The following is a 57,671-nucleotide window of genomic DNA, read 5'->3' as shown; positions in this document are numbered from 1 at the left end:
TACTACTTAAAAATCTGTTGTTTAGCAGTTTTAAGGCAATTACACCTCTTAATTTAAAAAGAAAAACCTTCCAAAAATTAATTGAAAGGTTTTTAAAATATAAGATTTGTAAACTTATTTTATAAAGTCAATCGCTTTTTCCAGGACTTCTTTTATTCCGGCAACATTCTTTCCGCCGGCTGTGGCAAAGAACGGTTGTCCGCCACCGCCGCCTTGGATATATTTTCCTAATTCGCGAACTACAGCTCCTGCGTTTAGATTTTTTTCGGCCACTAATTCTTTTGATATATAACAGCTCAACATTGGTTTATCTTCGTCAGCGGTTGCTATGACTAAGAATAAATTGGTCCCCAAAGTTCCCAGTTCATAAGCCAAATCTTTAGCACCTTCCGGGTTCAAATCGACTTGTGTCGCTAAGAATTTTACACCGTTGATTTCTTGCAATTGAGTAGCCAATTCGCCTTTTAGGTTTTTAGCTTTTTCTTTCAATAATTGTTCTATTTGCTTTTTTAACTTAGCATTTTCGTCTTGCAACGAAACTACTGCTTTGATGGTATCTTGAGGGTTTTTCAAGGTTTCTTTAATGGTAGCCAAAGTATTTTCCTGTTGGGTAAAGAACTCTTTTACAGCATCACCGGTTATCGCTTCAATACGACGAATTCCGGCCGCAACAGCACCTTCGGAAACAATTTTGAAATGCCAGATTTCTGCCGTGTTTTTCACGTGAATTCCTCCGCACAATTCTTTACTATCACCGAACTCAATCATGCGCACATTGTCACCATATTTTTCGCCAAACAATGCCATCGCACCTTTAGCCAAAGCTTCTTGAATGGGAATATTTCGGTATTCCATCAATTGCAATTGGGCTTCAATTTGAGTATTTACACTCGCTTCTACTTGACGTAATTCTTCTTCGGTTACTTTGCTGAAATGCGAAAAGTCGAAACGCAAATAGTTTGGATTAACCAATGATCCTTTTTGCTCTACATGTGTACCTAAAACATTTCTCAAAGCCAGATGCATCAAATGCGTAGCCGAGTGATTTTTGGAAGTGGAAGTTCTTAAATCGGTATTAACCTTGGCTACAAAAGTTGCCGATACATTTTCCGGTAATTGTTTGGCAAAATGTAAAATCAGATTGTTTTCTTTTTTGGTGTCAATGATATCTATGGTCTCATTGGCCGAAACTAAAGTTCCTTTATCGCCAACTTGTCCACCGCCTTCGGGATAGAATGGCGTGTTATCTAAAACGATTTGGTATAAAACACCGTCTTTTTTACTGTCGACTTTACGGATCCTGGTGATTTTTACTTCGTTTTCGGTTTGGTCGTAACCCACGAAAGTCTCCACATTGCCGGGAATTAAAACCGACCAATCTTCGGTTGAAACTTCGGAAGCGGCACGGGAACGGTTTTTTTGTTCTTGCATAGATGCGTCGAATTCACTTTCGTTGAACGACATGCCTTTTTCTTTAAGAATCAACGCAGTTAAATCTTTAGGGAAACCGAAAGTATCATATAATTCAAAAGCTTTCGCACCCGGAACTTCAGTTCCTTTAGTTTGAGAAACTACATTTTCCAAAAGCTGTAAACCTTGGTCTAACGTTCTTAAGAAAGACGCTTCTTCTTCCCGGATCACATTGGTAACTAATTGCTGTTGCGATTTGATTTCAGGGAAGAATTCTCCCATTTGATTCGCTAAAACCTCAACTAATTTATTGATAAACGGTTCTTTGGTATTTAAAAACGTAAAGCCGTAACGAATCGCACGACGTAAAATTCTGCGAATCACATAACCTGCGCCACCATTAGACGGCAACTGGCCATCGGCTATAGCGAAAGCTACTGCACGAACGTGGTCGACGATTACGCGAATGGCGATATTGGTTTTGTTTTGTTCTTCACTTATATTTTTAACTTCGTTTGAAGTGTATTTTAATCCAGTGATTTCTTCAATTTTGGCAATCAATGGTGTAAATACATCCGTGTCGTAATTTGAAGTTACGTTTTGCATGGCCATACACAAACGCTCGAAGCCCATTCCGGTATCTACGTGTTGCGCCGGAAGTTTTTCTAAACTACCATCAGCTTTTCGGTTGAATTCCATGAATACGTTGTTCCAAATTTCCACTACTTGCGGATGGTCGGCGTTTACTAAACTTCTTCCTGAAACGGCGGCTCTTTCGGCATCGGTTCTTAAATCGATATGAATTTCGGAACACGGACCACACGGACCTTGGTCACCCATTTCCCAAAAGTTGTCTTTTTTGTTGCCTAAAATGATTCGGTCTTCAGAAACATATTGTTTCCAAATGTCCCAAGCTTCTTGATCAAACGGAACATTCTCGGCAGGGTTGCCTTCGAAAACTGAAACATACAAACGATCTTTGTCTAGTTTCAAAACTTCGGTTAGGAATTCCCATGCCCAAGCCAAGGCTTCTTTTTTGAAGTAATCGCCAAAAGACCAGTTGCCCAACATTTCGAACATGGTATGGTGGTAAGTATCAAAACCTACATCTTCTAAGTCGTTGTGCTTTCCTGATACGCGAAGACATTTTTGGGTATCGGCTATACGTTTGCTTTTAGGCGTTCCGTTTCCTAAAAAATATTCTTTGAATTGTGCCATGCCCGAGTTGTTGAACATCAGGGTTGGATCGTCTTTGAGAACGATTGGCGCTGAAGGCACGATTAGGTGACCTTTGCTTTCAAAGAATTGTAAGTATGCTTTTCGAATGTCTTGTGATTTCATTATTAATGGTTTCAGGTTTAAAGTTTCAGGTTCCAAGTTGAAAACTGAGGTTCTAGAAAATGGTTTACTGTTTAGCCCCGATTGGCAGCGCTACCGTGTAGCGCAGAAAGCGGGAAAATGGTTTAGCAATTGCTCCAAAGTTTCGCTCCTAATGATTAAAACTCCCAAAAATTCGTGGACAATTAAATAAATTTCGGATATGACTGAAACATTTGTTAAATTTGTTCGTACAACCATTGTTTTCTTAAAACAAGCACAAAAATAGTATAAAATAAAAGATGGCGAAAAAAGTAAAGTATTATTTCGATACCGAAAGTTTGGCTTACCGAAAAATCAAGCCGAAATTATCCAAAAAACTGGGTTACATCGGTTTATTTTTACTTGCTTCAGGATTATTTGGCTTTTTGTGTTTTGTGATTTTATTGAACAGTTCCTATTTAGAAACTCCGAAAGACCGATTGCAAGCGCGTGAAATTGAAACGATGAAGTTGCGATATGCCATTTTGAATAAAAAGATAGACCAAGTTCAGGAAGTTTTAGCTGATGTAGAAGAGCGCGACAATAATATTTATCGGGCTTATTTTAACACCTCACCTATTCCGGCAGAACAACGAAAAGCGGGTTTTGGTGGTGTAAACCGATATAAAGAATTGGAAGGTTTTGACAACTCGGAATTGGTGGTGAACACCTCGAAACGGGTTGATATCATTGCTAAAGAATTGGCCATTCAGTCGAAATCATTGGATGAAATTTTGAAATTAGCCAAAGAGAAAAATAAATTACTTTCAGCTATACCGGCTATTCAACCGATAAAGAATGAACAAATGAAGCGAGTGGCATCAGGTTTTGGATATCGAAGCGACCCGTTTACCAAAGTGCGTAAAATGCATGAAGGCATGGATTTCACAGCGAAAACCGGAACGCCTATTTTTGCTACCGGTGATGGTGTGGTTATTAATGCAGACAATTCGAAATCGGGTTTTGGAAACCATATCGAAATTAGTCACGGTTATGGTTATTTGACTTTATATGCACATTTGAGCAAATACAAAGTGAAACGCGGACAGCGAGTAAAACGTGGTGATATTATTGGCTACGTTGGTAGTACCGGCCGAAGTGAAGCGCCACATTTGCATTATGAAGTACACAAAGACGGCAAAGTCGTGAACCCAATCAATTTTTACTACGGGAATATCTCGGCAGCGGAATACACCGTTATCTCGAAATTGGCGAATCAGGAGAATCAATCGCTTGACTAAAGTTCAGGTTTTATAAACATAGCAAAACAAAAACACTATGCATATAGAGTTAAAAGAAGGAAAAAGATATTACAGCATAGGCGAAGTGGCTAAAGCTTTTCATGTGAATGCCTCATTGATTCGTTTTTGGGACAAAGAATTTGACATACTCAAACCTAAGAAAAACGCTAAAGGCAATCGAATGTTCACACCCGAAGATGTGAAAAATTTGCAACTCATTTATCATTTGGTGAAAGAGCGTGGCTTTACGTTAGAAGGTGCCAAAACGCATTTGAAAGAAGGTCAAAAGAAAACTTTGGACAAGTTTGAAATCATTAGCAAACTGGAAACGGTGAAAGCCCAATTATTAAATATTAAAAACCAACTTTAAGATTGGTTTTGTAACAAACGAAAAGAATTAAAAACTAATAACAAACCTTAAATTAAATCAAACATGGATTTTAAAAAATTTTTACCTTGGATTATTGTAGTAGTTGTAATTTTCGGAATTTACAGCTGGGTTAAAGGAATTAATAATACGGCAGTTGGTTACGAACAAACCATTAATGAATCATGGGGTAATGTAAATACAGCCTACCAAAGAAGAAATGACTTAATTGGCAATTTAGTCAATACTGTAAAAGGCGCTGCTGATTTTGAAAAAACCACTTTAACTGCTGTTATTGAGGCCCGAGCAAAGGCTACAGCAGTGACTGTAGATCCTACAAATATAACTCCGGAACAATTAGCTGCCTTTAATTCAGCTCAATCAGGAGTTTCCTCTTCTTTGTCAAGATTATTAGTATCTGTGGAACGCTATCCTGATTTAAAAGCCAATGCTAACTTCTTAAAATTACAAGATGAATTGGCTAGTACCGAAAACCAGATTTTAACGGCAAGAACGCGTTTCAACGAAGCTGTTAAACCATATAATACACATATCAAGACGTTCCCTAACTCTATTTTTGCTGGCTTATTTGGCTTTAAAGAAAAAGCTTATTTCCAAGCTGTTGAAGGTGCTGAAAAACCGGTGGAAGTAAAATTCTAATTCATCATAATGTCTAAAGTAGAAGATTTTTTAACCCCAGAAGAAGAACAAGAAATTGTTGAAGCCATACGCGTGGCCGAAAAAAACACTTCGGGTGAAATCAGAGTACATCTAGAAAAACATACTTCCATCGATGCGTTTGAGCGCGCGATGGAAGTTTTCCATTTGTTAAAAATGGATGAAACTGAATTAAAAAACGGGGTTTTAATTTACTTAGCTGTTAAGGACAAAACCTTTGTAATTTGTGGCGATAAAGGCATCAACGATTTGGTTCCGAATGATTTTTGGGATTGTACGCGTGATGTGATGGTTAAAAACTTTAAAGAAGGTCATTACAAACAAGGATTGATTGATGGCATTTTAAGAGCCGGAGAACAACTGCAAAAATATTTCCCGTACCAAGAAGGCGACACGAATGAATTATCAAACGAGATATCAAAAGGATAAATATGGAAATTACGAATTACGAATTACGAATTACGAATTTCAAAAAAATTCTGAACCTCCTTTTTTGTGTTTCTGTATTCTTTTGCGCATTCCCAACTTTTGCGCAGTATAACATTCCTGAAATACCAAAATTACAGACTTCTGTTTATGATTATGCGAATGTTTTAAGTCCGGAAGAAAAAGTCCAATTGGAAGAAAAACTCATTCGATATTCCGACAGTACTTCGACTCAAATTGTAGTGATTACCATTGAAAGCTTACAAGGCGAAGACATTGGTATTTTAACACCAAAATGGGGTCAAGCATGGGGAATTGGCGGGAGCAAAGAAAATGATAATGGTGTGATTATTCTTTTGGCAAAAGCCGAAAGAAAAATTTGGATTTCCGCCGGTTATGGTTTGGAAGACAGACTTACCGCAGGCATTGGCGGAGAAATTACCCGAAATATTATTATTCCGGAATTCAAAGCTGGAAGTTATTATAAAGGATTAGACAAAGGTACTGACGCCATTTTTAATGTCTTCAAAGGCAAATATAAAGGTGAAAGAAAAACCAAAAAAAAAGGTGGGAGTTTTCCCTTATTACCAATAATTGTCATTATCATAGTTATCATAATAATCATTTCAAAAAACAAAGGCCAAGGCGGTGGTGGTAATCAAGGTAATCGCGGTGGCGGATTTGACTTAGCTGATATTATTATCTTGAGTAGTTTGGGACGCGGTGGCGGCGGAAGCTTTGGTGGTGGTTCTTCAGGCGGCGGTTTTGGTGGCGGCGGTTTTGGTGGCGGATTCGGTGGCGGTGGTTTCTCCGGTGGCGGTTCGGGCGGAAGCTGGTAAAGTCAGTTTGCAGTATTCAGTCGCAGTAAATAGTTGTAAAAAACTCGGTCTCACCAATTAACGAGACCGAGTTTTTTAATTTAATCCATAAATATCATTCCGCCTTCTTTTTTCTTCCCACCAAACTTCTCGAGTTTATAGGTTAGTGAGAACATCACATAGCGTTTTAATACTGTATTTTCAGCATCAACAATAGCTGTTGGGGAAATCGTACGTGTGGCATTTTGGTTTTGGTCTAATAAATCGTAGACTTTTACTTTGGCTAAAAATTGGTCTTTGAAGAAATTATAACCCAAACTCACATTCCACAAATAGAAATCTTTCTTAAATCCATCGGCTATATTAGAGTTGTATCTATAACCAAAGTCACTTCCGATTACAAAATGCTTTGGCACATAAGACGTGATTTCAAGTCTGGCATTGTGGACAAAGTTTTGCGCTTTGTCAATCACATAATTTTTATAATCGGTACTATTTAAAGAATAGCTATAGTTTTGCGAAACAGTAATCAACTCGTCAATGCTCCAAGTCAGATTTACTTTTGGACTAACTTGTAAACCTCTTGATTCAAAAGTCACAGCATTGGTTAAACCTTTATTAGCATCATAATTTAAATTGATTCCGGCACCAAAACGCAAGGTTCTTTTTTCTTTTTTAAACGACTTATTCCAATTCACTCCTAAATAGGAATTGTACACCATATCTACATTTTGATAAGTAGTTGTCGCTTTAAAATTATCGTCAAAAATTGTTGAAGAAACTACGGCATCTCGGCTCAAATTAAACCCTGAATAAATATAATAACCGGATCGCGACTGGTAGTCATAATCGTTAAAACTAAAATACAAATTATGCCTTTGTGTAGGTCGAAGATCTTCATTACCTACAAAAGTGCTTAATGGATTTGAGAGGTTCTCAACCGGCAAAACTTGATTCGCTTGCGGTAATTGCACCCCATAATCGTAAAACGAATAAATCGATTTTGATTTGCCCATTCGATGACTGATGTATCCTTTTATTCTTGGAAAAACGTAATTCTTGTTTCTATCGGTAGTTAATCCTAAATAATTGGAACGAGCATCAAAAGTGATGAATTCAGGTCCGAAATTAATTCTACCATTGGTTTTGGCTTTACTGATAATCAATCCGGTTGAAGGGAAAAAAGTGGTAGCGTTTGAGGAGGTAGCGTTTGACTGCAAATCATTAAAATCATCATAATTGGCACCGTCAAAATCAAAGGTGTTCAAATCGTTTTTAACTTTTCGATAGGTTACTTCCGAAGTTAAACTCAATCGAAGCGAATCGGTTAACGGTTCGCCAAATCGTACTTCCAATTTTACAAAATCATTGTTATCTTTTTCAAATCGGTTTTGATTTCGGATATCATCCGGCGTAGTATCGGCAAAAAGTGTGGCCGAATTGGTATTGACAAAATCATTTCTTCTTTGAAATTCCGACTCCAAATTAATAGATAACCCTCGGTTTTTCTTTAAAAAACGTTTGCTAAAACTGGCATCAGTCCCAAAATTTGTAAATTCATTATCGCTGTAATCTTCATTCGTACTACTATTTAACTCGTCAAAAGTTTCATTGGTAGTGATTTGATTTCTGGAAGATTTGCTATAACTTTTGTTTCTTTGGAAACTTGGATTGATATAAATCGTCGACAAGGAATCTATTTTAATTTCGAAATCTAAATCGAGGTTATGCCCATTGCTGCCGCTCTTGGTGATAGCATTTGAATTGGTAAACGTTCTTCCTTCCGGCAATAAATTAATTCTATTGGTTCTGTTGGCATTTTCGGTTTCGGTATTCGAAAAATAATAACTGCCGCTTTGGTCAATTTTTTTCAACCATTTGTCTTGATAATTTATTCCGACCATATTGGAACGGGTAATGCCGCGATTGCCACCAAATGACATATTGTTGATACCGAAACTTCCGTCATCGTTATAATAAATCGAAGAGTTTCTACCGCCGCCCATATTATCAAAAACTTCATCCATGGAAAATCCGATGGAATTGATGTTATTGGAAGAAGCCAAAACACTGACTTTCTGTTCGCCTTTAAAATAATTGAGCAACAAACTCGATTCATACCGTTTATCAGAACCGTGACCAGCGACGATTTTCCCGAAAAGACCTTTGTTTTTGTCTTCTTGTATGGTTAAATTGATGGTTTTCTCTTGCGTCCCGGAAGCTTCCCCTGAAATTTCTTCCGATTTGGTTTTGGTATCAACAACCTGAACTTTATCAATGATTTCAGCCGGAAGGTTTTGCGTGGCAATTTTACCGTCCTTGCCAAAGAACGGTTTGCCGTTGACCAAAATGTTATTTACCTCTTGACCATTGACTGTAATTTTGCCTTCGGGTGTGATTTCAACTCCGGGTAATTGTTTGAGTAAGGCTTCCACATTGGCATCGGCTCCGACTTTAAACGAAGCCGCATTAAATTCTAAAGTGTCTTTTTTGATTCTAATTGGTGGAATTTCAGATTTTATGACTACTTCATTAAGGGCATTGACAGCTTCTTTTAAAGTTATAGTTCCAAAATCTTTATCGGTGTTCAAATCTACTTTGTCATCTTTAAAATCCTGATAACTGACATAAGAAATCTTAAGCAAGACCGGCTTGTCTGATTTTTTTATTTTGAAGTTAAAATTACCTGTTTTATTGGTAATGGTATAATCAACCACCGAAGAATCTTTGACAGAAGTCAAATAAACAGTCGCTGATTCAATAGGCAATTGAGTGGTTTCATCAACTACTTTCCCTTTAAGCGAAATGGTGGATTGCGCAAAAGTGATGGAGGTAACAAAAAAGAATAGAACGAGGTAGAGAGATTTTGGCATAAAAAAATTTAGCTGTTATTTGGTTAGAAACAATAATAACGGCTAAATTCTTATTTTAGTATGTAAAGTAAAAATTTCTTACGAAATAATTAACATTTTACTTTTCTCTGATGTAAATATCAATCGGAACACCTGAGAAATCCCAGTTTTCTCGGATTTTATTTTCTAAGAAACGCTTGTATGGTTCTTTTACGTATTGTGGCAAATTGGCAAAAAACACGAATTGTGGTGTTGGTGTTGGCAACTGCATACAATATTTTATTTTCACATATTTTCCTTTCAAAGCCGGCGGCGGATAAGCCTCAATTAGCTTCAACATAAAGTCGTTGAACTTTGAAGTTGGGATTCTTTGTTTTCTGTTTTCGTATACTTTTACGGTTTCTTCTAAAGCTTTTAGCAAACGTTGTTTGGTTAGGGCTGAAGTAAAAATAATCGGCACATCGGTGAATGGTTGTAATTCTTCACGGATTTTGGCTTCGTAATCGCGGGTTGACATGGTATCTTTTTCTACCAAATCCCATTTGTTGACCAAAATAATTACTCCTTTTCTATTCTTTTCGGCTAGCCAAAAAATACTTTGGTCTTGTCCTTCAAATCCGCGAGTAGCATCGATTAAAAGAATACAAACATCCGAATGCTCAATGGCACGAACGGAACGCATAACAGAGTAAAATTCTAGATCTTCTTTTACTTTGGCTTTTCTACGGATTCCGGCGGTATCAACTAAGTTGAATTCGAAACCAAAACGGTTGTATCTGGTATCAATAGAATCACGGGTTGTTCCGGCGATATCGGTTACTACGAATCGATCTTCACCAATTAAGGCGTTGATGAAAGAGGACTTTCCGGCATTGGGACGACCAACAACACAAAATCTTGGAAGTTGTTCCTCTTCTTCGTTAACTTCAGGTAATTCGGGTAACACTTCTACCAATTTATCCAGTAATTCTCCGGTTCCGCTGCCGCTGATACTGGCAATCGTATAATATTCGCCTAAACCTAAATTATAGAATTCTACTGCGTCTTTTTCACGCATGGCATTGTCGACTTTATTTACGGCCAAAAGAATTGGCTTAGTCACTTTTCTTAAAAGCTTGGCAACCTCTGCATCCATTGGCGTAATGCCTTCTTCTACATCGACTACAAAAATAATCGCATCGGCTTCATCAATAGCCAATTCCACCTGACGGCGAATTTCCCCTTCAAAAATATCATCTGAACCTTTGATATAACCACCGGTATCAATTACTGAAAACTCTTTTCCATTCCATTCGCTTTTACCGTAATTTCTATCACGAGTTACACCGCTAACCGAGTCAACGATGGCTTCTCTTCTTTTGATTAAACGGTTAAAAAAAGTCGATTTCCCTACGTTTGGTCTTCCAACTATGGCTACAATATTGTTCATAATCATTTTAAATATGGTGCAAAGGTAGTATTAAAGAGCACAAATTCAATTATTTTATTATTTTTAGTATGCTTTTAACCACCAATAAACCTTTTTATGGACACGCAACATGAAGTTAGACTTCGCCCTCGGTTTTACAAAGACCTAGAACAAAACATTGAGATAGTCCGTGAGAAATTTATAAACTACCGACAAAAAAACGACTCTCCCGATTTCCTGATGAAAGTGAGAAACAATCACATACAGTTTACTTTTTCGGCAGAAAAAAGACATTATTGGTCACCTCATTTGAGTATCGAACTAGAAGAAAAAGAAGGCAATGAAAAAAATGCCACTCATATTCGGGGCTTATTTGGTCCAGATCAGACTTTGTGGACGATGTTTATGTTTCTGCACTTTGTAGTTGCCGGAGTTTTTACTTTATTCGGCATGTTTGCTTATTCCAATTACACCCTCAATGAACCCATGCTCATGGATTTCATCGTGATGTTTATTATGGTTATTGTTTGGTTTTTGCTCTATGTGATTGCCCGACAAATTCGAGAAAAAGGTCATCCTCAAATGGACGAACTTGAGGCAATTTTTTTGGATGTTATCAAAGATTAATTATTTTTGGTTGTACCCAAAACGACGCAATTGATAAGCATTACTTCTCCAGTCTTTATTGACTTTTACATACAATTCGATATGGATTTGCTTGCCGAAAAACTTCTCTAAATCTTCTCTAGATTGCATACCGACTTTCTTGAGTGCTGCACCTTTGTGACCAATGATGATTCCTTTTTGAGTATCGCGTTCGACCATGATAACTGAGCGAATTCGGATGATTTTTTCATCTTCTAAGAATTCTTCGGTTTCGATTTCTACCGCGTATGGGATTTCTTTATCGTAGTTCAATAAGATTTTTTCACGAATGGTTTCGTTAACAAAGAAACGTTCCGGCTTATCGGTTAAAGCATCTTTAGGATAATATGGTGGTGAAACCGGAAGTAACTCTAAAATTCTGGCGAATACTTCTTTTACATTAAAATTCTCTAAAGCAGAAATTGGAAAAATTTCGGCATTTGGTACTTTTTCTTTCCACAAATCGATTTGTGCTTCTAATTCATCTTGGTTGGACTTATCTATTTTATTCAGCAACAGCAACACCGGAATTTTAGAATGAATGATTTTATTGAAGAAGTCTTCGTCTTTGAGTTCCTTTTCGCCTATTTCGACCATATAAATCAACACATCAGCATCTTCAAAAGCCGATTTCACAAAGTCCATCATTGATTTTTGCATTTCGTAAGCCGGTTTGATAATTCCCGGCGTGTCTGAAAGTACCACCTGAAAATCTTCACCGTTCACGATGCCTAAAATTCTATGACGAGTAGTTTGCGCTTTGGAGGTAATGATTGACAATCTTTCCCCAACGAAAGCATTCATTAGGGTTGATTTCCCAACGTTCGGGTTTCCTATGATGTTGACGAATCCGGCTTTATGTTTTTGTTCCATACTAAAAAAGGCGAAACAGTAGTAAATTAAAAAAAGCCACCCAAATAATGGATGGCTTTGAGTTAGTAGCGGGAACAGGACTCGAACCTGTGACCTTCGGGTTATGAGCCCGACGAGCTGCCTACTGCTCTATCCCGCGCTGTTTCGAGTGCAAATATACAACGAAAAACGACACACACAAGTAATTTAAACTAAAAATAAATTAATTTTTAAATGATTCCTCGAATATCTAAAGTAAAGAACTACTTTTGCAAAAAATTTAAAAACCCGTAAAGGGTTATCTTCCAGCAAAATGAATATGAAAAAAATTGTCGAGTACAGAGCGTTACTTGGCGTTACAAAAACAGCAACTCTTAAAGAGTTAAAGACCATTTACAGAAACAGCATGAAAGATTCTCATCCTGATGCGATAGCAGATGAGGCAGAACGCTTGGCAGCAGAAGAAAAAAGCAAGGAAATTATTGCCGCTTATCATTTCTTAGTAAGTATCGCGCCGGAAACTTTGGAAAAAGACAAAGCAGAATATACAAGAATCACGACAAGTACTAATATTGCTGATTTCTACTATGAGAATAGTGTTTTGTATATCACATTCTTAGACGGGAATTCTTTTGAATATTTTGGGGTTTTGAGACCTATTTACATTAAAATGGTTAATGCAGAATCGCCGAGTCGTTTTGCCAGAAGACACATTTACAACGAATACATTTACCGAAGCACCTCTAAATTAGTTGCTGCTGAATAAAAAAAAAGAAAGTCTCAATTAATTAATTGAGACTTTCTTTCTTAAAAAAAACCAACACAAAACATATTATTCATCAGCTGCGAATGCTGAGTTTTTATCTATACTGACTTTTAAAGTAGTAGCAACACCTTGCTCATTGACCATAGTCATATTTAAAGTGTCCAATTTGGCTAAATTTCTGGAAACAAAACCATTAAACATATTGTAAGAGATATTCATTTCTTTTAAGTTGTGTAACTTTTCTAAATCGAAAGGCACTTGTCCGTCCATTTTGTTTTCAAATAAACTTAAGGTCTCTAAAGATGATAAGTTTGATACTTCTTTCTCTAATTTACCGGTTAATTTATTGCTGTTCAACAACAATACTTTCAACGATTTTAATTGATAATAAGAAGTTGGAATTGCTCCTTCGATTTCATTATTGAATAAAGAAAGCGTTTCAAGATTTGTTAAAGTTCCGATACTTACAGGCAAAGCACCCGTTAATCTGTTCATGTGCATTTCAATTGATTTCAATTGTGTAGCGTTTCCTAAAGTTTCCGGCAAAGCACCGGATACTTTGTTAAAAGCCACATTCAATTTAGTCAAACTTTTTAAATTACCAATCGATTCAGGTAAGACACCGGAAATATCATTTCTGAATAAATTCAATACTTCCAGTGAAGTTAAGTCCCCTAATTCTGTAGGTAATTCGCCCACAAGGTTATTGTTCATTAATTTGATTCCGATAACTTTATCGTTTTTGATTTCAACTCCATACCAAGTTGTGGTTGGCGATTTTAAATCCCATTTGTTGGTCCATTGCGAACCTTTAGTCGCTTTGTAAAGTTTTAACAACGCGTTTTTCTCTGTTGAAGATATTTCTGCAAATACTGAGGTCGAAACCAAAAGCACAGCTACATAAGTAAAAATAGATTTCATATCATTTAGATTTGAGGTTAATGACGAAGTAAAACTATAAGAATGGTCGTTTAAAAACAAATATAATCGATGAAATGCATTTTGCATTGTCTTTTTTATAGACTTATCTTACAATTAGTCTAAATTTTAACAATCCGAATCAATTCCTTACAGATGAAATGACATTAAAAAATATTTTATACATTTGAACTACTAACCAATTAAAAATAAACATTATGCCATTTAATTTTTACGCTGTATTAGTCTCAGCACTAGTAACACTTGTAGTTGGATTTGTCTGGTACAACCCAAAAGTTTTTGGAACCATTTGGATGAATGAAACCGGAATGACCGAAGAAAAAGCCAAACAATCTAATATGCTGAAAGTTTTCGGGTTGACTATTTTTTATTCTTTGATGTTATCTTCTATCATGCCAGCTTTAGTAATTCATCAAATGGGAGCATTAGGTGTATTTGACGGAAATGATAAGAATCCGGATTTTTTGGAATTCATGAAATTACATGGAGATGTTTACAGGACTTTTAAACACGGTGCTTTACATGGTGCGATCTCAGGAGTGTTTTTGGCACTACCAATAACAGCTATCAATGGATTATTTGAACAAAAATCATGGAAATACATCCTAGTTAATGCCGGTTACTGGATTGTATCGATGACGATTATGGGTGCTATCATTTGTGGATGGCAATAGTTTAACATTTTATTATAAACCAATCGCTCTACATTTGTGGAGCGATTTTTTTTACTTTGGATACACATTCATTTGAAATTTTCTCTTCAACTGCTCAACTTCCCGAAACTTGGGACAAGGTTGCGCATAACAATGTTTTTCTGCAAACGCATTATTTAAAAGTACTGGAAGACTCGGCACCAACCAATATGCAATGCTTTTATATCGGTATTTTTGAAAAATCAGAATTGATAGGCGTTGCTTTGGCACAATATCTTAATTTGAACAAACTAGAATCCTTTGGCGAAAGAGACCAATGTCTGAAAACAAGCATTCGGAATTTTATTTTTAAAAATTTTGCCTCTCATGTTTTATTCTTGGGAAACAATATGATTACCGGGCAAAACGGATATGAGTTTACTAAAGCTATCGGCTTTAAAGATATTGCAGATTTACTTTTAGAATGTGCTAATGCCATCACGAATTATTTTAAAGACCAAAAAATCGCCATACATATTGTGTCCTTTAAAGACTTCTACCAACATTGTGCGGAAGAATTGAAAAAACACCAATTTTCAAAGATTTACGAGTTCAATACGCAACCCAATATGATTTTTGAACTGCCCAAAAAATGGCAAACCAATGAAGACTACATTGCGGCTTTTTCTAAAAAATACCGTGACCAATACAAACGTTCTCATAAAAAATCAGCGGAAATTGTTACTAAAGAATTGTCATTGGAAGAGATAACTCGGCAAGAAGAGCGAATTTACGAATTGTATCATCATGTGGCCAAAAACGCGCCGTTTAACACTTTTTTCTTAGCCAAAAATCATTTCTCTACTTTCAAGAAACAATGTGGAGAACGATTTAAATTGGTCGGTTATTTTTTGGAGGAAAAATTAGTTGGATTTCACACACTGCTTTTGAATGGAAATGTGTTAGAAACCTATTTTTTAGGCTATGATGACCAAGTCCAAAAAGAAAAAATGTTGTATTTGAACATGCTCTACAACATGACGGAATTCGGTATAGAAAACCGATTTGAAAAAATCATTTTCGGCAGAACCGCTTTGGAGATTAAAAGTTCTATCGGTGCGGAACCAATAGTGATGTCCGGATTCATTTATCATACCAACAAATGGGTGAACAAATTAATGCCTAAAATATTTCCGCAATTAGAACCGGATTTGGTTTGGCAACAGCGGCATCCTTTTAAGTAAAAAAAGACCGCAGATTCGCAGATTTATTTTTTAATTTATTAAAAGATTACTAACAAATTTAATAATCTGCGAATCAGTGGTAAATTTTTCTTACCTACAAGTTATCAATTTCACCTTGAATAACTTCCCAATCTTCTAATAGTTTATCTAACTCTGCTTTCTTCTTGTTGTAAGCAACAAAGAAATTCGCATTCTCGATATGTTTGTCATAATTAGAAGCCAATTCTCTATCATCATTTTGGATATCGATTTCCAATTGTTTGATTTGACTTTCAATTTTGCTCAAACGGTTTTGCAAAGATTTGCTTTTCTTTTGGTCATCATAAGAAAGGCTTTTGTTTTCTTTATTCGAATTGGCGTTGACAATCACATCCTTCTTTTCAATTTCGCGCATATTGGCGGCGTTTCGTTGTTCAAGGAAGTAGTTGATATCGCCTAAATATTCTTTGATTTTTTGGTCTTTGAATTCGTAAACGATGTTAGACATGCCTTGTAGAAAATCCCTGTCGTGAGAAACCAAAAGCAACGTTCCTTCATATTTCTGTAAAGCTGCTTTCAAAACATTCTTTGATTTGATGTCTAGGTGATTCGTTGGTTCATCCATCAGCAACACGTTAATCGGTTGCAATAACAATTTACAAAGTGCCAAACGGTTTCTTTCGCCTCCGGAAAGCACTTTCACTTTCTTTTCCACATCATCGCCTCGGAATAAGAATGAACCCAACATATCGCGCACTTTTGAGCGATTGGTATCGGTTGCCGCATTGGTCATGGTTTCTAACAACGTAATTTCTCCATCTAAATATTCCGCTTGGTTTTGGGCAAAATAACCTAATTGTACATTATGTCCGAGTTTTATCGAACCTTCATATTGAAATTCGTTGACAATCGCTTTTACAAAAGTCGATTTTCCTTGACCATTCTGACCCACAAAAGCAATCTTGCTGCCTCTTTCCACCAAAAGCGAAATGTCTTTTAAAATTACTTTATCACCATAAGCTTTGGTTACGTGCTCAGCTTCAATAACAACCCTTCCCGGCACTTGCGAAACCGGAAACGATATATTCATAACTGAGTTGTCATCTTCATCGACTTCAATTCGCTCTACTTTATCTAATTTTTTTATCAAGGATTGCGCCATCGAAGCTTTAGAGGCTTTGGCACGGAACTTTTCGATTAACTTTTCGGTTTCTTCGATTTTCTTGGCTTGGTTTTTTTGGGTGGCCAATTGCTTTTCGCGGATTTCTTCTCGCAACACTAAATATTGAGAATACGGTTTGTTGAAATCGTTAGCTTTTCCGAGGGAAATTTCAATCGTTCTATTGGTCACATTGTCCAAAAACATTTTATCGTGCGATACAATTACGACTACGCCCGGGAAATTTCTCAAAAACCCTTCTAACCAAATGATACTTTCGATGTCCAAGTGATTCGTTGGCTCATCGAGTAACAAAATGTCATTGGACTGTAATAACAATTTGGCCAATTCAATACGCATACGCCAGCCACCCGAAAAAGTATCGGTTTGGTTGTCGAAATCTTCTCTTTTAAAACCCAGTCCTAAAAGAATTTTCTCGGTATCGCCTACATAATTGTAACCTCCAAGCAATTCGAAACGATGCGTGTAGTCTGATAAATCTTCTATGATTTGGGCATATTCTTCACTTTCATAATCGGTTCTCGTTACCAAAAGATGGTTGATTTTTTCCAACTTTTTCTCCACCACTTTAATGTCAACAAAAGCTTCATAAGCTTCTTCCAACACGGTTCTTCCTTGCTCAAAATCGATATCCTGACGAAGAAAACCCATTTTCACTTCCTTCTCCGTGGCAATTTGACCGCTATCGGGTTTGAAATCACCGGCTAAAATTTTGAGCATGGTCGATTTTCCGGCGCCGTTTTTTCCCACTAATCCTACTCTATCTCCAGAACCCAATCGAAAAGTTACCTCTTCAAAAAGATACGTGCCACCAAACGAAACCGATAAATTGTGTATGTTTAACATAATGAATTGTTACAAAAGTTACAGGGTAAAAGATGGTAATAAAGTACCTTTGTAAACCCTAAGCTAAAGTGCTTAAACTAATAAAATTAAAATTTTTGCAAATGTTAAAAAAAGGATCCAAACTAAATAGCATTTTAACAGGAAGTTGTCCGAAATGTCAAGAAGAAAGTATGTATGTTGACCCAAATCCGTACAATTTGAAAAATATTTATAATATGCATGAAAATTGTAGCCATTGCGGACTGCATTATCAAATTGAACCTTCGTTTTTTTATGGCGCTATGTATGTCAGTTATGCACTTACGGTTGCTATTGGCGTAGCCGCTTTTATCATAGCAAAGGTCTTTATTGGTTTAGATTTAATTGCTTCATTTATTGCCATTATAGTAGCTTTAATTGCGTTGATGCCTGTAACGGCAAGATTGGCGCGAAATATATACATTAACATTTTTGTGCATTTTGATAAGAATGCGGTTAAAAAATAGGAGCGAATGGCTTGGGCATTCTTGGTGTCCATATTCCCGCTGTTCGTTATACTTCGTGCCACTACCATCGGGGCTAGTTAGTTTTTGTCTTTTGCAAAAGCAGAAATACAAACCGCTACTTTTTAAGTCTGTACCTTTTAATATCTATAGTCTTATCCAAAGGCTTTTCGTTTTCGATATAATCATACAAATCCAGCGCCATCGCTGGTGCCAGCATTACACCACGTGTTCCGAGTCCGTTTAAAATATGGACGTTTTTATACAAATGATGTGACCCTAAAAGCGGTCTTCTATCTTTAACTGTTGGCCGAACTCCGGCAAAATGGTCTATGATTTCGAAATCACAAGTCAAGATTTCTTTAATTCGGTCTATGAGTTCTTGTTTTCCTTCTGCTGTTGGTTTATCTGTCTTGTCTTCCCAATTGTAAGTTGCACCCACTTTAAAAAGGTCATTACCCAAAGGCAAAATAAACACACTCGTGTTCACAATGACATCCAAATTCAATTCAGGCGCTTTAATAATGAATAATTCTCCTTTTGTTCCGTCTAATGGCAAATGCTTAAAAAAAGGGTTTGAGTGCATTCCAAATCCTTCTGCAAAAACAATCTGTTTGGCTTGCAGATTTTGATACGCTAAATAATCTTCAAAGAAATTCAATTCGTTATAAACAAAAGCCTCTTCCACAAAAGAACCAAGACTCTTCAAATAAGCTTGATATAAACTCAACAATAGCTCAGTATCAACATAACCCGTATGCAAGACTTCGCCATAACCATAAGGAGAATCAATAGCCGAGTATTTTTTATGGACAATTTCAGTAGAAAGAAATGGTGATAGATTGGGTTTATCTGAAGCGGTAAACCAGTTGTTTTGTTCTTCTACCGAAAAGAACTTTCTGTAAATAGGTATTTTAAAATCAACTTGAGAATTTAGCTTAGCCTCAATTCTTTTATAAAACACTTCCGCTAAATTGAGTTGTTCGTTGGCATTCCAAACCTGACTAAATCTTTTTAAAATTACCGGATTATACAAACCGCCGGCTATTTTGGAAGAGTTTTGCGAATGGTTATCAAAAACCACAAAAGATTTATTGTTTTGCAAAAGTGTTTCTGCAAAAGCAATTCCGGCCAAACCTGAACCAACTATAATATAATCAAGCATACTGTAAAACTAAAAAAAACTCTCACCGTAAAGATGAGAGTTTTTATATTGTAATTAGAAATTTTTCTTAGTAATTCCACATATCAGACTCGAAACTACGAATCTTTTCTTTGATACGTTCTGATTCAAGAAGTTGCATTTGAGAATTATCCTTCATGTACTGTTGGATTTCTCTGTCACCATATACATTTTCTTCTTTGTAAATCACCCCGTTAAATCTACGGGAATTCAACAAGTGATCAAAAGTAATTGGCATGGCAGAATTCTTATCATTAAAAGCTTTTGCTTCATGAAGAACATCTCTTACAGCAGGAAAATAGACCCAAAATAAATCGATAACATCAGCATTGTCATTCCCGGCATCTCTAGCCTCTGGGGTTACCGGACAAAGGGCTAATAATCTGTATTTCAACTCACCTTGACGCTTGTCAAAATACCAATACCCTTTGATTTTGTAACCAGAAATATAACTTGCATCAAGATCTTTTTTGTTGATGTATTGTGGATCCAATACAGCCGCTGGAGCAGCAGGAACTTCTTGTGTTACCCACTTACCGTTAACCTTAACTCTTTGTGTTGTAGCTTTTGGATAAAATTCATCGTAATGGTCATTGATGTAATCTTTACCAGCTGGAATTGTATCAACAAAACTAAAGGAAGACTCCATGTCCTTGTAAGTTTTCTTGGTGTTAAAATAATCATCAGAATACACTTCTGTTATTTTTCCACTTTTAATGTTTTTAATTAAAACATCAAACAATGAACGTCTTTCCTTTCCAACAAATGCAGTGTCAATAGGGTAATACAATGGAAAATTAATTCTTTCATCAACATCTACAAACTCCCAAATGGTTTTACCCATTAACACATCTCTGTCATGTACATAACCATAAGGCAGTGGTTTGTCATTATCAGAAATTAACTGAGCAGGGGTCTTCTTTCCAATCTCATCCGGCACTTTTGCATTCAATAAATTTGACTGAGAAAAAGAGTTGAAACTCAATATCAGGGCAAAAGCTATTAATAAAAGATTTTTAATTTTCATGATTTATTATTTAAGTATTTAAGTAGGTTTTCTATCAACTTAAACTAATTATTGTATTTCGTAAACTACTGGTGCTGCATCTTTGGTAATAACATTTGCACCACCAACTATTTTAGTTTTAATTTCAGAAATTGTTACTTGATCGCCCTTAGTTGCTCTCATTAGAGCCGCTTTACATTGTGCATTAACTCTATCTCCATTTACAATGATTGCAGGTTGACCTGGTACTTTGAAAGTAAATCTAGTCACATCAAATTTTAAATCATACAAGAAATCTTCCAATTCTGCAGTAACTTGAGATACTTCTAAACGAGACTTAGCCCCTTTAAGCACACCAACTTGTCGTCCAATAGCTCCGGCCGGAGCAGGTATGTTTTTAATTCTGAATACTTTTCTATCAGAAGCCGATGTCCCATCAGGCATTTTTGCAGTTACGGAAACAGTTACTTCAGTACCTGATCCAGGATTCAAATTATATTTCCCATTCCCTGAAGATTTTGTCAATCCAGGCGCAGAAGCACTAACATTACTATCAGGAATACCTGCAAATGAAATAGTCATAGGGTTTTCCAAACCTCTGTATACAACATTCATTTTATCAGCTGAAATATTTGCTGTTTTTGGGCGCGGTACTACTACATATTTACCTTCGAATTTTAATGGCACCGGTTTTCCGTCTTCCATAAATGAAAAAGTTCCATTAATGGTTTTTTCACCAACACCACCAGCTGTCATCGATATGATAGCTTGCCCGTTTTCGATTTTACCTGGTCCAGAAAAACTTGTTGGAACAGTATTAGCATCATATTTGCCTAATACTACTTTACCTTTTACTGTTTCGCCTTCAAAGAATACATTTTTTTCTAAAACAACCATAGCCTGGAAGTTTTTAAATGAAGCTATGTCAGTGATAGTGTTACCAATTAAAGCATTATAAATATCTTGCTCAGTTTGTTCCACATCATTTTGCATACTAGTAAGTTTAGCTATAGAAGCAATTGCAGGAAAACCTTCAAAGTGATAAGACAAATATTTTTTCTTAACACCCTCCTTATCTTTAACATCGTCTAAATTAAATTTAGCCTTAATGTTTTCGATTACCTTAATATATTTAACATCTGTACCAAAAACAGCAATTAAATCCTTTTTGTACTTATCAATGTTAGCAATTATTTCATCACCTTTTTTGGAATATCTGTCACCTTCAAACCAATTTTCATCGATGTAACCACCTTTGTCCATTGCTTCATAGGGCAATTTCCCATCTTTTTCTCTTTCAAATTCTTTCGAAACTCCGTCTTTCAGACTACCTAAATAATCATAAAGTTGTTTTGAAATCACTTTAACTTGTTTTGCTTTATCCAAAGGAGCTTTAAAACTAGCAGGATTATCTTCAGCTTTTTGTTCTAAACTAGTTAATAGATTTTTATTGTACTCCTGAGAAAATTTATTTACGCCTTCAAATTTTTCATTCATTAATCCAAAAGCTGTCAATACTTCTTTTGACATGTTTAGTGCCAACATCGCGATGAAAACCAGGTACATTAGGTTAATCATCTTCTGTCTAGGGGTTAGTTTTCCTCCTGCCATTTTTTCTAATTAGTTATTGTTTTGTTAATAAAAATATAGTTCAAAAACTAATTATCCTTTGTTACTCATAGCAGATAACATACCACCGTAAACATTATTCAATGTAGATAAGTTTGATGTTAACGATTGCATTTGATCTTTTAATTTAAGGTTGTTTTCAGCAACTTCGTCGTTGATTTTTGCATTTCTTTCAGCACTTTGTAATTGTACTTGGTACAAACCATTCAAAGTTTCTAATTGAGTGGCAGCTTTAGTCATTTCTTCTGCATATTTTTTTGTAGAAGCTACAGAATCAACAGTTGGAGAAATTGCTTTAGCAGCGCCTTCAAAATTTTTGATACTGTTTCCTAAGCTCTCCATTAACTGTCCGTCAATTTTAGCTTCTTTCAACATATTATCTAATTTTTGAGACAACAAACCTTGAGCATCTTTTGGATCTTCTTTTTTGGTTCTTTCTTTAGCTTCTCCTCCTGCTAATTCAGGATAAACTAATGACCAATCTAATTCATTATCAACAGGGTCAAAAGCTGATAAACCGAAGATTAATGCTTCAACCGAAAGTCCAATGATAAGCATTTCACTTGCTCCAGTCCAGTGTTGAATTTTGAATAGTGCTCCGATGATTACAACCGCCGCTCCCATCCCGTAAGCGAAATTCATTGCTTTTTTGCTTAATAATGCCATAATAATAAAAATTTTAGTTAGTTAAGTTAAATATAATTAAGTTGGTTTAAAATTTATTTTCTAGGTGCTTTCCCATTTTTTGTCACTTGAGTTCCCATGTAATCTTGTACTGTTCTGAAACCGATATAACTTCTTGCAGTATCAGCATATTCAAAATCTCTGGTTCCTACCTGTAAGAAGTAAGCAACATCTTTCCAAGATCCGCCACGTACCACTTTGCGCATGTTTTTGTTGTCTTGTACTGTTGGATTCATTGAAGAAACATACTCATAAGCAGCTGCATCATAAGAAGAATCGGTCCATTCTGCGACATTACCAGACATGTTGTATAGATTGTATCCGTTTGGCTCGTATGATTTTGCTTCTACCGTATACAATGCTTGGTCAGCGGCATAATCTCCTCTGTTAGGTTTGAAGTTAGCTAAGAAACAACCTCTGTCATTTTTTGCATAAGGACCACCCCAAGGATAAGTTGCTGATTCTAATCCACCTCTCGCTGCATATTCCCACTCAGCTTCAGTAGGCAATCTGAAAGAGTTAATCAAATCTGTTCTGTTCTTTTTCTTTTTAGATTTAATGTAAGCGTTTTTGTTTAAAGTTCTCCAAGCACAAAATGCTTTAGCTTGTTTCCAAGACACCCCAACAACCGGATATTCTCCGTAAGCTTGGTGCCAAAAATAATCATTGTGCATTGGTTCATTATAAGAATATTCAAAATCCTTAATCCAAACTGTTGTATCTGGGTAAACTTCTTGTTGCTCTGTTCTGATAAATGAACTTCTTTTTCCAACTTTAGCTTTAGCCGCCGCTTGAATATCCATCCAAGAATATCTGAATTTTAATTTTTTAACATCAATAGTTCTTAAACCATTAAAAGATTCAGCAACTGGTAAATACATGGTATCCATAACCTCTGAGTAATACTCATCCGGATATTTGCTGGTATCTTTTATTAGCTTCACTTTTCTGTTTAGTCTTCTACCTGCATAAGGATCATCATCAGTCCCAACACTGTAATAATTCTCATACATGTATTTGTCGTATGGCGTCATTTTTGCCGGATCAGCATCGTTAAAAGCAAAATCACCAATACTTCCGGCATTTTTACCTTTACCTCCTGAACCAGCAGTCTGACCAACTTCATCTGCAAGAATAGCCAAACGAACTCTAATGGTAGAATCCTTGACCCATTCCACAAACTGACGGTATTCGCTGTTCGTGATTTCTGTTTCGTCCATATAAAATGCTCTAACAGTTACCGTTTTAGTTGGGGCGTCTTGTACATTAGCTAAATCGTCATCGGATTTACCCATAATGTATGCTCCACCCGGAATCAAAGTCATTCCAAACGGCTTCTCTGGATGCCATTTCTTTCCTTTAACTCCTACTAACTCACCTTTGTCGCTTGATCGTCCACAGCTCGTTAATAAAGCTAAAACTGATGCGAATACAATGACCTTCTTCATATAAATTGGGGTTATTTGAATGTTTTATTTTTAAGGGCGTAAACCTATTTATTATTTTTCAAAAAAGCAATTAAATAATACTAAATTTTATTATGCTTGCCTTCTATGTATAATTTCACTTTTCAAAAATAGAATTTTAAAAGTTATTAAAAAAACTTTTTATCGATAAAATGCGCTTTTTATCTGTTTAAGTGCATTTTTTGACTATTTTTGTAAGTTATAAATTATATTTTTTGTGCTTTTTAATTTATAATCTGTTTTATTTAACTGTTAAATGCTGTTTTTCCGCTGAGCTTTCCACCATCTTTCAGGTATTTCATGGTTGCAAGCAGCCAAATACTCATCATGCGAACAAGGTAATAACGTGTTTTTTTTCAGTTTATTGTGTTGGCCTGAAAAAAAATTTATTTCTATCCACCAACGATCTGTTTTGTTGCTTTTATAAAAAACCAATTCTTCATTTTCCAAGGGCACTATATACTTTAAATAATTGTCTTTAGTCCCAAATGGATATTCATTAGAACGATAATTTACTCCTTCGATAAAATACCATATCATTTGAGCGATAAGCACAGACTCCTCTTTACTATTATTGTGATTAAATATTCCGAAGGAGCTTACCTTGTCACTAATTCCGGCATATCTTGACAGACTACAAATTTCTTTTCCGTCAAATCCGTTCGGAGTAAAGTTAATTAAATTTCCTGAATCTGAGGACTTTACAGCATTTAAATCTACGCAAACGATATCGGCATCTCTAAAAACAGGTTCGGATAAAGCTATGTTATTTGAAATTTCACCTAATCTGTAGGCATCGAAATATAATTTTTCCACTAAATCAATCTCTTCCTGTGAATTATAATAGGTTTGGTACCCAATATTACTAAAGTTAAAAAGATTATTAGGCTCGTCTAAAATTATTTTTGACAAATAAGAGTTTGAAGTGATTCCTTCCTCTTGTTTACCAATATCAAACTTACTGTCTATAGAAACCAAATTGACCATTTGTTCTAAACTATCATAAGCTCTATATAAAGGATAAGTCAAATCTTGAGTTCCGCCAATTATCATTGGAATGACTCCTTTTCGAATCAATTTAGCACAAACTTTCTGTAAGGCAAAAAAAGTGTCTTCTAATGAATTTCCAGGAAGGATATCGCCTAAATCGGCAATTGAACTTTGCCAATTCCCCGGAAACAAACTATATAATTCTTTGCGAATGGCATTTAGATTAACTTCCTCAAAAGCTTTTAAATCGCCGCGGTTTTCTAAAACACCAATAATGGCAATCTTTACTTTATCGGTATCGGGAAAATCTTTATCTGTATGAAACGCGACTTTACTTCCCAAGTGTTGAGAAGACAATCCGTTTATAAATTGCATAATCTCATGATCAATCGGAGACAGAAAATCGAATTCCATAGCTTATTTCTTTTTAGCAGGTGTTTTTTTTGTAGTAGCTTTTTTAGCTGCCGGTTTTTTTGCAGCTGTTTTTTTCTCAGGCGTTTTCTTGGCAATCATTTCTTGCACTTGTTCCAAAGTCAATTTAGAAGCATCAATATCTTTGTTCAATTCAATTTTGATTTTTCCTTTAGTGATTACTGATTTTCCCCAACGGGCTTTTTCCACCAAAATACCTTCTTCCTTCCAGTTGTGGATTACTTTGTCGATGTCTTTTTGCAGTTTTTCTTCAATTAATTCAGCCACATCTGATTGTGATAAATTATCGAAGTTGTATTTTTTATTGACATTGATAAAGATGCCGTTCCATTTTAAGAATGGTCCAAAACGACCTACGCCTTTTTGAACGTCCATATCTTTGTAAACTGCGATTGGTGCATCGGCTTTGGCTTTATCATCAATCAATTCTTTAGCGCGCTCCATAGTTACATCTAATGGATCTTCGCCTCTTGGCAACGAAATGAATTGCTTTCCGAAACGAACATACGGTCCGAAACGACCATTGCTCACTTCTACTTCTTCGCCTTTGTATTCGCCAAGGTTTTTTGGCAACAAGAATAAATTCAACGCTTCTTCTAAAGTAATGTTGCCAATATTTTGCTCTTGACGCAAACTTGCGAATTGTTTTTCTTCATCTTCAGCATCGCCGATTTGGGCCATCGGACCAAATTTCCCTAAACGAACCGAAACCGGCTTACCTGTTTTTGGATCCGTACCCAATATTCTTTCACCACTTTCACGATCAGCATTTTTTTCTACTTCTACTACATTCGGATGGAACTTGTTGTAGAAATCCTGCATCATTTTCGCCCAATCGATGTTGCCTTCGGCTATTTCGTCAAAATCTTGCTCTACTTTTGCTGTGAAATTATAATCTAAAATCGCTGCAAAGTTTTTAACCAAGAAGTCATTTACAATTGTTCCGATATCTGTAGGCACCAATTTACCTTTATCGGAACCGGTGTTTTCTTTTAAAATCTTTTCGTCAACCTTACTATCTTTTAAAGTAAGCTGAACATATTTTCTTTCTACGCCGTCTAAGTTTCCTTTTTCAACATAGTTTCTATTGATAATGGTAGAAATCGTCGGTGCATAAGTCGATGGACGACCTATTCCCAATTCTTCTAACTTCTTAACCAAAGAAGCTTCGGTATATCTTGATGCCGGACGCGTATATCTTTCGGTTGCCGTGATATTGTTGTTAGCCAATTTCTCATTGACTTTCAAAGCCGGCAACATGCCTTCTTGCTCTTCATCGTCGTCATCACTTCCTTCTAAATACACTTTTAAGAAACCTTCAAACTTGATCACTTCTCCTGTGGCCTGGAAAACTTCTGAATGATTATTGGCTTCAATTTTAACGTTGGTTCTTTCCAATTCAGCATCGCTCATTTGTGAAGCTAAAGTTCTTTTCCAAATCAGTTCATATAAACGCGCTTGATCCCTTTCTACATTCACCGTGTGACGCGACATATCCGTTGGACGAATTGCTTCGTGGGCTTCTTGTGCACCTTTTGATTTGGTATTGAAATTTCTCGGTTTGCTGAATTCTGCTCCGTAATAACTGGTAATTTCCGCTTGTGCTGCAGCTTGTGCTTCTTGTGATAAGTTTACACTATCAGTTCTCATGTATGTGATGAGTCCGGCTTCGTATAAACGTTGGGCGATTTGCATGGTGATACCTACCGGCAAATATAATTTTCGGGCAGCTTCTTGTTGCAACGTTGATGTTGTAAACGGCGCGGCCGGTGATTTTTTGGTTGGTTTGGTTTCTAAATCGGCTACTTTATAAGTGGAACCGATGTTTTTTTGCAAAAAGTCTTCGGCTTCTTTTTTGGTAGCGAAGTTTTTCGGCAATTTGGCTTTGACTACTTTTCCGGCTTCGTTGATAAATTCTGCGGTGACGGAATATGAAGCTACGGCTTTGAATTCTTGTATTTCTCTTTCACGTTCTACAATTAATCTAACCGATACCGATTGTACACGACCGGCAGACAAACCGCCTTTTACTTTTTTCCATAAAACTGGTGAAAGCTCGTAACCTACCAATCGGTCTAAAACTCTTCGAGCTTGTTGGGCGTTAACTAAGTTGTAATCGATTCCGCGTGGATTTTCGATGGCTTTTTGAATAGCGGTTTTAGTGATTTCGTGGAAAACAATTCTTTTGGTTTTGTTTTTGTCTAATTTTAATTCTTCCGCCAAGTGCCAAGAAATGGCTTCTCCTTCGCGGTCCTCATCGGAGGCCAACCAAACCATTTCGGCGTTTTTGGCTAATCCTTTTAATTTAGTGACCAAAGCTTTTTTATCGGAAGAGACTTCGTATTTGGGTTTAAAACCATTCAAGACATCTACTCCAATTTCTTTGGAAGGCAAGTCGGCAATGTGCCCGTAACTCGACTCTACTTGGTAATCACTACCCAGAAATTTTTCGATTGTTTTTGCCTTTGCCGGCGACTCCACGATAACTAAATTCTTTGCCATATCCCGATTGTTTATGCGGACAAAAGTAAACGTTTTTTTTAAAAAACCGATTTAGTGTGATTTTTTAACGATGATTGACTCTAAAAAAGATTCATTTATACCTTAATATATTACACCCATTTGAAGCATTATTTAAAAAGAAAAAATCCCAACACAAAAGACGCCAACTCATTAGCCCCGATTGCAACGGCGCCTTGCAGAGTGGAAAGCGGGAACACGGATTACAAGCACACCCAAACCACTCGCTCCAAAACTTTTGTTAAACCATCTCTGCCATCTTGTCATATTTTATAATTTAGTATTATCTTTGCTCTCCCGAAAGCGAAACATTAGATATGGAAAAGGAAATAGAAGAGAAAAAACAAGGCACCAGCTTGGTTTTAGAACAAAAAGAAGGCAATACTAAAAAACTATTTATAGAAAGCTATGGCTGTGCGATGAATTTTTCGGACAGTGAAATTGTGGCGTCTATTTTGACCGAACAAGGTTATAATACTACTCAGAAATTGGAAGAAGCCGACTTGGTCTTAGTCAACACTTGTTCTATCCGAGACAAAGCAGAACAAACCGTACGCAAGCGTTTGGAGAAATACAATGCGGTAAAACGCAGCATTAATCCGGGGATGAAAGTGGGTGTTTTGGGTTGTATGGCTGAGCGTTTGAAAAGTCAGTTCCTCGAAGAAGAAAAAATCGTGGACATGGTCGTTGGACCTGATGCTTACAAGGATTTACCGAATTTGTTAAAAGAAGTAGAAGAAGGTCGCGATGCGATAAATGTTATCCTTTCTAAAGATGAAACTTATGGCGATGTTTCTCCGGTACGTTTGAACAGCAATGGGGTGAATGCTTTTGTTTCGATTACCCGTGGCTGCGACAATATGTGTACGTTTTGCGTTGTACCTTTTACTCGTGGTCGTGAGCGTAGCCGTGAACCGCAAAGTATTATGGCTGAAATTCAGGATTTATGGGACAGAGGTTTTAAAGAAGTTTGTCTTTTAGGCCAAAATGTCGACAGTTATCTTTGGTATGGCGGCGGTTTGAAAAAAGATTTCGACAAAGCCACCGAAATGCAAAAAGCCACAGCGACAGATTTTGCACAACTTTTAGAGCAATGCGCCATTGCTTTCCCTAAAATGCGTTTCCGTTTTTCGACTTCAAATCCGCAAGACATGCACGAAGAAGTATTGCATGTGATTGCCAAATATGACAACGTTTGTAACTATATTCACTTACCGGTACAAAGCGGAAGCACGCGAATTTTGAAAGAAATGAACCGCCAACACACCCGTGAAGAATACATGGAACTGATTGACAAAATCAAACGCATTATTCCGAATTGTTCGATTTCACAAGATATGATTGCCGGTTTCCCAACCGAAACTGAGGAAGACCATAAAGATACCTTGACTTTGATGGAATATGTGGAATATGACTTTGGTTATATGTTTGCTTATTCTGAAAGACCGGGCACTTTGGCCGCCAGAAAGATGGAAGACGATGTTCCGGAAGAAGTAAAGAAAAGACGTTTGCAAGAGATTGTAGACTTACAACAAATATTAAGTGAAAAGAGAACCAAACGTTTCTTGGGTCAAACCGTTGAAATTTTGATTGAAAAAGAATCGAAAAAATCCGATAAACATTGGAGCGGCAGAAACTCTGAAAATGTAGTGACTGTTTTCCCGAAAGGCGATTATAAAGTCGGTGATTTCGTAATGGTTAAAATAAGCGATTGCACGACTGCTACTTTAATTGGAGAAGCGGTTGGTTACAGCGAAATGCAAAATTAAATTGTTTCAAGTTTCATGTTTAAAAGTTTCAAGTTAGTTTGGAGCATTAAACCTGAAACTTGAAACTTGAAACAAAAAAAATGGAAACCGTTCAAAACATAAAACAACGCTTTGAGATTATCGGGAACGACCCGAAGCTCAATCGCGCCATTGAAAAAGCAATTCAGGTGGCTCCAACAGATATTTCGGTATTGGTTGTGGGTGAAAGTGGTGTTGGTAAAGAGAGTATTCCTAGAATTATCCATTCGCTTTCGCATAGAAAACACGGCAAATACATTGCGGTAAACTGCGGTGCTATTCCCGAAGGAACCATTGACAGTGAATTATTCGGACACGAAAAAGGCGCTTTTACCGGTGCCACCAATACCCGTGAAGGTTATTTTGAAGTAGCTGATGGCGGAACCATTTTCTTGGATGAAGTAGGCGAATTGCCATTGACAACACAAGTTCGTTTATTGCGTGTTTTGGAAAATGGAGAATTTATTAAAGTCGGTTCCTCGCAAGTACAAAAAACCAATGTCAGAATTGTAGCGGCGACGAATGTGAATATGTTTGACGCCATTGAAAAAGGAAAATTCCGTGAGGATTTGTATTACAGATTAAGTACCGTTGATATTCCGTTGCCGCCATTGCGTGACCGAAAAGACGATATTCATTTGTTGTTTAGAAAATTCGCTGCCGATTTTGCTCACAAATACAAAATGCCACCAATTAGATTGAGCGACGACGCGGTTCAATTTTTACAAAAATACCGTTGGAGTGGCAATATCCGTCAATTGCGCAATGTGGCAGAGCAAATTTCGGTTTTGGAAACCAATCGCGACATTTCATTGGCGACTTTACAATCATATCTTCCAACTGAAGGCAGTACATTACCATCAGTGGTTGGCGGAAAGAAATCAGACAGCGATTTTGCTACCGAAAGAGATATTTTATACAAAGTGCTTTTTGATATGAAAAGTGACTTGAATGACTTAAAGAAACTAACTTTGGAATTGATGAAAAACGGTGCGAAAGTGCAAGATATCAATCCGAGTTTGATTCAAAAAGTCTATGGTTCCAAAGAAACTGAAAGCGAAATTTCTTTTGAAGAAACACCGAGAGTCAATGTAATTCCAACACAAAGTCAAGCGCATCAAGAAGAATTTGAGGAAGAAGACGACCAAAATTACTTAGACGCCGAAACCGTTGAAGAGGAAGAAGTTTTAAAATTAGAACAAAAAGAAATTGAGCTCATCAAAAAATCTTTGGAACGCCACAAAGGCAAACGCAAAGCGGCGGCTGATGAATTAGGCATTTCAGAAAGAACACTGTATCGAAAAATAAAACAGTTTGATTTGTAACTCAATTGATAATTAACAATTGAAAAATATATCTTTGAAGCTTCTATGAAAAACACAAAATACATTTTGCTTTTACTAATTGCTTTTAGCATCAACAGTTGTTCAGTATACAATTTTACCGGAACAGGAAAAATTGACGCCAAAACGTTCCAAGTAAACTATTTTCAGAATGCTTCTGAATTGGTTGAACCCGGCATTGATTTAAGTTTTACCAGAAAGCTACAGGATTTAATTCAAAATCAAACCAATCTGAATCTGGTCAATTCCAATGGCGATTTGATGTACGAAGGAGAAATTGTCGATTACAGAATCACCCCAATGACAGCAACAGCCGACCAAAAAGCAGCGGAAAGCAGATTAACGATAGCGGTTATGGTTCGTTTTACCAACAAAAACAAAGAAGCGGATAACTTCGAGAAAAGATTTTCTTTTTTCTATGATTATAGCGGCCAAAGCCAATTAGTTGGTTCACAATTAACAACCGCTCTAGACGTAATATTTGAAAGGATTACCCAAGATATTTTTAACGAGTCACTTGCCAAATGGTAAAAAATAGTTGGCAGTATTCAGTAACCGTTGGCAGTTTTTATAACTTTAACCAATTTTAAACTGAACACTGAACACTGAACACTGAACACTTTGAATTTAACTGATTATACTTATTTACTCAACAAACCCGAAGCTATCAACGATAGGTATGCGGAAACCTTAGACAATGTGCTGAGCGCTTTCCCGTATTTTCAAAGTGCTCGTGTTTTGAAGTTAAAGCATTTGTACAATCAGGACAGTTTCAATTATAATTATGCACTGAAAGTTTCAGCAGCTTATACAACAGACAGAAGTGTTTTATTCGATTTTATCACTTCGGATTCTTTTGTTTCGGTACAAAAAGGTTTGTATGAAAAGAAACTGGAAGAATTAATGAACATGAATGTGGTTGGCATTGAAGAAGTAATTGTAGACTATAAACCGCTGCCAATTGACCCATTGGAACAATCAATTCTGACTTCTATCAAAGAAGCATCACCATCAGATGAACAAAAAGCCGAAGAAAAATTAGCGATTGGTAAACCCTTGGAATTTTCTAAGGACGAAAAGCACTCCTTTCAAGAATGGTTACAATTATCCAGATTAAAACCAATCATCAGAGAAGAAACTTCAAAAATCATTTCTCCTGCTGATGAAGAAAAAAAGAAGAAATTGGAATTAATCGATAAGTTTATCGAAAACAATCCGAAAATTACTCCAATAGCTAAAGACGCCGTTGCACCAATAATAGAACCGATTGCGGAGGAAACATCATACTTAATGACTGAAACATTAGCCAGAGTTTATTTGGAACAAAAAAAATATGCGAAAGCAATTCAAGCTTATGAAATATTAATTTTGAAATATCCGGAAAAAAGTAGTTTCTTTGCAAACCGAATTTCGGATATAAAAATTTTACAACAGAATAACAATTAATTACAATATATCATGTTTACTATTTTTTTAGCAGCAATAACTTTAGTTTGTTTCTTATTAATCATCGCTGTAATGGTACAAAATCCTAAAGGTGGCGGTTTATCTTCTTCTTTAGGCGGATCTCAAATGTTGGGCGGTGTTCAAAAAACTACTGACTTTTTGGATAAAAGTACTTGGTTTTTGGCAGGAGCTTTAATTGTTTTGATTTTATTATCAAGCATCAGTTTCCCAAGCATGGTTGGACAATCAGATTCAAAAGTAATTGACCAAACAGAAATTGCTCCAAAAACAGCTGCTCCTGCGGCAAATACTCCGGCAAAACCGGCTGAAGAAAAAAAATAATAAAGACATCTCTTTATCTTAATGCCAGCGCTGACATGCTGGCATTTTTTTTAGGAAAAAATGACAGTTTTAAGGGGTTGGCACAATTTCTGAAAACCAACGCAACAGTTCAATAACACAAATAATTTATCATTATGGCATTAAATATTAAACCTCTTTCAGACAGAGTGATTGTAGAACCTGCTGCAGCTGAAACGCAAACTGCTTCAGGAATAATTATCCCGGACACTGCTAAAGAAAAACCACAAAAAGGTAAAGTAGTAGCCGTAGGAAACGGAAAAAAAGATGAGCCTTTAACCGTTAAAGTTGGCGATACTGTTTTATATGGAAAGTATGCCGGAACCGATTTAAAGTTCGATGGCAAAGATTATTTAATCATGCGTGAGGACGATATCCTTGCGATTATCTAATGAAGTAATAAGATTTGAGTATTAAATATTAAGACTATAAACAAAAAACAAAATGGCAAAAGATATAAAATTCGACATTGAAGCTCGCGACGGTTTAAAACGTGGTGTTGATGCCTTAGCGAATGCAGTTAAAGTGACTTTAGGTCCTAAAGGAAGAAATGTAATTATTGGAAAATCATTTGGCGGACCAAACGTTACTAAAGACGGTGTTACCGTAGCCAAAGAAATTGAATTGAAAGACCCATTAGAAAATATGGGTGCTCAAATGGTGAAAGAAGTAGCTTCTAAAACCAATGATTTAGCCGGAGACGGAACTACAACAGCAACGGTTTTAGCGCAAGCCATCGTAAAAGAAGGTTTGAAAAACGTTGCCGCTGGAGCCAATCCGATGGACTTAAAACGAGGCATCGACAAAGCCGTTGAAGCTATCGTAACAGATCTTGGTAAACAAGCCAAAGTAGTTGGAAGTGATTCTGAAAAAATCAAACAAATCGCCTCTATTTCAGCAAATAATGATGAAGTTATTGGCGAATTAATCGCTACTGCTTTTGGAAAAGTAGGCAAAGAAGGTGTAATCACTGTAGAAGAAGCTAAAGGAACTGACACTTACGTTGACGTGGTTGAAGGAATGCAATTCGACAGAGGTTATTTGTCTCCGTATTTTGTGACCAATCCCGAAAAAATGGAGGTTGAATTAGAAAGACCTTACATTCTTTTATACGACAAAAAAGTATCTTCCTTAAAAGAATTATTACCAATATTAGAACCGGTAGCACAATCAGGAAAACCGTTATTGATTATTGCAGAAGATGTTGACGGAGAAGCTCTATCTACTTTAGTAGTAAACAAATTGCGTGGTGCCTTGAAAATTGCCGCCGTAAAAGCGCCTGGATTCGGTGACAGAAGAAAAGCAATGTTGGAAGACATCGCCATCTTAACCGGAGGAACGGTAATCGCTGAAGAAAGCGGTTATACTTTAGAAAATACAACTTTAGAAATGTTGGGAACTGCTGAAAAAGTAACCATTGACAAAGACAATACAACCATTGTAAACGGCGCTGGTGAAGCCGACATGATTAAAAATCGTGTCAACCAAATCAAAGCCCAAATGGAAACTACTACTTCTGACTACGATAAAGAAAAACTGCAAGAACGTTTGGCTAAATTGGCCGGTGGTGTTGCTGTTCTTTACGTTGGCGCTGCTTCTGAAGTAGAAATGAAAGAGAAAAAAGACCGTGTTGACGATGCATTACACGCTACTCGTGCCGCTGTAGAAGAAGGAATCGTTGCCGGTGGCGGTGTTGCACTTTTGAGAGCTAAAAGTGTTTTAGCCGATTTAAAAGCTGATAATGCTGACGAAGCAACCGGAATCCAAATTGTATCGCGCGCTGTAGAATCTCCATTGAGAACTATTGTTGAAAATGCCGGTTTGGAAGGTTCTGTTGTAGTGGCAAAAGTTTCTGAAGGCAAAGCTAATTTTGGTTACAACGCCAAGACTGACGAATACGTTGACATGTTAAAAGCCGGAATCATCGATCCTAAAAAAGTAACTCGTGTAGCTTTAGAAAATGCTGCTTCAGTTGCCGGAATGATTTTAACAACCGAATGTGCTTTAGTAGAAATCAAAGAAGAAAATGCCGGTGGTGGAATGCCAATGGGCGGAGGAATGCCGGGAATGATGTAAAAATCTCGGAGTTTATCTTCAACAAATATTATTTACCAAAAACGTCTCGAAATTTCGGGGCGTTTTTTTATTCGTTTTGTAAATAAACTTTTATATTTTTGAGAGTGAAAACTCTAATCCATTGGAAATGCATAAAAGCTTGCCCCTGATAATCATTTTATTCCTCTCAACTATTCTTCAAAGTCAAGAAGCAAACGATAAAAATGTTTCTACAATTGCAACTGCTATTGATGATTACTTTTTTTTGGAAAGAGAAAACATCCATCTTCATCTGAACAAAACGACTTTCTTATCCAACGAAAAAATTTGGTTCAAAGGATATGTAGTCAATAGAAAAACTAATCAACCTTTTTTTAACACGACCAATGTTTTTGCTCTTTTGTATGATGACAAAGGCAACAAATTGTTTGAAAAATTACTTTTTGCCAATAACGGAACCTTTACAGGAAAGTTTGAACTTGATAAAAATCTTCACTCAGGCGATTATTACATTCAAGTTTATACCAATTGGATGAACAACTTTTTGGAAAGCGAATCAACAATTCAAAAAGTAAAAATAATCAATCCGACCGAAGGTGCTATTGTAACAAACACCAACCCAACGGAAACTCTGGCTATATCTTTAAATCCGGAAGGCGGTAGCTACATTAAAGGCGTAAGCAATATTGTTGGCGTAAAATTAGCCGACTGTTTTGGAAATACTTTTGACAAAGCAAGTATAGAAATTCAGGACGAAATGAACAATGTTTTACAAACTATAAAATTGAATCCTTTTGGATTTGGAAAATTTGAAATCATTCCATCAAACAGTCCGATAAAAGCGGTTTTACAATCAAGTAGTTTGAAAGTTGAAACCCTATTGCCGTTAGCTTCAGAAACAGGAATTTCTCTTGAAGTGAATAATTTTTCTTTTGCCGATCAAGTCATTATTAAAGTGAAAACCAATATAGAAACCATTCCTTTATTAAAAGACAAATCACTACATGTTATTGTTCATCAAGATGATAAAAAAAACATCACACCACTAAAAGTAGGCATTGACCATCTCGAACAAACTATTTCAATTGCCAATAAATATTTATCGGAAGGAATTAATACCATTAGAATAATAGACAGTGATTTGAAGCAATGGTGCGAAAGAGTGATCTATATTCCTCAAAAAGAAGTCAAACCCATAAACGTTATGACTAACTTTAAGAAAGACGGTAAAATAAAAATGGTTGGTTATTCAGACTATGCTGATGCTAACTTGAGTATTTCTATCCTACCGGAAGAAACCAAAGCCCATGATATTGAAAACAATTTTATCTATGCTTCAACCATTAGTCCGTATATCACTGAAAATTTCTCCAATACTAACTACTATTTTGCAGAACCTAACAGAAAAAAGTACTATGAATTGGATTTGGTTTTACTCAATCAAAAAAAACCAAAATATAACTGGAGAAATATTGTCTCAAATCCTCCTAAATCAAATTACACTTTCGACATTGGCTTAACCATAAAAGGAACCGTGAATCAGGAATTGAAAAACCAAGAAGACTATAAAGTTAGGTTGTATTCCGCTTTAGATTTAATTTTAGTTTTATCAGATTTGAATAAGAAAAACGAATATCAATTTGAGAACATAGCAGTCGCTGACTCTACCGTTGTTGATTTGGCCTTATTAAAATCTCCTGAACTAAATGTGATTTCAACAAAATTTGCTACTCAAGTTTTAAACAGAAACAAACCCTTTAAAAAACCTTTTTTGGTTCCCTTTAGTGATTGTCCAAAACCTCAATTTTATACTTATGACACCTCGTTCGACCTACCCAAATTCAACGGAGAAATAATCAATTTAAATGAAGTGGTACTTAAGACCAATCCAAAAAAGACTTTAGTTAATGAAAATAAATATGGAAATGCTCATTTAAGAGGTTATAAAATACCGGAGAATGACACTTCCAGTTTACTCGGATTCATAGAACAAAACGGATTCAATGTAAACCGAACATCGATGGGAGAAGTTTCTATAACCGGAAGACAAAATTCTACCTTATTAGGTGCTGCAACTACACCTGAAGTATATCTTGACGACAGGGTTTTATTTTCATTTGCCGAACTCGACATGTTAGACATGACCGATATTGATGAAATCTACATCAGTTCAACAGCAATTGTTCCTTCTACGAGAAACAAACAAGGAATTATCAAAATTTACAGAAGAAAAAACTTCATCACAAAATCAACGGTAAAGTCAACTTCGTTTATGATTAAACAAGGATTTGAACGCAATTCGAGCTTTGTCAATAATGATTATCTAAGCTTTACCAATAAAGGATTTGAAAATTACGGCATTGTAGATTGGTGTCAAACCATCTTAACTGACGAAAAAGGAAATTTTGTTTTTGAATTTCTAGACGCAAACATCAAAAAATACAAAATCGTGATTCAGGGATTTACTATTGATGGTAAACTAATCAATAAAGAATTCAATATCTCGATTGATTAGTTTAAACCAACAAATTTAGTTTTCCGTTTCTTCTTCTTTTGGATGCTTTTTAATCATTTTAAGCACTACCGGTAAAGTTGAAACTAAAATAATAATGATTATGATTTTCTCAATATGATGTTTTAAATCGATCTCAAATTTCTCTAAAAACAGACCATATAAATAGTGTCCGGCGAAGATTAAGATAAATGACCACAAGAATGAACTTAGTATGTTATAAAACATAAATTTCTTTTTATCCATCGTTACAATTCCGGCTACAATTGGCGCAAAAGTTCTAACAACAGGTAAAAAACGGGCGAAGATAATAGCTTTTCCTCCATATCTTTCAAAAAAATCTTTAGATTGAATTAAGTACTTTTTCTTCCAAAAAAAACTGTCTTCTTTTTTATAGAGATAGTAACCGCTTTTGGAACCAAACCAATAGCCAATCATATTCCCTAAAATTCCGGCAACAGCTACCAAAAGTGCTAATAAAGTCACATTAATCAAATCACTTTCGATGAAAGTAAAATTCTCTACTAAACTACGGCTGTAAATTCCGGCCAAAAACAATAAACTGTCTCCGGGTAAAAAGAAACCTGCAAACAAACCGGTTTCGGCAAATACAATAAACAATACAATCCAAAGCCCAATTTTTACACCACCAACTGTCATGGTTATGTAAAACTCAGGGTTCAATAATTGCATCCAATCAAAATCACTCATGGATTATAAAATTAAAAATGGGTAAAAAATTCGAGCGTGAAATTAGTGCTTTTTTTTGGGATAATAGTCAACTTTAAGGTTTTTACAACACTAGATTTTGAATCAAAGAAACCGACACGGTATGATTGATTGTGTTGTTTGAAGATGAAGAAGTTATATAGTGATTTAGATAACCCATTTCAAATCTTGTATTGTTATTATGGTTAAAACCAAGTCCGATTAAAAAGCGATTTTGGTCAAAGAACTTATTGTTAACCTCATTATTGCCCAAGTTTAAGAAAACTTCACTTTGCAAAACAACATAAATTTCTTCTTGATTGGATTTTAAACTTACCAAACGAAACAAATTTCGATTCAAATAACGCAATCGATTTTGGTAATTGCTCCCAAAAGAAACCACATCATCGTTTATTAAACCGATCTTTTCAACCCAACGCTGTTCCAATCGGAATCGATGTAAAAAAGTATTTTTCCCATTGCTCCATTTTTTGTTAACTTGGTATTGTTCCCAAATGCGATTCTCTTTAAAAAAATCATCTGCTGAAGCACTAAAAGTATTCACTAAAGCATAACCTCCCGATATATTCTTTGATCCGGAAAGATAATAGATTGCTCCTAACCTGAATAAATTTTGCTGGTTTTGTTCCAATTGGTTGTCCATCCTGAATTGTGCTTCCAAATGAAAACCCCAATGATCTGAAACTTTATATTGACCGGTATAAGCGAACCAAACTCTTTGGTCTTGTTTGGTTTGTTGAGAAAATCCAGCAGAAAAGAAAGTGAGGCAGATAAAAACGAGTATTATTCTCAAAACGATTATTTTTTGGTAAAAATAGCAATAAAAAAACTCCTTAAAAAGTTAAGGAGTTTTAAAATTTATTTTCTTTCGTAAAGACAACAACCGTGAAGTTTTTGATAATCTTCTTCGGTTGCTTTGACATCCTCTGAATCGTGTCCTACTTTAGCAATAGCCTTTTTAACGTCTGTTACCGAACATTTTTCTTCATTGATAATCAAATGCAACATATGATCATCAATATGCCATTCGGCACTTTTCACTCCCGAAACTGAAAAAGCGGCTTTTTCTATTCGCTTTTTACACATTTCACAATTGCCGTTGACTTCAATATTGTATTTGGCATTTTTACTCTTTTTATCTTGAGCTTGTGTTGTAAATGCTACAAAAAGCAACATCATTCCTAAAACTATATTTTTCATAGTCTATATTTTTAAATTGTTATTTTATTTTGAATCGTAATCCGGCATAATACATCTGACCGAAAACCGGCGCATAAACAATTGACGTATCAAATGTTGGTCCAAAAGGATTTTCAGCACCTAAAACCGCCTTGTGTTGGGTATAATTTCCAATGTTTTCACCACCAACATACACTTCAAAAGTACTCGAAAAAGTCCTAGTGATTTGTGCATTCATTGTAGAGAACGAAGGCGAGAAATTAGGCAATCTATCATGATGCGGATTGGTTGACGTATTGGGTAATTGTTGTTTGCCTAACCAATTCCAAGTGAAATCAAATTTCCATTGTTGTCCTTTTTCTTTGATGTGGGTTTCATATTCTATGTTGCCAAAAAAACGATGCTTCGCTTGTAAAGGTCTTTGGTAACTTCCGGAGATATAATCGGTTGAAATATCATAGTATTTGTATGCAGTTCTCAAATTTAAGTGTTTGATGATTTCTAAATTGAAATCCAATTGTAAACTATTGGCGTATGATTTTCCCTCTAAATTATAAAACAAAACTTCTTGCGGAGAATTCATCACATCCACGACTGCTTGGTTCTGGAAATCAGTTCGGTAGAAGTCAATAGTTGCATCGGCTTTTAAACCAAAAAGCATGAAATTTTGGGTAAAACTCAATCCGTAATTCCAAGCAATTTCGGGATCTAAACCATAGATTTTTCCATTGGTATCCAAAACTGAAAACGTTCTTGAACTGGCAAAAAGGTTTTGGTTTTCCGCAAAAATATTCGCCGCCCGTTTGCCTCTTCCGGCAGAAAAACGGAATACCGATTTGTCCCAAGGATTGTATTTTGCATGTAATCTTGGCGTGAAAAAGGCTCCTAACCTATTGTGATAATCCAGTCGCCCGCCTAAAATATAACTGAACTTGTCGTTGTCATCAAAAGTGTATTCGAAGAACGCACCAACAGAATTGTCTATTCGACTCACATCTGCTAAGTTTACAAACTCGGAATATTTATCATACGAAAAATTCAATCCCGTAGCAAACTTGTGCATCGTGTTACTTATAATCGAGTTGAAGATTAGATTCGAATAATAGCTTTGCTGTTTGATATCATATTGGTTCAAACCAAAATACGATGCTTGATTGTGCGATGTAAAAGCATTCTGAAAACCTACACTTTGATAAGGCATGTCTTTGAAAACATAGCCTATTTTAGAAGAAAAATCCAAACGCTCAGTATTGATTTCAGAACCCCAAAAATTGGTCGTCAATCTGTCTCTATCCGGATCAAAATCTAATTCTCCGGTTTGCTTTTGATCATTCATATAACGAACATTCAAAAACGAAACCCAACCCGATTCAGGATTATAATATTGCCAACGATTAGCTATGTTCAATTGCTTTCCTAATGGATTATCCATGAACCCATCGTCATTCATATCGTTTTTAGAAACTCGAGCATTGCCGTGAACGAACAAACTCGTCGACCATTTATCGGACACTTTCTTATTGAAATGGGTATTGATTTCGAAACGACTTCCCGTATCGCCATAAGCGTTTAAAAAGAAAGGAATGTCACCCAAAGGTTTGATTAATTCGGTATTAATTTGACCCGAAATACTTTCGAAACCGTTGACAACACTTCCGGCGCCTTTGGTGATTTGGATGCTTTCTACCCAAGTTCCTGGTGTAAAGGATAAGCCGTAAGCTTGAGAAGCACCACGAACCGAAGGAATATTTTCCTCGGTAATCATGATATACGGACTGGTTAGTCCAAGCATTTTGATTTGTTTGGTTCCGGTCAAAGCATCTGAAAAATTCACATCGATGGATGGATTGGTTTCGAAGCTTTCGGCCAAATTACAACAAGCGGCTTTGAGTAGCTCTTTGCTCGTGACTAGAGTAGTATTGGCGGCGCCTTTAATTGATTTTTTTATTCCTTTTCGACTACCTTCTACAGTTACGGTTTTCAAAGTGTCTTGTTTCAAAGATTCCTGTGAAAATCCTAAAGTAGAAAATAACAACGCTAGGAATAGCGGTATATTTTTCATTTTGTTGATTTAAAATTAATGCTGTTTCAAACGATTCTCTATATCAGAAAATCCAATCAGAATTAAAATTAAATCAGGCGTAAAAAGTATATTGACAATAGAGTTGGTAAAGTGGCGGCGCATTGGATTCACAGTAAAATGCTACTTTTTCATCCACAAATTTGGGCGCGTCCGCTACCGCAAAAATGTGGTTTTTGTATTCAGTGAAAAAAGCCGGTTCAAAATCGAGTGAAATCGTTTTGATAATGATTTTCTCGGTTTTATTTTTTAAGTCAACTTTCTTATCAGAACAACAATCTTTGTGTGTAGTTTCAACTTTAGCACAACAGGTTTTTTCAACCACAAGCGGCATTTGACAAACTTCTTCATCTGAAAAAACAGAAGAAATAGAAGCAATTTTTCCTTCACAATAATGCACACTAAACGCCAAGCCCGAATTGGAAACCAATATCAGTAAAGCGGTTAAAAGACTAATGTGCTTTTTCAAATTCATGTGACAAAGTTAACAATATTAAGTTTTCGAAAACTTAAAATGCTCTTAAACTTACAATTCTAACTCTTGCCCCATCAAAGGAACTGAGCAATCAATCGCATATCTCTCTTGAATTTTGATGCGCAATTCATCTGCCGGTTCGCTTTCCCCATGGACTAAAAACACTTTCTTGGGTTTTGTTTTTAAGTCGGAAAGCCAATTTAGCAAATCATTCTGGTCGCCATGTGCTGACAAGCCTTCGATTTCTAAAATCTTGGCTAAAACCGGATAATATTTACCATAAATTTTGATATCGGTAGCGCCTTCGAGTAGTTTTCTTCCTCTGGTTCCTTCGGCTTGATAACCAACAATAATCACAGTAGTTTCAGGCAAACCAATATAACGTTCCAAATAACTCAATACTCTTCCGCCCGTTATCATTCCGCTGGCGGCGATAATCACTTTGGGTTGTTTATCAAAAATAGTGGCAATCGTTTCTTGGTATTCTGAATTCATGGTAAACATTTTACACATGTCTATGCATTCTTGTTCCGATAATTTGTGCCATTTTCGATTTTCCATAAAGACCTCTAAAACACTGATTCCCATTGGTGTATCAATCACATAAGGAATATCGGGAATACGACCTTCTTTTTTTAATTGCCAAAGCAGAAACATTAAAGTCTGCGCTCGTTCCACTGCAAAACTTGGAATGATAATCGTTCCTTTTGCATTAACCGTATTATTGATATAGGTTTCCAAAAGTAATTTGACATCTTCTTCGGGATGAATTCGATTACCATAAGTACTTTCTAAAAAAACATAATCCGCTTTTTGAGGTTTTGTTGGCGCATACATTAAAACATCATCATCACGACCGATATCGCCTGAAAAAACTAAGGTTTTGTTTTCTAATGTCAATTCGATGGAACAAGCGCCAATGATATGTCCGGCATTGGTAAACTTGGCATAAATTTCAGCATCTAAATCAATATCTTCATTTGGTTTTACAATTCTGAAAAGCGGAAATACTTTTTCAGTTTGGGTCAAATCATATAAAGGTTCAGCTTTCTGATGTTTGGAATAATGCTCTTTGTTGGCACGCTCTGCTTCTTCTTCTTGGATTTTGGCGCTGTCTAACAAAATCAGTTTGGTGATGTCTTTGGTTGGACTGGTGCAATAAATTTTGCCTTTAAATCCTTGATTGACCAATCTAGGCAACCAACCGCAATGGTCTAAATGACCATGAGTCAACAGTACAAAATCGATGGAATTAGGTAAAATCGGCAATGGATTCCAATTGAGTTCGCGTAAAGGTTTAATCCCTTGAAATAAGCCGCAATCAATCAGAATTCGGATTCCATTACTCTCTATTAACGTTTTAGAACCCGTTACTGTTCCGGCGCCGCCTAAGAATTTGATTTTCATTTTTAAATATATTTACAAAGCTCAGAAGCTTCTTTAATCACATTTTTAATCCGAATTGGACTTACACCAATTTCTTCTAACGACCTTGTATTGTTTATGATTTCTTTGGCCAAAATAATCTCTTGCACTAGTAATTTATCTTTTTCCGCCAAAGTCAAAGTAGTCAAACAAGTTACTGGATACAATTGTCCTTCATCAATTCTTTTTCTCAAACTCGCCTTTTCCGGATAATCCCAACTCAGCAATTGTAATCCGGAACAATGAGCGAAAGCCATCGCATCTCCCGTAAATCGGTTATTGGTTACAATCCAACAGCCGGAAATTGTATCTTTTCGGGTAAAAACAATGTGGTTTCTGTCTTTTAAATCATTGAAACGGGAAAGTATGTACATGGGTACTTTCACATCTGAATTGGTTTCGCTTTTGGGATGGAATTTACATTCGACCATTTCTACATAATCGTTTTTCTTAATAACAACGTCTACTTCGTGCCCGACACATTTCCCGGATAAAAGAAGGTTGGTTTGTGCTGCGTAACCTTCCGAGACAAATAAACGCGCAATGTATTTTTCAAAGAAAAAACCCGCCGGACCAAGCATTTGAATGGCTGTTTTGAGATTATAGCGTGCGGCGTTTGCATTGGAAACTTTTTTAAGTAAACCAAAGGCTAGTTTGTAGATTTTCTTAGTAGAAATACCTTCGTAGATTTGTTTATCAATTTCTTGCAGAATATCTTCTACAACATGTTTGTTAGCGCCTGATTTTAGCAAAGAACTTTTGAGTTTGTCCCTATTGAAATCAACAATATTTCCCGAATGCTTTACTATTTTCATGACAATCGAAATTAAATTTCAGTTTTACTGAATGTATAGTAAAGTTACGAAAAATCGCTTACTTTCTGACTTGCTTTTGGTAATAAAAAGCCGGAATAAATAGCATGATAAAAATAGGCTGGATTAAAAATCTTCTGATATAGAAAAGTGTCATTTTATTTTCTTCTCCAAAGAAAGTCAGTACAAAAATGAAACTTATCATTAAAATTGACCCTAATATCATGTAAAGTAACATCGAGAATTTAACAATTTTGGTGTCTTTGAAAATGACATAAAGTAAAAACAACGAGATAACCGAATTGAGATAAAATCGAATTCCCAAACTAAAAAACAGCTTGAAAACATTAAATTGAGGCAATTTCGTGTGTGCATATTCGCTTTTGAAATAAGCCAAAAACGGGTCGTAAAACAGATTGTCTTCAAAAAGTCGGATGCAGATTAACAATCCAATCAGAAACAAAGACCAAAACACCTTTGATTTATTTTTTTGCAGTAGTTGTTGCATGTAATGAAAATTTATTGACCCAAATGACCCATAATAAAAACACGATTCCATAAATAACCAACGGAAATACAACACCGTGTAAAATGTGTTCATATTCCGGGAAACTATATAAAGCCATACACAGCAAAGCGATTCTGGCGATGTTTAAAATGTGAATTAAAATACTTCCGAAAAGAATAAAAACAATTGTCCTTTTGAACTTTCCAGTAAAAGCAATTATAAATGAAATAAACAGAATGATAACACTCAAAGCGTTGCAACCTTCAATAATTCGGGAAATGTATTGGCCTTTGTAGATTATTTTTATACTAGGTTCTGTGAGATGTTGTTGATTGTAAGCTTCTGCATCAAATAAAGTCAGAACTGATATTGTTTGATTGGCTACTAGTTGTGAAAACGAATCGACTTCATTTTTATTGGCATCAAACCGATTCAAATACGACTGATAAATCACTGTCAGCAGGACGTAAGTCAGCAAAAATTTCCCCAGAAAAAGTAAAAACGGTTTGTATTGCTGTAGCAGATTCTTCAAAATCGAATTTTTAACAAATTTATATAAAATAAAAAAAGCGCAGTCGTTACTTTTGCATAAAAATTGAAAATGACTTTCGAAAACTTAAAACCACAAGTAATTGCTATCCTTTCTGAAGTAAATACTGAAAGAGACGTGAAACTAAAAAACCTTTGTCAATTCCTGTCTGATAATGTTTCTTATTACAATTGGGTTGGTTTTTATTTTGCCAACCACGAAAACAAAACGATACACCTTGGACCATACGTTGGTGCCGAAACTGATCATACGGTAATTCCTTTTGGCAAAGGCATTTGCGGGCAAGTTGCTGAATCCAATGCAAACTTTGTGGTTCCAGATGTGTCGGCTCAAGACAATTATATCGCTTGTAGCTTTACGGTAAAATCAGAAATTGTTGTGCCACTTTTTGTGAATGGAGTTAATATTGGTCAAATCGACATCGACAGTCATGTGATCGATCCTTTTACTGAAGCAGACGAAAGATTTTTAGAGTTTGTAAATGAGGAAGTTGCGAAATTATTTTTAAAATAATTCATAATTTATAATTCGTAATTCGTAATTATTTTTACCTTTGCACACGAATTGAGAAAACCTCATTTCATACATAATAATCATTTAAAATAATATTGGAATGTATTTAACTAAAGAAACAAAAGCTGAAATCTTCGCTAAACACGGAGGAAAAGCTGAAAACACCGGATCTGCTGAAGGGCAAATCGCGTTGTTCACATTCAGAATCTCTCACTTAACTGAGCACTTGAAAAAAAATCGTCACGATTACAACACTGAGCGTTCGTTAGTACTTTTAGTAGGTAAAAGAAGAAGTCTTCTTGACTATTTAAAGAAAAAAGATATCAACAGATATCGTGAGATTATCAAAGAATTAGGTATTAGAAAATAATACATATCTAAAGAGGTGCTTGCGCGCCTCTTTTTGTTTTATAAATAAAAGAAAAGTTTCGGTTTTTCATTGGGTTACAAACAACTACTACAACAACTACAACACAACTAACCTAATTGTTTAAACGAATTAATTTTTATGATTCCAAAAGTAACCCAAGAAACAATCGATTTAGGGGATGGAAGAACCATCACAATCGAAACCGGTAAATTAGCCAAACAAGCAGATGGTTCTGTTGTTGTAAGATTAGGCGACTGTATGCTTTTAGCCACAGCCGTATCTGCGAGAACAGCCAATCCAAATGTTGACTTTTTACCTTTAACGGTAGATTACCGTGAAAAATTTGCCGCTGCAGGACGTTTTCCTGGTGGTTTTTTCAAAAGAGAAGCACGTCCGAGTGACAGCGAAGTATTAACCATGCGTTTGGTGGACCGTGTTTTACGTCCTTTATTCCCGGATGATTACCACGCTGAAACTCAGGTAATGATTCAGTTAATGTCGCATGACGAAAACGTGATGCCTGATGCTTTGGCCGGTTTAGCCGCTTCAGCTGCTTTGGCAGTTTCCGACATTCCTTTCTACAATTTAATTTCTGAAGTACGTGTAGCGCGTGTGGACGGAAAATTCATCATCAACCCAAGCAAAGCACAATTAGATTTATCGGATATCGACATGATGATTGGTGCTTCATTGGATTCGGTAGCGATGGTAGAAGGTGAAATGAAAGAGATTTCAGAAGCCGAAATGGTAGAAGCCATTAAATTTGCTCACGAAGCTATCAAAGTTCAAATTCACGCTCAGTTAAGATTACAAGAAGCTTTTGGTAAAAAAGAAATCCGTACTTACGAAGGTGAAGTAGAAGATGAAGAAGTTTACAAAAAAGTAAAGGCAGCAGCTTATGACAAATGTTATGCTATTGCGCAAGAAGCTTCAGGAAAAAGCGAAAGAGGCGAAAAATTCGCTGCAGTAAAAGAAGAGTGTAAAGCTTTATTTACTGAAGAAGAATACGCTGAAAACGCCGACTTAGCCGGTTTGGTTGGAAAATATTTCTACAAAACCAATAAAGAAGCCGTTCGTAACGTAATCCTTGAAAAAGGCATTCGTCTTGACGGAAGAAAAACTACAGAAATCAGACCAATCTGGTGTGAAATCGATTATTTGCCTTCTGTTCACGGTTCATCTTTATTTACCCGTGGAGAAACACAAGCTTTGGCTACCGTAACTTTGGGAACATCCAGAGAAGCTAACCAAATCGATTCTCCATCAGAACAAGGTGAAGAAAAATTCTATTTACACTACAATTTCCCTCCATTTTCAACCGGTGAAGCCAAACCTTTAAGAGGAACTTCCCGTAGAGAAGTTGGTCACGGAAACTTAGCTCAAAGAGCTTTAAAAAATATGATTCCTGCCGATTGTCCTTATACTATCCGTATTGTATCAGAAGTTTTAGAATCTAACGGTTCTTCTTCTATGGCTACTGTATGTGCTGGTACTATGGCCTTGATGGATGCCGGAGTTCAAATGGTAAAACCGGTTTCCGGAATTGCTATGGGATTGATTACCGACGGTCAGAAATTTGCGGTGCTTTCGGATATCTTAGGAGATGAAGATCACTTAGGTGATATGGACTTCAAAGTAACCGGAACCAAAGACGGAATCACGGCTTGTCAAATGGACATCAAAATCGACGGATTGCGTTATGACATTATGGAGCAAGCTTTAAACCAAGCGCGTGATGGTCGTATGCACATTTTAGAGAAATTGGTTGAAACTATTGCAACTCCTAGAGCTGACGTTAAGAAACACGCTCCGAAAATTATCATGAGAACCATTCCTGGTAACTTCATTGGCGCTTTAATCGGACCTGGTGGAAAAGTGATTCAAGAATTACAAAAAGCTACCGGAACTACTATCGTTATTAATGAAGTAGATGAACAAGGTGTGGTTGAAATCTTAGGAACTGATCCGGACGGAATTGCAGCAGTATTGGCGAAAATTGATTCAATCATTTTCAAACCAACTGTTGGTGAATCTTATGAAGTGAAAGTAATTAAAATGTTAGATTTTGGTGCCGTTGTAGAATATACCGCTGCTCCAGGAAACGAAGTTTTATTACACGTTTCAGAATTGGCTTGGGAAAGAACAGAAAACGTTGCCGATGTTGTAAAAATGGGCGATGTGTTTATGGTAAAATACTTAGGTGTTGACCCAAAAACCAGAAAAGAAAAAGTGTCGAAAAAAGCACTTTTACCAAGACCTCCAAGAGAAGAGAAAAAAGACGCTCCACAAGGTTAATTCAGAATATATTAATTCATAACAAAACCCAACTCGTAATGAGTTGGGTTTATTATTTTTTACCAATTTACAAAAGGAAACGATCGCTTTGCATTTTTATTCCAAATCCCAATTTGAAATCCTTTAGAATACGAACGGTTATAAACACCAAACTGCAAACCACGATTGTATTTGGCAGCATTTATTAAACCTATATGAACTCCTTTTAATTCGTAGGATTGATTAAAAAGTCCAACTGTTGCTCCATTTAAAGTATTATTAGCATTGTATATACCTATGGAAATACCATTTTGATTGTCTATGATAGTACCAAGAACAGTAATTGAAACGCCATTGAAATCATTAAATTTATTGGCTAGTGAAACATTCATACCATTCATACTCGCAGTGGTAAAAAAGCAACCTGTACTCAGATTTAAACCGTTGACTTTTACATGTGGCGTATGTTCCCAATTTTTTATTCTTAATCCTTCTCCGTCACCACGAGATGACAAATCTGTATTTTTGATTACATCTGGCAAATGCATTAACGTTAAAAAGGCTGCAAAAGTTGCAACAATTGGCGCAGGATTAACTTCTAAATTCAATCCATTAATCGTTTGATTGGCAATTCGACGGTTTTCCACATGTCCAAATCCGAAGGCAAAATTGACTTTGTTTATCTTTTTTGACATGGGCGTAAAACCAAAAAACTGGGAATGTTGTTTTACAGGAGTTAATTGTCGTTGGGAAAAACTGTTTTGGGAAACAATCGTGTCTTGAGCATAAATGATTTTAGTCGATAAAATCAAAAGCAATAAAATTCTTGTTTTCATGATAATTTAATTTTTAAAATTCAAATCAAAAATATTGTGATATTTACAATTAATTTAACGAAAATAAATTAAAATAATTTATATATTTGTGATTATCGCAAAACATGAACAATCAAGAGACACTGCTTAACGAGATTAGAAAACAACTTTCCCCATCGAGTTCATTGAACGATGCGGTTGCGGTTGCTTTAGATATTAGTTATGATGCGGCACACAGAAGGGTTTCGGGCAAGAGTAAATTTTCGATTGATGAAACCATTTTGCTTTGCCAACATTATAACCTTTCGCTGGACACCATTTTTCATAACGAAAAGAAAATGGTGGTTGAAAAAACCAAAGAAGTCAACTCAGAAGCCGATTTGGTTCAGTATTTCAAAGATTCCGCAGCGCATTTGAGTGAGTTTGTTGATTCTGATAATCTTTCCATTTTTTATTCTGCTAAAGACATTCCTCTTTTTTACACCATTGGCGGAAGCTTACTTTCCAAATTCAAATTGTATGTTTGGCTTAACTTACTCATCGGAAAAGAAAATATTCCGTCTTTTGAAAGCTTCATCATTTCGAGCCAACTTCAAGAACATTCATCGCTAATTCAAAACGTTTTTGCGAAAGCTACAGTTCATGAAATATGGAATGAAACGACAATAAACAGTACTATCCAACAAATATTGTATTTCTACGAATCGGGTTTACTGAGCATTGACAATGCAACAGAATTGTATCAGGATGTTAAAAACATGCTGTTCAATATCGAAGAAAAATCAAGTCAAAACGACATTCAATACCATTTGTACCAAAATGATTTGCTGATTTTAAACAATAGTGTTTTGGTCAAAAACGAGGTCAAAAGCAAACTTTTTATTCCTTATACTTTGCTGGGTTATTTTATCACTGATGATTTGGACACGACCAAAAATGCTTCCGAATATTTTAAATACCAAATGAAGAATTCAAAATCGCTCAACCTTTCAGGTACGCGAGATAGAAAGCTCTTTTTTAATAAAGCACACCAAAAAGTCGATTTCTATATACAACGATTAAACAATCAAATCGATTTGTTATTCTAAAACCAACCTAAAACCATCAAATTATGGAAGTTATTCTTTTCATTTTGGCCATTTGCGTCGTGGTATTGTTCATGAATTTATCCACTTTGAGAAACGACCATAAATTTCTTAAGTCTATTTTGGACAGGTATTCAACAGACCTTTCTAATCTGAAAAAAGAAATCGACGAACTCAAAAAACAAGGTGTTTCAAAAACTGCTATCGAAGAAATCAAACCGGCAGCCATAACTGAAATTATTCCTGAAATCAAAGCTGATGATCCGATTTCGAGCGCAATAGAAACACATATTGAAGAAGTCAAACCAATCGTTGAAGAACCAAAAACCTTCGAATTACCGATACTCAATTACGAAAGTCATCCGTTGCCAAAATTCGAAAAGGCAAAAACTGCTGAAGCAACATCCTATTCAGAAAAAGTAATTGAAGAAAAAGTTCACGAAGAAAAAGTGTATGAAGAAAGTGCCTTCTCCATTTTCCTAAAAAAGGCCGAAAAACAGTTTGCCGACAACTGGACCGGAATTCTCGGAACCGCCATTATGGTACTTGGAATCGGGTATTTGAGTATTTATACAGCGCTAAAAGTGCAACCGATATTCAGGGTTTTAATCTTGTGGTTGTACGCCGGATTGCTTATCGGTTCGTATTACTTTTTGGCCAAAAAAGAAAAATGGAACAAAACCGGACTTTGGTTAAGAAGTGCCGGCGCGAGTTTGTTTTTGTTCGGTTGTTTTGGCGCTTCACAGATCGAACCGCTAACTTTTATACACAATAACACTTTTGGATATTCGTTAATCGGTCTCGGAATTGCGCTCAATTTATATGTGGGTTACATCATAAAACAACAAACCTTTTTATCACTTCACGTGGTGTTAAGTTTACTTATTTTATGTGTAATCCCCGAGAAATTACTAGTTACTTTTATTCTCGCAGCCATCACATCAACTATCGGAATCATTTTATCTTATAAAGAAAAATGGGAATATCATTTGCTGACAGTGATTGTTGCTTTTATCATTTTCGATATTTGGTTCAATGCGGAAGGAACAACTTTAACCGCCACTCAAAATATTTTTGCTATTCTCGGCATTGTAATGGTTTCTGCGAGTTGTATGTTTATGCAATACCGAAGTGTTTATGAAAACACCCATTTTGATAAAGCGGCTTTTATTACGCATTTGACCAATTGGATTTTATTCGCCATCGGCTTAATTCTTCACTCTACCGGAAGTCATTTCAAAACTTTTATCCTATTTGCCGGAGCGATTATTTGCTTTTTTATGGCGATTAAAGCAAGGCAAAAGAAAATATTTTGGCTCTATAATTTAGACGGAATGGTGGCTTTTATTCTTTGCTCGTTAAGTATTATCATGCTCAATGATTGGCATGTAGGTGTTGATATTATTGCTTGTGTTTTGTATCTAATGACGATTATCTGTCTATTTGTGGTTTACCAACAAAAAGAAGCCTTATTGTATAAAATATTCCTTGGGATAAATCATTTTATGGCGATTGTATTAATCATTTTTGCAGCCTTAATGCTGAGCGATTCATTGGAACAAACCCAAATCACAAGTACTTTGGCCAGTTTGACAGCAATGACAATTATTTCACTTGCTGTTCCGATTGTCTCGGCGACTAAAAAAGAGTATTCAACGGTCGATTTTTTTATTGGCGAAAAGAGTTTGAGTGTAAACGGCTTGCTTTCGATAGTTTTTTCGATGTTTATCATCATGAAAATGGAATATACGTTTGGCAATTCCTTTTATTATGCAGTAATCGGCTTAGGATTGCTTTGGTGTTTGTTGAAAAAAACTTACGATTCCAAAACATTTGACATTGGTCGACTCTTCTTTTTAGGATTGAACTTGTTCACCGGAATACTTTTACTGAATTCACAAGAGCAATCTTTTGCCGATTGGACATTTGCTTTAGGATTGTTCGCCGTGATTGGATTCAATTGGTCGCTGAAACGCTTTTACAACAATGTCTTTATCATTCCATTCTTATGTATTTTGGGTTCCAATGCCGCTTTGATTGTGTTGTCTTTTAAATATTTGTCAGATTATCCAATGTTGCATATTTTCAGCTTTTTTGGCATTGCTTTACTCAATCACCAATTCTTATGGTTTAACTTCAAAAAGAAATATTTGACGGCGGAAAATGAAACTTTACTCTATCTTTTCTATTATTTCTTAGCCTTTTTAGGAAGCTTTATATTACTATGGCATTCTTGGAAACTGACCAATACTGAAATCGGCTTAACCTGTTTGGGAATTTCCATTGTCGAAGTTTATGTTTTATTTGCCAAAAGGATCAAAAACAAATCGGCAGAATCGTTTGCGAATTGGAATAGCTTTAACCTTTTGAATTCAGAATTATTAATTTTTAACGCGCTGTTGTTTGGTTTTTCTTGTTTGCAAATCGAATATAGTTCAGTGCTTTTATCGGTTTTGGCTATAATTACCTTTGTGCTATTCCAGAAATTCAACGAATTTAAAAGATATAGTAACTATTCGTTTATACTAATGATTGGAGGCATAGTTTTCTCTATCTATCAAGCGATTGACCATATTAATTCGGCTGACAAAACTATTCTTTACATCACGCAAGCCGCTAGCATTCTAATTTCAGTTGGCTATTCCTATTTATTATCTAAAACCGGAAAAGAAGAAAGCAAACTTTTCTCAAACGTCTTGCCTTACTTGCAAAATCTGTGGATAATTGTTTTACTGTTTCTCCAAGTCGAATTCAAATATCTTCCGATGTTATTTATGGGATTAGCGCTACTAAACTTCTGGTTAATCAATTCTAACAAAATCAAAACAGAACTCCATTTCTCCACATTCATTGGTTTTTTAGGAATTATCGCTTCAGTATTCTTTAGTGTTGACAAGCTCAATAGTTTTGAAGTAATCGATTGGGCATTACAATTAGGAAGTGTCGCTTTAGGGATAGTTTTTGTTATTCTTTTAAGCAAAAAAGAAACTATCGAAACCTTTAAATCCAATTACCAAATTGCATTGAATGTTTGGTTATCCATTATCATGTTCTCGCAATTGGAGCACAAATGGTTGCCTGTCTTTTGGGCAGCAACAGCCATTTTAAATCTCTATTTGTATTTCCGAAAAATCAGTCCGCAAAAGAACATCAGTATGGTTTATTATTTGTTGGCCAATTTGCATTTGGGCATCATTAGTTTCCATTTTTACGAACCGAATTTCTTGCCGGTTTATCTTTTAATATTCTTTCTTTTAGGTATTTACATTTATTTGGCTTACAAATGGATGGAAAACTTCAATCTCAAAAACAGTTGGTTGATTTATCCGGCGACTTTGAGTATCGGTTGCTTCTTATATCTTTCCTTCGATAAAGGTGTATTGACATTCTTCTGGATTTTGGAAGCCTTGGGTTTACTGATTTTAGGCATCATACTTAAAGAAAAATACTTCCGTTATGTTTCTTTATCCTTAGTTGGTCTCTGTATTGTAAGATTAATGTTCTTTGATTTATCCAATACCGATTTCTTGATAAGAGCCTTGGTTTTATTAGGTGTCGGAGTGGTTTTATTAGTAATGAACAGCTTGTTTAAGAAGTACAAAGACCGGTTTGATTAAAAAAACATTATGGTTTTGTAACTTTTTTGTTTTTTTGCTCGTACAACCACCTGAACACTTTAAAGTAAAGGAGATACATTAAATGAGACAACTCAAAATCACCAAGCAGGTAACCAATCGTGAAACTGCTTCCTTAGACAAGTACCTACAAGAAATTGGAAAAGTAGATTTAATTACTGCCGATGAAGAAGTTGAATTAGCACAGAAAATTAAAGCCGGAGATCAAAGAGCCTTGGAAAAATTAACCAAAGCGAATTTGCGTTTTGTGGTTTCTGTAGCAAAACAATACCAAAATCAAGGTTTAACTCTTCCCGATTTGATTAACGAAGGAAACTTAGGTCTGATTAAAGCAGCGCAACGTTTTGATGAAACCCGTGGTTTTAAATTCATTTCTTACGCCGTTTGGTGGATTCGTCAATCGATTCTTCAGGCTTTAGCAGAACAATCTCGTATCGTTCGTTTGCCTTTGAACAAAATTGGTTCCATCAATAAAATCAACAAAATGTACGCCTTATTAGAGCAATCTAACGAACGCGCACCTTCTGCTGAGGAAATTGCCAAAGAATTAGACATGACCGTAAATGACGTAAAAGAGTCCATGAAAAACTCTGGTCGTCACTTATCCATGGATGCGCCTTTGGTTGAAGGAGAAGATTCTAACCTTTACGACGTTTTACGTTCAGGTGAATCCCCAAATCCGGACCGCGAATTGATTCACGAATCATTGCGTACCGAAATTGAGCGTTCTTTAGAAACCCTAACGCCAAGAGAAGCCGACGTAGTTCGTTTGTATTTTGGTTTAGGCGACCAACACCCGATGACCTTAGAAGAAATCGGAGAAACTTTCGATTTAACCCGTGAGCGTGTTCGTCAAATTAAAGAAAAAGCGATTCGCAGATTAAAACATACTTCAAGAAGTAAAATTTTAAAAACATATTTGGGATAATCCCAATAACCGCAACAACAGTCTGATTAACTGTTCGTTTTTTGATTGATGATTGAAACTCCGGCTGATTACCGGAGTTTTATTTTTTAATGGCTTTTTTTATTTGGGCGTTGCCTTCGGCCGGGCTATACATTCCAATCTTTTTTAGGATTGTATTTCCCTACGCAAGCTTCGGGCAATCCTAAAAAAGGATTTCCACTCCTATCCCTAACGCAATCCTTGCTAAAATTCAACCCAAACTTTCTTTGCGTCCCGAAATTTCGGGATTCGCGAAAAAACCTTGCGAACTTTGCGGTTAAAAAACTAATTTTGTACCAACAACACACAAACCCTTTTACAATGAAGAATACCCTTATTGCACCATCAGTCCTTGCAGCCAATTTTGCCAATCTACAACGCGATATCGAAATGATCAATGCCAGTGAAGCGGATTGGTTTCACATCGACATTATGGATGGTGTTTTTGTTCCCAACATTTCTTTCGGAATGCCGGTTTTAGAAGCGATTTCCAAACACGCCAAAAAAACCATCGATGTTCACTTAATGATTGTTGATCCTGATAGATACATCAAAACTTTTGCTTCTTTAGGCGCGAACGTTTTAACCGTACATTACGAAGCTTGTACGCATTTACACCGAACTTTACAAGCCATCAAAGCCGAAGGCATGAAAGCCGGAGTTGCTTTAAATCCGCATACGAATGTGGCGCTTTTAGAAGATATCATCAAAGACATCGACATGGTTTGCCTCATGAGTGTAAATCCGGGTTTTGGCGGACAATCTTTCATCGAAAACACTTACTCTAAAATTGAAAAACTAAAAGAATTAATCATTCGGAAAGGTGCTTCAACCATCATCGAAATTGACGGCGGTGTAACCGATAAAAATGCCAAAAGACTAGTCCAAGCCGGTGCCGATGTCTTAGTAGCCGGAAATTTTGTCTTCAAAGCAGAAAACCCAGCACAGACTATCGTTGATTTAAAGAAAATCACCACGCTATAATCTTATCAAAGAGAATTTCTCTTTTAACAAAAGGCTACGCAACTTGAATATTGTTTGTATCAGATATTAATGTTTGTGATTTAACATTCTACTGACATGTTGGAACAATTCCGGAAATTGAGCTTTAAATTCATTAGGTGTTTCAAAATAATGTTCAATAATAACTGAAATAAATTCGAAATGATTGGTGTAGGCATAAATACGGAAATAATCGGATTCGATTAGTCTTTGCCTATTTGGCGGATGATTTACCTCTTTATGAAGTCGTTGATAATGCTTTCTAAATGCCAATGAACTACCGTCGTTGCTTCGTAAACTATGGTGATGGACTACATGTGAAAATTCGTGAATACCTAAGTTCAAGTTGTCATTTTTGATTTCGTATCCATCGGTAAAATCTTTCCATGAAAAGACTACTGCTTTCATTCTTGGATTAAATTCCCCTTTATGATATTGGTCTGTATGTTTAGAATAATAAGTTTCAGGATAGATGATAATTTTATCAAAGGTATTGATGAGATAGCGCCTCATTCCGAAAGTTAGCATGACATAAGTTCCGGCAACCAAAGTTTGCATTTCTCGGTCAATCTGAAAATCTTCTCTGGGAATGAACTGGTATTTTTCTTTAAAAGTGGCTAATCGATGGTGAAAATAAACTTTGTGCTTGTCTGACAATTTTTGGTAAAAAGGAAATTTTTGCCTTAGAAAAAACTCTTCTTCTGTAGTTATACTTTTGGGATTGAAATACAGATGAATATAAAGAGGCTTGTTAAATATCGCAATCCATAGGTCATCCAAAACACTTACTAGAAACATGATAAAGTAGACCAAAACACCTATCAGAACAATGAGAGCACATAAGGCTAAAAATATTTCCATTGGCTAAAGATATAAAAAAAGGCCAATAACTATGTAGCCTAATCATAACTGTGAAAGGATTTCTATCGAACTCTATACTTAGATATTATGTTGGAACGATATGATTGTCGCTTAACAAAGTGAAGTACTAGAGCATCTTATTTCAACGAATAAGATATTTTTTTTACTTTTATCAAAACTTAAAACACTATGAAGAAAATACTATTATTATCTTTTTTATTCATTGCCCTGACAACCAATGCCCAAATAAAAGTTGCCAAGGCAGAAGCAAAACCTGTTCTTGTTGGTAAGGTTGGAACGCCGACTTTGAGTACCGTAGAAATTACGAAAACCGGTGAATTGGTAACCTTTAAATACCAGAATAACAACAAGCCTCAAATAGCTGAATTCAAAACCTTCAGTTTTAAAGATATTGATGATGCTCTTGAAGGATTCTATACTGTCATCAAAGATGGGCTTACAGCTCAACCGAAAGAAGACATAAAGATTGAATTACCCAATGAAACTGTGAGCCTTCAGTTCACTAAAGCAATGAATATTGCCAGTGTGAAGATGAAGATTAGTTATAACAATGGTGAAGAAAGCGGAACAACAGTATGGTTAACCCAAAAGCAAATTGATAAATTGTTCAATAAACTATAAATTTAAGTAAGCTATTACATAAGGATTTATGCTGCGCAAGTTCCCTCAAAGCTCCGCTTTGAAAATACAAGAACCAAGAAAATGCTCAAGCGAGCTTGGACGAAAGGGATTTTGCTGCGCAAGTTCCCTCAAAGCTCCGCTTTGAAAATACAAGAACCAAGAAAATGCTCAAGCGAGCTTGGACGAAAGGGATTTTGCTGCGCAAGTTCCCTCAAAGCTCCGCTTTGAAAATA

The 57,671-nt window shown here is 35.9% G+C and carries 50 protein-coding genes and 1 tRNA gene; 26 read left to right on the top strand and 25 right to left on the bottom strand.

Features of this window, described 5'->3' with window-relative positions:
• Positions 1–114: 114 nt before the first annotated feature.
• The gene (alaS, locus tag ACK4R1_RS05355) at positions 115–2,751 is read right to left on the bottom strand and encodes an alanine--tRNA ligase (protein WP_409684441.1); all 2,637 of its coding nucleotides are present in this window, start codon (positions 2,749–2,751) and stop codon (positions 115–117) included.
• 278 nt (positions 2,752–3,029) lie between these two features.
• On the opposite strand from alaS, the gene ACK4R1_RS05350 reads away from it, so the two are divergent.
• The 5 genes from ACK4R1_RS05350 (at position 3,030) to ACK4R1_RS05330 (ending at position 6,320) form a co-directional block, all read left to right on the top strand.
• A complete protein-coding gene (locus ACK4R1_RS05350) occupies positions 3,030–4,010 on the top strand; it encodes a M23 family metallopeptidase (RefSeq protein WP_409684439.1) in 981 nt (326 codons plus the stop codon).
• A 37-nt stretch (positions 4,011–4,047) separates the two neighbouring features.
• Positions 4,048–4,380 (top strand): MerR family transcriptional regulator, encoded by a 333-nt coding sequence (locus tag ACK4R1_RS05345; protein WP_409684437.1) that lies wholly within the window; start codon positions 4,048–4,050, stop codon positions 4,378–4,380.
• Between the two features lie 63 nt (positions 4,381–4,443).
• Complete coding sequence (locus ACK4R1_RS05340) at positions 4,444–5,037, top strand: LemA family protein (protein WP_409684435.1); 594 nt, start codon at positions 4,444–4,446, stop codon at positions 5,035–5,037.
• Between the two features lie 9 nt (positions 5,038–5,046).
• Positions 5,047–5,484: a TPM domain-containing protein gene (locus ACK4R1_RS05335; RefSeq protein WP_409684433.1), complete on the top strand. Its 438-nt coding sequence runs from the start codon at positions 5,047–5,049 to the stop codon at positions 5,482–5,484.
• A 2-nt stretch (positions 5,485–5,486) separates the two neighbouring features.
• Positions 5,487–6,320 carry a TPM domain-containing protein gene (locus tag ACK4R1_RS05330; RefSeq protein ID WP_409684430.1) on the top strand — a complete coding sequence of 278 codons (834 nt, stop codon included), beginning with the start codon at positions 5,487–5,489 and terminating at the stop codon, positions 6,318–6,320.
• Positions 6,321–6,400: 80 nt separating this feature from the next.
• Here the strand turns inward: ACK4R1_RS05330 and ACK4R1_RS05325 are convergent, their stop codons facing one another.
• Complete coding sequence (locus ACK4R1_RS05325; protein ID WP_409684429.1) at positions 6,401–9,172, bottom strand: outer membrane beta-barrel protein; 2,772 nt, start codon at positions 9,170–9,172, stop codon at positions 6,401–6,403.
• A gap of 97 nt (positions 9,173–9,269) precedes the next feature.
• The gene (gene der, locus ACK4R1_RS05320; RefSeq protein ID WP_409684427.1) at positions 9,270–10,580 is read right to left on the bottom strand and encodes a ribosome biogenesis GTPase Der; all 1,311 of its coding nucleotides are present in this window, start codon (positions 10,578–10,580) and stop codon (positions 9,270–9,272) included.
• 96 nt (positions 10,581–10,676) lie between these two features.
• On the opposite strand from der, the gene ACK4R1_RS05315 reads away from it, so the two are divergent.
• Positions 10,677–11,186, top strand: coding sequence for a hypothetical protein (locus tag ACK4R1_RS05315; protein ID WP_409684425.1), 510 nt, complete (start codon positions 10,677–10,679; stop codon positions 11,184–11,186).
• On the opposite strand, the gene era is transcribed toward ACK4R1_RS05315, so the two are convergent.
• Positions 11,187–12,077 (bottom strand): GTPase Era, encoded by an 891-nt coding sequence (era, locus tag ACK4R1_RS05310; protein ID WP_409684423.1) that lies wholly within the window; start codon positions 12,075–12,077, stop codon positions 11,187–11,189. It lies immediately after the preceding gene.
• Positions 12,078–12,143: 66 nt separating this feature from the next.
• Positions 12,144–12,216: transfer RNA gene (locus ACK4R1_RS05305), tRNA-Met, on the bottom strand.
• Positions 12,217–12,375: 159 nt separating this feature from the next.
• On the opposite strand from ACK4R1_RS05305, the gene ACK4R1_RS05300 reads away from it, so the two are divergent.
• Positions 12,376–12,822, top strand: coding sequence for a KTSC domain-containing protein (locus ACK4R1_RS05300; protein ID WP_409684421.1), 447 nt, complete (start codon positions 12,376–12,378; stop codon positions 12,820–12,822).
• Positions 12,823–12,888: 66 nt separating this feature from the next.
• Here ACK4R1_RS05300 and ACK4R1_RS05295 read toward each other — a convergent pair whose 3' ends face one another.
• Positions 12,889–13,743, bottom strand: coding sequence for a Two component regulator three Y domain protein (locus ACK4R1_RS05295; RefSeq protein ID WP_409684419.1), 855 nt, complete (start codon positions 13,741–13,743; stop codon positions 12,889–12,891).
• Between the two features lie 215 nt (positions 13,744–13,958).
• On the opposite strand from ACK4R1_RS05295, the gene ACK4R1_RS05290 reads away from it, so the two are divergent.
• Positions 13,959–14,435, top strand: a complete 477-nt coding sequence (locus ACK4R1_RS05290; RefSeq protein ID WP_409684417.1) for a DUF1761 domain-containing protein — start codon at positions 13,959–13,961, stop codon at positions 14,433–14,435.
• Between the two features lie 56 nt (positions 14,436–14,491).
• Positions 14,492–15,637, top strand: a complete 1,146-nt coding sequence (locus ACK4R1_RS05285; protein WP_409684415.1) for an 8-amino-7-oxononanoate synthase — start codon at positions 14,492–14,494, stop codon at positions 15,635–15,637.
• A gap of 94 nt (positions 15,638–15,731) precedes the next feature.
• Here ACK4R1_RS05285 and ACK4R1_RS05280 read toward each other — a convergent pair whose 3' ends face one another.
• The gene (locus ACK4R1_RS05280) at positions 15,732–17,642 is read right to left on the bottom strand and encodes an ABC-F family ATP-binding cassette domain-containing protein (protein ID WP_409684414.1); all 1,911 of its coding nucleotides are present in this window, start codon (positions 17,640–17,642) and stop codon (positions 15,732–15,734) included.
• Positions 17,643–17,743: 101 nt separating this feature from the next.
• Here ACK4R1_RS05280 and ACK4R1_RS05275 point away from each other — a divergent pair, with 101 nt between their 5' ends.
• Positions 17,744–18,127 carry a DUF983 domain-containing protein gene (locus tag ACK4R1_RS05275; protein ID WP_409684412.1) on the top strand — a complete coding sequence of 128 codons (384 nt, stop codon included), beginning with the start codon at positions 17,744–17,746 and terminating at the stop codon, positions 18,125–18,127.
• 115 nt (positions 18,128–18,242) lie between these two features.
• On the opposite strand, the gene ACK4R1_RS05270 is transcribed toward ACK4R1_RS05275, so the two are convergent.
• From ACK4R1_RS05270 to topA, 7 genes are all read right to left on the bottom strand, one after another.
• On the bottom strand, positions 18,243–19,289 hold the full coding sequence (locus ACK4R1_RS05270) for an NAD(P)/FAD-dependent oxidoreductase (RefSeq protein WP_409684410.1): 1,047 nt from the start codon (positions 19,287–19,289) through the stop codon (positions 18,243–18,245).
• Positions 19,290–19,356: 67 nt separating this feature from the next.
• Positions 19,357–20,334, bottom strand: coding sequence for a gliding motility protein GldN (gene gldN / locus ACK4R1_RS05265; protein ID WP_409684408.1), 978 nt, complete (start codon positions 20,332–20,334; stop codon positions 19,357–19,359).
• 48 nt (positions 20,335–20,382) lie between these two features.
• Complete coding sequence (gene gldM, locus ACK4R1_RS05260) at positions 20,383–21,924, bottom strand: gliding motility protein GldM (protein ID WP_409684406.1); 1,542 nt, start codon at positions 21,922–21,924, stop codon at positions 20,383–20,385.
• A 51-nt stretch (positions 21,925–21,975) separates the two neighbouring features.
• Positions 21,976–22,608, bottom strand: a complete 633-nt coding sequence (gene gldL / locus ACK4R1_RS05255) for a gliding motility protein GldL (protein ID WP_409684404.1) — start codon at positions 22,606–22,608, stop codon at positions 21,976–21,978.
• Positions 22,609–22,661: 53 nt separating this feature from the next.
• Positions 22,662–24,074, bottom strand: a complete 1,413-nt coding sequence (gldK, locus tag ACK4R1_RS05250; protein WP_409684402.1) for a gliding motility lipoprotein GldK — start codon at positions 24,072–24,074, stop codon at positions 22,662–22,664.
• Between the two features lie 270 nt (positions 24,075–24,344).
• Entirely contained in the window at positions 24,345–25,496 is a 1,152-nt protein-coding gene (locus ACK4R1_RS05245) for a formimidoylglutamase (protein ID WP_409684400.1), read from the bottom strand.
• Positions 25,497–25,499: 3 nt separating this feature from the next.
• Entirely contained in the window at positions 25,500–28,016 is a 2,517-nt protein-coding gene (gene topA / locus ACK4R1_RS05240; RefSeq protein ID WP_409684398.1) for a type I DNA topoisomerase, read from the bottom strand.
• Between the two features lie 335 nt (positions 28,017–28,351).
• Between topA and miaB the strand changes: the two genes are divergently transcribed.
• From miaB to ACK4R1_RS05200, 8 genes are all read left to right on the top strand, one after another.
• Positions 28,352–29,803, top strand: a complete 1,452-nt coding sequence (miaB, locus tag ACK4R1_RS05235; RefSeq protein ID WP_409684396.1) for a tRNA (N6-isopentenyl adenosine(37)-C2)-methylthiotransferase MiaB — start codon at positions 28,352–28,354, stop codon at positions 29,801–29,803.
• An 80-nt stretch (positions 29,804–29,883) separates the two neighbouring features.
• Positions 29,884–31,146 (top strand): sigma-54 interaction domain-containing protein, encoded by a 1,263-nt coding sequence (locus ACK4R1_RS05230; protein WP_409684394.1) that lies wholly within the window; start codon positions 29,884–29,886, stop codon positions 31,144–31,146.
• A gap of 45 nt (positions 31,147–31,191) precedes the next feature.
• The gene (locus ACK4R1_RS05225; protein WP_409684392.1) at positions 31,192–31,695 is read left to right on the top strand and encodes an LptE family protein; all 504 of its coding nucleotides are present in this window, start codon (positions 31,192–31,194) and stop codon (positions 31,693–31,695) included.
• Positions 31,696–31,785: 90 nt separating this feature from the next.
• On the top strand, positions 31,786–32,610 hold the full coding sequence (locus tag ACK4R1_RS05220) for a tetratricopeptide repeat protein (protein ID WP_409684390.1): 825 nt from the start codon (positions 31,786–31,788) through the stop codon (positions 32,608–32,610).
• Between the two features lie 12 nt (positions 32,611–32,622).
• On the top strand, positions 32,623–32,952 hold the full coding sequence (gene secG / locus ACK4R1_RS05215; RefSeq protein ID WP_409684388.1) for a preprotein translocase subunit SecG: 330 nt from the start codon (positions 32,623–32,625) through the stop codon (positions 32,950–32,952).
• 134 nt (positions 32,953–33,086) lie between these two features.
• Positions 33,087–33,362: a co-chaperone GroES gene (groES, locus tag ACK4R1_RS05210; RefSeq protein WP_121311772.1), complete on the top strand. Its 276-nt coding sequence runs from the start codon at positions 33,087–33,089 to the stop codon at positions 33,360–33,362.
• 52 nt (positions 33,363–33,414) lie between these two features.
• On the top strand, positions 33,415–35,046 hold the full coding sequence (gene groL, locus ACK4R1_RS05205; RefSeq protein ID WP_409684386.1) for a chaperonin GroEL: 1,632 nt from the start codon (positions 33,415–33,417) through the stop codon (positions 35,044–35,046).
• Positions 35,047–35,173: 127 nt separating this feature from the next.
• Complete coding sequence (locus tag ACK4R1_RS05200) at positions 35,174–37,540, top strand: hypothetical protein (protein ID WP_409684384.1); 2,367 nt, start codon at positions 35,174–35,176, stop codon at positions 37,538–37,540.
• A gap of 15 nt (positions 37,541–37,555) precedes the next feature.
• On the opposite strand, the gene ACK4R1_RS05195 is transcribed toward ACK4R1_RS05200, so the two are convergent.
• The 9 genes from ACK4R1_RS05195 to xrtF all read right to left on the bottom strand — a co-directional run bounded on the left by ACK4R1_RS05195 (position 37,556) and on the right by xrtF (position 45,277).
• Complete coding sequence (locus tag ACK4R1_RS05195; RefSeq protein WP_409684382.1) at positions 37,556–38,248, bottom strand: DedA family protein; 693 nt, start codon at positions 38,246–38,248, stop codon at positions 37,556–37,558.
• A gap of 82 nt (positions 38,249–38,330) precedes the next feature.
• Positions 38,331–39,059: a DUF2490 domain-containing protein gene (locus ACK4R1_RS05190; RefSeq protein ID WP_409684380.1), complete on the bottom strand. Its 729-nt coding sequence runs from the start codon at positions 39,057–39,059 to the stop codon at positions 38,331–38,333.
• 65 nt (positions 39,060–39,124) lie between these two features.
• A complete protein-coding gene (locus tag ACK4R1_RS05185; RefSeq protein ID WP_409684378.1) occupies positions 39,125–39,466 on the bottom strand; it encodes a heavy-metal-associated domain-containing protein in 342 nt (113 codons plus the stop codon).
• Between the two features lie 19 nt (positions 39,467–39,485).
• Positions 39,486–41,507: a TonB-dependent receptor plug domain-containing protein gene (locus ACK4R1_RS05180; protein ID WP_409684376.1), complete on the bottom strand. Its 2,022-nt coding sequence runs from the start codon at positions 41,505–41,507 to the stop codon at positions 39,486–39,488.
• Between the two features lie 73 nt (positions 41,508–41,580).
• Complete coding sequence (locus ACK4R1_RS05175) at positions 41,581–42,000, bottom strand: HYC_CC_PP family protein (RefSeq protein ID WP_409684374.1); 420 nt, start codon at positions 41,998–42,000, stop codon at positions 41,581–41,583.
• A gap of 51 nt (positions 42,001–42,051) precedes the next feature.
• Entirely contained in the window at positions 42,052–43,407 is a 1,356-nt protein-coding gene (locus ACK4R1_RS05170; protein ID WP_409684372.1) for an MBL fold metallo-hydrolase RNA specificity domain-containing protein, read from the bottom strand.
• Positions 43,408–43,409: 2 nt separating this feature from the next.
• Complete coding sequence (locus ACK4R1_RS05165) at positions 43,410–44,240, bottom strand: restriction endonuclease (RefSeq protein WP_409684370.1); 831 nt, start codon at positions 44,238–44,240, stop codon at positions 43,410–43,412.
• Positions 44,241–44,298: 58 nt separating this feature from the next.
• Complete coding sequence (locus tag ACK4R1_RS05160) at positions 44,299–44,745, bottom strand: exosortase F system-associated membrane protein (protein ID WP_409684368.1); 447 nt, start codon at positions 44,743–44,745, stop codon at positions 44,299–44,301.
• A complete protein-coding gene (xrtF, locus tag ACK4R1_RS05155) occupies positions 44,720–45,277 on the bottom strand; it encodes an exosortase family protein XrtF (RefSeq protein WP_409684366.1) in 558 nt (185 codons plus the stop codon). Before xrtF ends, ACK4R1_RS05160 begins: the two co-directional genes overlap by 26 nt.
• Before the next feature lie 69 nt (positions 45,278–45,346).
• Here xrtF and ACK4R1_RS05150 point away from each other — a divergent pair, with 69 nt between their 5' ends.
• The 3 genes from ACK4R1_RS05150 (at position 45,347) to ACK4R1_RS05140 (ending at position 48,473) form a co-directional block, all read left to right on the top strand.
• Positions 45,347–45,808 (top strand): GAF domain-containing protein, encoded by a 462-nt coding sequence (locus ACK4R1_RS05150; RefSeq protein WP_409684364.1) that lies wholly within the window; start codon positions 45,347–45,349, stop codon positions 45,806–45,808.
• 100 nt (positions 45,809–45,908) lie between these two features.
• Positions 45,909–46,178 (top strand): 30S ribosomal protein S15, encoded by a 270-nt coding sequence (rpsO, locus tag ACK4R1_RS05145; protein WP_026724205.1) that lies wholly within the window; start codon positions 45,909–45,911, stop codon positions 46,176–46,178.
• Positions 46,179–46,316: 138 nt separating this feature from the next.
• Positions 46,317–48,473 carry a polyribonucleotide nucleotidyltransferase gene (locus ACK4R1_RS05140; RefSeq protein ID WP_409684362.1) on the top strand — a complete coding sequence of 719 codons (2,157 nt, stop codon included), beginning with the start codon at positions 46,317–46,319 and terminating at the stop codon, positions 48,471–48,473.
• Positions 48,474–48,532: 59 nt separating this feature from the next.
• On the opposite strand, the gene ACK4R1_RS05135 is transcribed toward ACK4R1_RS05140, so the two are convergent.
• Complete coding sequence (locus tag ACK4R1_RS05135) at positions 48,533–49,288, bottom strand: hypothetical protein (RefSeq protein ID WP_409684360.1); 756 nt, start codon at positions 49,286–49,288, stop codon at positions 48,533–48,535.
• A 104-nt stretch (positions 49,289–49,392) separates the two neighbouring features.
• Between ACK4R1_RS05135 and ACK4R1_RS05130 the strand changes: the two genes are divergently transcribed.
• The 4 genes from ACK4R1_RS05130 (at position 49,393) to rpe (ending at position 55,917) form a co-directional block, all read left to right on the top strand.
• A complete protein-coding gene (locus ACK4R1_RS05130) occupies positions 49,393–50,355 on the top strand; it encodes a hypothetical protein (protein WP_409684358.1) in 963 nt (320 codons plus the stop codon).
• Between the two features lie 23 nt (positions 50,356–50,378).
• Entirely contained in the window at positions 50,379–53,969 is a 3,591-nt protein-coding gene (locus tag ACK4R1_RS05125; RefSeq protein WP_409684356.1) for a hypothetical protein, read from the top strand.
• An 82-nt stretch (positions 53,970–54,051) separates the two neighbouring features.
• Positions 54,052–54,915 carry an RNA polymerase sigma factor RpoD/SigA gene (locus ACK4R1_RS05120; RefSeq protein ID WP_121311792.1) on the top strand — a complete coding sequence of 288 codons (864 nt, stop codon included), beginning with the start codon at positions 54,052–54,054 and terminating at the stop codon, positions 54,913–54,915.
• Positions 54,916–55,254: 339 nt separating this feature from the next.
• Positions 55,255–55,917: a ribulose-phosphate 3-epimerase gene (rpe, locus tag ACK4R1_RS05115; RefSeq protein ID WP_409684354.1), complete on the top strand. Its 663-nt coding sequence runs from the start codon at positions 55,255–55,257 to the stop codon at positions 55,915–55,917.
• A 66-nt stretch (positions 55,918–55,983) separates the two neighbouring features.
• Here the strand turns inward: rpe and ACK4R1_RS05110 are convergent, their stop codons facing one another.
• Positions 55,984–56,733 carry a zinc-dependent peptidase gene (locus ACK4R1_RS05110; protein ID WP_409684811.1) on the bottom strand — a complete coding sequence of 250 codons (750 nt, stop codon included), beginning with the start codon at positions 56,731–56,733 and terminating at the stop codon, positions 55,984–55,986.
• Between the two features lie 252 nt (positions 56,734–56,985).
• Between ACK4R1_RS05110 and ACK4R1_RS05105 the strand changes: the two genes are divergently transcribed.
• The gene (locus tag ACK4R1_RS05105; protein WP_409684352.1) at positions 56,986–57,438 is read left to right on the top strand and encodes a hypothetical protein; all 453 of its coding nucleotides are present in this window, start codon (positions 56,986–56,988) and stop codon (positions 57,436–57,438) included.
• Positions 57,439–57,671 lie beyond the last annotated feature (233 nt).

Source organism: Flavobacterium sp., assembly GCF_046293665.1.
Taxonomy (GTDB): domain Bacteria; phylum Bacteroidota; class Bacteroidia; order Flavobacteriales; family Flavobacteriaceae; genus Flavobacterium.
Note: the sequence above shows the minus strand (reverse complement) of the source record. Positions and strands in the feature narration are given on the sequence as shown.

What these genes read in the sequence shown, in the direction of transcription:
- alaS (WP_409684441.1), bottom strand. Translation starts at nt 2,751, where the DNA reads ATGAAATCACAAGACATTCGAAAAGCATACTTACAATTCTTTGAAAGC.
- ACK4R1_RS05350 (WP_409684439.1), top strand. Translation starts at nt 3,030, where the DNA reads ATGGCGAAAAAAGTAAAGTATTATTTCGATACCGAAAGTTTGGCTTAC.
- ACK4R1_RS05345 (WP_409684437.1), top strand. Translation starts at nt 4,048, where the DNA reads ATGCATATAGAGTTAAAAGAAGGAAAAAGATATTACAGCATAGGCGAA.
- ACK4R1_RS05340 (WP_409684435.1), top strand. Translation starts at nt 4,444, where the DNA reads ATGGATTTTAAAAAATTTTTACCTTGGATTATTGTAGTAGTTGTAATT.
- ACK4R1_RS05335 (WP_409684433.1), top strand. Translation starts at nt 5,047, where the DNA reads ATGTCTAAAGTAGAAGATTTTTTAACCCCAGAAGAAGAACAAGAAATT.
- ACK4R1_RS05330 (WP_409684430.1), top strand. Translation starts at nt 5,487, where the DNA reads ATGGAAATTACGAATTACGAATTACGAATTACGAATTTCAAAAAAATT.
- ACK4R1_RS05325 (WP_409684429.1), bottom strand. Translation starts at nt 9,172, where the DNA reads ATGCCAAAATCTCTCTACCTCGTTCTATTCTTTTTTGTTACCTCCATC.
- der (WP_409684427.1), bottom strand. Translation starts at nt 10,580, where the DNA reads ATGAACAATATTGTAGCCATAGTTGGAAGACCAAACGTAGGGAAATCG.
- ACK4R1_RS05315 (WP_409684425.1), top strand. Translation starts at nt 10,677, where the DNA reads ATGGACACGCAACATGAAGTTAGACTTCGCCCTCGGTTTTACAAAGAC.
- era (WP_409684423.1), bottom strand. Translation starts at nt 12,077, where the DNA reads ATGGAACAAAAACATAAAGCCGGATTCGTCAACATCATAGGAAACCCG.
- ACK4R1_RS05300 (WP_409684421.1), top strand. Translation starts at nt 12,376, where the DNA reads ATGAAAAAAATTGTCGAGTACAGAGCGTTACTTGGCGTTACAAAAACA.
- ACK4R1_RS05295 (WP_409684419.1), bottom strand. Translation starts at nt 13,743, where the DNA reads ATGAAATCTATTTTTACTTATGTAGCTGTGCTTTTGGTTTCGACCTCA.
- ACK4R1_RS05290 (WP_409684417.1), top strand. Translation starts at nt 13,959, where the DNA reads ATGCCATTTAATTTTTACGCTGTATTAGTCTCAGCACTAGTAACACTT.
- ACK4R1_RS05280 (WP_409684414.1), bottom strand. Translation starts at nt 17,642, where the DNA reads ATGTTAAACATACACAATTTATCGGTTTCGTTTGGTGGCACGTATCTT.
- ACK4R1_RS05275 (WP_409684412.1), top strand. Translation starts at nt 17,744, where the DNA reads ATGTTAAAAAAAGGATCCAAACTAAATAGCATTTTAACAGGAAGTTGT.
- ACK4R1_RS05270 (WP_409684410.1), bottom strand. Translation starts at nt 19,289, where the DNA reads ATGCTTGATTATATTATAGTTGGTTCAGGTTTGGCCGGAATTGCTTTT.
- gldN (WP_409684408.1), bottom strand. Translation starts at nt 20,334, where the DNA reads ATGAAAATTAAAAATCTTTTATTAATAGCTTTTGCCCTGATATTGAGT.
- gldM (WP_409684406.1), bottom strand. Translation starts at nt 21,924, where the DNA reads ATGGCAGGAGGAAAACTAACCCCTAGACAGAAGATGATTAACCTAATG.
- gldL (WP_409684404.1), bottom strand. Translation starts at nt 22,608, where the DNA reads ATGGCATTATTAAGCAAAAAAGCAATGAATTTCGCTTACGGGATGGGA.
- gldK (WP_409684402.1), bottom strand. Translation starts at nt 24,074, where the DNA reads ATGAAGAAGGTCATTGTATTCGCATCAGTTTTAGCTTTATTAACGAGC.
- ACK4R1_RS05245 (WP_409684400.1), bottom strand. Translation starts at nt 25,496, where the DNA reads ATGGAATTCGATTTTCTGTCTCCGATTGATCATGAGATTATGCAATTT.
- topA (WP_409684398.1), bottom strand. Translation starts at nt 28,016, where the DNA reads ATGGCAAAGAATTTAGTTATCGTGGAGTCGCCGGCAAAGGCAAAAACA.
- miaB (WP_409684396.1), top strand. Translation starts at nt 28,352, where the DNA reads ATGGAAAAGGAAATAGAAGAGAAAAAACAAGGCACCAGCTTGGTTTTA.
- ACK4R1_RS05230 (WP_409684394.1), top strand. Translation starts at nt 29,884, where the DNA reads ATGGAAACCGTTCAAAACATAAAACAACGCTTTGAGATTATCGGGAAC.
- ACK4R1_RS05225 (WP_409684392.1), top strand. Translation starts at nt 31,192, where the DNA reads ATGAAAAACACAAAATACATTTTGCTTTTACTAATTGCTTTTAGCATC.
- secG (WP_409684388.1), top strand. Translation starts at nt 32,623, where the DNA reads ATGTTTACTATTTTTTTAGCAGCAATAACTTTAGTTTGTTTCTTATTA.
- groES (WP_121311772.1), top strand. Translation starts at nt 33,087, where the DNA reads ATGGCATTAAATATTAAACCTCTTTCAGACAGAGTGATTGTAGAACCT.
- groL (WP_409684386.1), top strand. Translation starts at nt 33,415, where the DNA reads ATGGCAAAAGATATAAAATTCGACATTGAAGCTCGCGACGGTTTAAAA.
- ACK4R1_RS05200 (WP_409684384.1), top strand. Translation starts at nt 35,174, where the DNA reads ATGCATAAAAGCTTGCCCCTGATAATCATTTTATTCCTCTCAACTATT.
- ACK4R1_RS05195 (WP_409684382.1), bottom strand. Translation starts at nt 38,248, where the DNA reads ATGAGTGATTTTGATTGGATGCAATTATTGAACCCTGAGTTTTACATA.
- ACK4R1_RS05185 (WP_409684378.1), bottom strand. Translation starts at nt 39,466, where the DNA reads ATGAAAAATATAGTTTTAGGAATGATGTTGCTTTTTGTAGCATTTACA.
- ACK4R1_RS05180 (WP_409684376.1), bottom strand. Translation starts at nt 41,507, where the DNA reads ATGAAAAATATACCGCTATTCCTAGCGTTGTTATTTTCTACTTTAGGA.
- ACK4R1_RS05175 (WP_409684374.1), bottom strand. Translation starts at nt 42,000, where the DNA reads ATGAATTTGAAAAAGCACATTAGTCTTTTAACCGCTTTACTGATATTG.
- ACK4R1_RS05170 (WP_409684372.1), bottom strand. Translation starts at nt 43,407, where the DNA reads ATGAAAATCAAATTCTTAGGCGGCGCCGGAACAGTAACGGGTTCTAAA.
- ACK4R1_RS05165 (WP_409684370.1), bottom strand. Translation starts at nt 44,240, where the DNA reads ATGAAAATAGTAAAGCATTCGGGAAATATTGTTGATTTCAATAGGGAC.
- ACK4R1_RS05160 (WP_409684368.1), bottom strand. Translation starts at nt 44,745, where the DNA reads ATGCAACAACTACTGCAAAAAAATAAATCAAAGGTGTTTTGGTCTTTG.
- ACK4R1_RS05150 (WP_409684364.1), top strand. Translation starts at nt 45,347, where the DNA reads ATGACTTTCGAAAACTTAAAACCACAAGTAATTGCTATCCTTTCTGAA.
- rpsO (WP_026724205.1), top strand. Translation starts at nt 45,909, where the DNA reads ATGTATTTAACTAAAGAAACAAAAGCTGAAATCTTCGCTAAACACGGA.
- ACK4R1_RS05140 (WP_409684362.1), top strand. Translation starts at nt 46,317, where the DNA reads ATGATTCCAAAAGTAACCCAAGAAACAATCGATTTAGGGGATGGAAGA.
- ACK4R1_RS05135 (WP_409684360.1), bottom strand. Translation starts at nt 49,288, where the DNA reads ATGAAAACAAGAATTTTATTGCTTTTGATTTTATCGACTAAAATCATT.
- ACK4R1_RS05130 (WP_409684358.1), top strand. Translation starts at nt 49,393, where the DNA reads ATGAACAATCAAGAGACACTGCTTAACGAGATTAGAAAACAACTTTCC.
- ACK4R1_RS05125 (WP_409684356.1), top strand. Translation starts at nt 50,379, where the DNA reads ATGGAAGTTATTCTTTTCATTTTGGCCATTTGCGTCGTGGTATTGTTC.
- ACK4R1_RS05120 (WP_121311792.1), top strand. Translation starts at nt 54,052, where the DNA reads ATGAGACAACTCAAAATCACCAAGCAGGTAACCAATCGTGAAACTGCT.
- rpe (WP_409684354.1), top strand. Translation starts at nt 55,255, where the DNA reads ATGAAGAATACCCTTATTGCACCATCAGTCCTTGCAGCCAATTTTGCC.
- ACK4R1_RS05110 (WP_409684811.1), bottom strand. Translation starts at nt 56,733, where the DNA reads ATGTTTCTAGTAAGTGTTTTGGATGACCTATGGATTGCGATATTTAAC.
- ACK4R1_RS05105 (WP_409684352.1), top strand. Translation starts at nt 56,986, where the DNA reads ATGAAGAAAATACTATTATTATCTTTTTTATTCATTGCCCTGACAACC.